Annotated in this window: 53 protein-coding genes (2 of these 53 cut by a window edge); 32 read left to right on the plus strand and 21 right to left on the minus strand. The window is 70.7% G+C overall.

The window, feature by feature from the left end:
* Both whiG and ACWC91_RS14445 read left to right on the plus strand, forming a co-directional pair.
* Positions 1–491, plus strand: partial view of an RNA polymerase sigma factor WhiG gene (gene whiG / locus ACWC91_RS14440; RefSeq protein WP_225079362.1) — the 3' portion only. The gene continues 352 nt to the left of window position 1, outside the view; only the last 491 of its 843 coding nucleotides appear in the window; its start codon lies beyond the left edge, outside the window; the stop codon is at positions 489–491.
* A 75-nt stretch (positions 492–566) separates the two neighbouring features.
* Positions 567–1,124, plus strand: a complete 558-nt coding sequence (locus ACWC91_RS14445; protein WP_376501857.1) for a TetR/AcrR family transcriptional regulator — start codon at positions 567–569, stop codon at positions 1,122–1,124.
* Positions 1,125–1,394: 270 nt separating this feature from the next.
* Here ACWC91_RS14445 and ACWC91_RS14450 read toward each other — a convergent pair whose 3' ends face one another.
* Positions 1,395–1,850 carry a murein hydrolase activator EnvC family protein gene (locus ACWC91_RS14450; RefSeq protein ID WP_374114062.1) on the minus strand — a complete coding sequence of 152 codons (456 nt, stop codon included), beginning with the start codon at positions 1,848–1,850 and terminating at the stop codon, positions 1,395–1,397.
* Positions 1,851–2,408: 558 nt separating this feature from the next.
* On the opposite strand from ACWC91_RS14450, the gene rpsB reads away from it, so the two are divergent.
* The 10 genes from rpsB (at position 2,409) to ACWC91_RS14500 (ending at position 13,447) form a co-directional block, all read left to right on the plus strand.
* Entirely contained in the window at positions 2,409–3,329 is a 921-nt protein-coding gene (rpsB, locus tag ACWC91_RS14455) for a 30S ribosomal protein S2 (RefSeq protein ID WP_450642440.1), read from the plus strand.
* Positions 3,330–3,487: 158 nt separating this feature from the next.
* Positions 3,488–4,324, plus strand: a complete 837-nt coding sequence (gene tsf, locus ACWC91_RS14460) for a translation elongation factor Ts (RefSeq protein ID WP_141357909.1) — start codon at positions 3,488–3,490, stop codon at positions 4,322–4,324.
* Between the two features lie 209 nt (positions 4,325–4,533).
* Entirely contained in the window at positions 4,534–5,292 is a 759-nt protein-coding gene (pyrH, locus tag ACWC91_RS14465; RefSeq protein WP_225079359.1) for a UMP kinase, read from the plus strand.
* A 190-nt stretch (positions 5,293–5,482) separates the two neighbouring features.
* Positions 5,483–6,040, plus strand: coding sequence for a ribosome recycling factor (gene frr, locus ACWC91_RS14470; RefSeq protein WP_100571789.1), 558 nt, complete (start codon positions 5,483–5,485; stop codon positions 6,038–6,040).
* A complete protein-coding gene (locus ACWC91_RS14475) occupies positions 6,040–7,218 on the plus strand; it encodes a phosphatidate cytidylyltransferase (RefSeq protein ID WP_225079358.1) in 1,179 nt (392 codons plus the stop codon). The genes frr and ACWC91_RS14475 overlap by 1 nt, the downstream gene beginning before the upstream one ends.
* Positions 7,219–7,553: 335 nt before the next feature.
* Positions 7,554–8,660 carry a 23S rRNA (adenine(2503)-C(2))-methyltransferase RlmN gene (gene rlmN, locus ACWC91_RS14480; RefSeq protein ID WP_225079357.1) on the plus strand — a complete coding sequence of 369 codons (1,107 nt, stop codon included), beginning with the start codon at positions 7,554–7,556 and terminating at the stop codon, positions 8,658–8,660.
* Between the two features lie 219 nt (positions 8,661–8,879).
* Positions 8,880–9,956, plus strand: coding sequence for a thiamine ABC transporter substrate-binding protein (locus ACWC91_RS14485; protein ID WP_281154302.1), 1,077 nt, complete (start codon positions 8,880–8,882; stop codon positions 9,954–9,956).
* Between the two features lie 47 nt (positions 9,957–10,003).
* Positions 10,004–11,605 carry an ABC transporter permease gene (locus ACWC91_RS14490; protein WP_450642438.1) on the plus strand — a complete coding sequence of 534 codons (1,602 nt, stop codon included), beginning with the start codon at positions 10,004–10,006 and terminating at the stop codon, positions 11,603–11,605.
* Positions 11,606–12,640: an ABC transporter ATP-binding protein gene (locus tag ACWC91_RS14495; protein ID WP_450642437.1), complete on the plus strand. Its 1,035-nt coding sequence runs from the start codon at positions 11,606–11,608 to the stop codon at positions 12,638–12,640.
* 9 nt (positions 12,641–12,649) lie between these two features.
* Positions 12,650–13,447 (plus strand): maleylpyruvate isomerase family mycothiol-dependent enzyme, encoded by a 798-nt coding sequence (locus ACWC91_RS14500; RefSeq protein ID WP_450642436.1) that lies wholly within the window; start codon positions 12,650–12,652, stop codon positions 13,445–13,447.
* Positions 13,448–13,506: 59 nt separating this feature from the next.
* Here the strand turns inward: ACWC91_RS14500 and ACWC91_RS14505 are convergent, their stop codons facing one another.
* The 6 genes from ACWC91_RS14505 to ACWC91_RS14530 form a co-directional block, all read right to left on the minus strand.
* Entirely contained in the window at positions 13,507–14,232 is a 726-nt protein-coding gene (locus tag ACWC91_RS14505; RefSeq protein WP_281154300.1) for an LAETG motif-containing sortase-dependent surface protein, read from the minus strand.
* Between the two features lie 258 nt (positions 14,233–14,490).
* Positions 14,491–14,898, minus strand: coding sequence for a VOC family protein (locus ACWC91_RS14510; protein WP_225079351.1), 408 nt, complete (start codon positions 14,896–14,898; stop codon positions 14,491–14,493).
* A gap of 124 nt (positions 14,899–15,022) precedes the next feature.
* Positions 15,023–16,495 carry a hypothetical protein gene (locus ACWC91_RS14515; RefSeq protein WP_225079350.1) on the minus strand — a complete coding sequence of 491 codons (1,473 nt, stop codon included), beginning with the start codon at positions 16,493–16,495 and terminating at the stop codon, positions 15,023–15,025.
* Entirely contained in the window at positions 16,477–17,220 is a 744-nt protein-coding gene (locus ACWC91_RS14520; RefSeq protein ID WP_225079349.1) for an ABC transporter ATP-binding protein, read from the minus strand. Before ACWC91_RS14520 ends, ACWC91_RS14515 begins: the two co-directional genes overlap by 19 nt.
* Positions 17,221–17,476: 256 nt before the next feature.
* Positions 17,477–18,856 carry an aspartate aminotransferase family protein gene (locus ACWC91_RS14525; RefSeq protein ID WP_225079348.1) on the minus strand — a complete coding sequence of 460 codons (1,380 nt, stop codon included), beginning with the start codon at positions 18,854–18,856 and terminating at the stop codon, positions 17,477–17,479.
* Positions 18,841–19,359, minus strand: coding sequence for an Lrp/AsnC family transcriptional regulator (locus ACWC91_RS14530; RefSeq protein WP_141357882.1), 519 nt, complete (start codon positions 19,357–19,359; stop codon positions 18,841–18,843). Before ACWC91_RS14530 ends, ACWC91_RS14525 begins: the two co-directional genes overlap by 16 nt.
* Positions 19,360–19,530: 171 nt before the next feature.
* Here ACWC91_RS14530 and ACWC91_RS14535 point away from each other — a divergent pair, with 171 nt between their 5' ends.
* From ACWC91_RS14535 to ACWC91_RS14545, 3 genes are all read left to right on the plus strand, one after another.
* Positions 19,531–20,970 (plus strand): gamma-aminobutyraldehyde dehydrogenase, encoded by a 1,440-nt coding sequence (locus ACWC91_RS14535; RefSeq protein ID WP_450642434.1) that lies wholly within the window; start codon positions 19,531–19,533, stop codon positions 20,968–20,970.
* Positions 20,971–21,251: 281 nt separating this feature from the next.
* Entirely contained in the window at positions 21,252–22,442 is a 1,191-nt protein-coding gene (locus ACWC91_RS14540) for an ABC transporter substrate-binding protein (RefSeq protein ID WP_281154296.1), read from the plus strand.
* A 13-nt stretch (positions 22,443–22,455) separates the two neighbouring features.
* On the plus strand, positions 22,456–23,007 hold the full coding sequence (locus ACWC91_RS14545) for an HXXEE domain-containing protein (RefSeq protein ID WP_450642432.1): 552 nt from the start codon (positions 22,456–22,458) through the stop codon (positions 23,005–23,007).
* A 433-nt stretch (positions 23,008–23,440) separates the two neighbouring features.
* Here the strand turns inward: ACWC91_RS14545 and ACWC91_RS14550 are convergent, their stop codons facing one another.
* Entirely contained in the window at positions 23,441–24,139 is a 699-nt protein-coding gene (locus tag ACWC91_RS14550) for a glycerophosphodiester phosphodiesterase (protein WP_225079344.1), read from the minus strand.
* A 29-nt stretch (positions 24,140–24,168) separates the two neighbouring features.
* A complete protein-coding gene (locus ACWC91_RS14555; protein WP_225079343.1) occupies positions 24,169–25,332 on the minus strand; it encodes an adenosine deaminase in 1,164 nt (387 codons plus the stop codon).
* A gap of 131 nt (positions 25,333–25,463) precedes the next feature.
* Here ACWC91_RS14555 and ACWC91_RS14560 point away from each other — a divergent pair, with 131 nt between their 5' ends.
* Positions 25,464–26,165, plus strand: a complete 702-nt coding sequence (locus tag ACWC91_RS14560) for a DUF4190 domain-containing protein (RefSeq protein ID WP_225079342.1) — start codon at positions 25,464–25,466, stop codon at positions 26,163–26,165.
* A 125-nt stretch (positions 26,166–26,290) separates the two neighbouring features.
* Here ACWC91_RS14560 and ACWC91_RS14565 read toward each other — a convergent pair whose 3' ends face one another.
* On the minus strand, positions 26,291–26,860 hold the full coding sequence (locus ACWC91_RS14565) for an NADAR family protein (protein WP_281154293.1): 570 nt from the start codon (positions 26,858–26,860) through the stop codon (positions 26,291–26,293).
* Positions 26,861–27,071: 211 nt separating this feature from the next.
* On the opposite strand from ACWC91_RS14565, the gene ACWC91_RS14570 reads away from it, so the two are divergent.
* From ACWC91_RS14570 to ACWC91_RS14605, 8 genes are all read left to right on the plus strand, one after another.
* Positions 27,072–28,607: a gamma-aminobutyraldehyde dehydrogenase gene (locus ACWC91_RS14570; protein ID WP_225079340.1), complete on the plus strand. Its 1,536-nt coding sequence runs from the start codon at positions 27,072–27,074 to the stop codon at positions 28,605–28,607.
* 47 nt (positions 28,608–28,654) lie between these two features.
* Entirely contained in the window at positions 28,655–29,902 is a 1,248-nt protein-coding gene (locus ACWC91_RS14575; RefSeq protein ID WP_225079339.1) for a polyamine ABC transporter substrate-binding protein, read from the plus strand.
* A 5-nt stretch (positions 29,903–29,907) separates the two neighbouring features.
* Positions 29,908–31,080, plus strand: coding sequence for an ABC transporter ATP-binding protein (locus tag ACWC91_RS14580; RefSeq protein WP_263638523.1), 1,173 nt, complete (start codon positions 29,908–29,910; stop codon positions 31,078–31,080).
* A complete protein-coding gene (locus tag ACWC91_RS14585) occupies positions 31,080–32,003 on the plus strand; it encodes an ABC transporter permease (RefSeq protein ID WP_225079337.1) in 924 nt (307 codons plus the stop codon). Before ACWC91_RS14580 ends, ACWC91_RS14585 begins: the two co-directional genes overlap by 1 nt.
* Positions 32,004–32,804 carry an ABC transporter permease gene (locus ACWC91_RS14590; protein WP_225079336.1) on the plus strand — a complete coding sequence of 267 codons (801 nt, stop codon included), beginning with the start codon at positions 32,004–32,006 and terminating at the stop codon, positions 32,802–32,804. It begins immediately after the preceding gene.
* A gap of 49 nt (positions 32,805–32,853) precedes the next feature.
* Entirely contained in the window at positions 32,854–34,281 is a 1,428-nt protein-coding gene (locus tag ACWC91_RS14595) for an NAD(P)/FAD-dependent oxidoreductase (protein WP_225079335.1), read from the plus strand.
* Positions 34,282–34,554: 273 nt separating this feature from the next.
* Entirely contained in the window at positions 34,555–36,357 is a 1,803-nt protein-coding gene (locus tag ACWC91_RS14600; RefSeq protein WP_450644363.1) for a chitinase, read from the plus strand.
* Between the two features lie 114 nt (positions 36,358–36,471).
* Positions 36,472–36,924, plus strand: a complete 453-nt coding sequence (locus ACWC91_RS14605) for a hypothetical protein (protein WP_225079334.1) — start codon at positions 36,472–36,474, stop codon at positions 36,922–36,924.
* A gap of 40 nt (positions 36,925–36,964) precedes the next feature.
* Here ACWC91_RS14605 and ACWC91_RS14610 read toward each other — a convergent pair whose 3' ends face one another.
* Together ACWC91_RS14610 and gabT are read right to left on the minus strand one after the other, a co-directional pair.
* A complete protein-coding gene (locus ACWC91_RS14610; RefSeq protein WP_450725913.1) occupies positions 36,965–37,588 on the minus strand; it encodes a phosphatase PAP2 family protein in 624 nt (207 codons plus the stop codon).
* Between the two features lie 451 nt (positions 37,589–38,039).
* The gene (gene gabT / locus ACWC91_RS14615) at positions 38,040–39,374 is read right to left on the minus strand and encodes a 4-aminobutyrate--2-oxoglutarate transaminase (protein ID WP_225079333.1); all 1,335 of its coding nucleotides are present in this window, start codon (positions 39,372–39,374) and stop codon (positions 38,040–38,042) included.
* Between the two features lie 280 nt (positions 39,375–39,654).
* On the opposite strand from gabT, the gene ACWC91_RS14620 reads away from it, so the two are divergent.
* The 4 genes from ACWC91_RS14620 (at position 39,655) to ACWC91_RS14635 (ending at position 46,175) form a co-directional block, all read left to right on the plus strand.
* A complete protein-coding gene (locus ACWC91_RS14620; RefSeq protein ID WP_450644823.1) occupies positions 39,655–42,081 on the plus strand; it encodes an ATP/GTP-binding protein in 2,427 nt (808 codons plus the stop codon).
* A 191-nt stretch (positions 42,082–42,272) separates the two neighbouring features.
* Positions 42,273–43,940, plus strand: a complete 1,668-nt coding sequence (locus ACWC91_RS14625) for a PucR family transcriptional regulator (RefSeq protein ID WP_450725915.1) — start codon at positions 42,273–42,275, stop codon at positions 43,938–43,940.
* A 162-nt stretch (positions 43,941–44,102) separates the two neighbouring features.
* Positions 44,103–45,548 (plus strand): aldehyde dehydrogenase family protein, encoded by a 1,446-nt coding sequence (locus tag ACWC91_RS14630; protein ID WP_225079330.1) that lies wholly within the window; start codon positions 44,103–44,105, stop codon positions 45,546–45,548.
* A 279-nt stretch (positions 45,549–45,827) separates the two neighbouring features.
* Positions 45,828–46,175: a helix-turn-helix domain-containing protein gene (locus ACWC91_RS14635; RefSeq protein ID WP_225079329.1), complete on the plus strand. Its 348-nt coding sequence runs from the start codon at positions 45,828–45,830 to the stop codon at positions 46,173–46,175.
* Positions 46,176–46,206: 31 nt separating this feature from the next.
* Here ACWC91_RS14635 and ACWC91_RS14640 read toward each other — a convergent pair whose 3' ends face one another.
* The 6 genes from ACWC91_RS14640 to ACWC91_RS14665 form a co-directional block, all read right to left on the minus strand.
* Positions 46,207–46,443 carry a hypothetical protein gene (locus ACWC91_RS14640; protein ID WP_281154287.1) on the minus strand — a complete coding sequence of 79 codons (237 nt, stop codon included), beginning with the start codon at positions 46,441–46,443 and terminating at the stop codon, positions 46,207–46,209.
* Positions 46,404–47,156, minus strand: coding sequence for an IS3 family transposase (locus tag ACWC91_RS14645; protein ID WP_225079327.1), 753 nt, complete (start codon positions 47,154–47,156; stop codon positions 46,404–46,406). Before ACWC91_RS14645 ends, ACWC91_RS14640 begins: the two co-directional genes overlap by 40 nt.
* Positions 47,153–47,296, minus strand: coding sequence for a hypothetical protein (locus ACWC91_RS14650; protein WP_225079326.1), 144 nt, complete (start codon positions 47,294–47,296; stop codon positions 47,153–47,155). Before ACWC91_RS14650 ends, ACWC91_RS14645 begins: the two co-directional genes overlap by 4 nt.
* A gap of 77 nt (positions 47,297–47,373) precedes the next feature.
* Complete coding sequence (locus ACWC91_RS14655; protein ID WP_225079325.1) at positions 47,374–48,063, minus strand: hypothetical protein; 690 nt, start codon at positions 48,061–48,063, stop codon at positions 47,374–47,376.
* 33 nt (positions 48,064–48,096) lie between these two features.
* Positions 48,097–50,223 (minus strand): hypothetical protein, encoded by a 2,127-nt coding sequence (locus ACWC91_RS14660; RefSeq protein WP_450643050.1) that lies wholly within the window; start codon positions 50,221–50,223, stop codon positions 48,097–48,099.
* Complete coding sequence (locus ACWC91_RS14665; protein WP_172632824.1) at positions 50,163–50,375, minus strand: hypothetical protein; 213 nt, start codon at positions 50,373–50,375, stop codon at positions 50,163–50,165. The genes ACWC91_RS14660 and ACWC91_RS14665 overlap by 61 nt, the downstream gene beginning before the upstream one ends.
* Positions 50,376–51,107: 732 nt before the next feature.
* Between ACWC91_RS14665 and ACWC91_RS14670 the strand changes: the two genes are divergently transcribed.
* The gene (locus tag ACWC91_RS14670) at positions 51,108–51,431 is read left to right on the plus strand and encodes a hypothetical protein (protein ID WP_225079324.1); all 324 of its coding nucleotides are present in this window, start codon (positions 51,108–51,110) and stop codon (positions 51,429–51,431) included.
* Positions 51,432–51,559: 128 nt separating this feature from the next.
* Here ACWC91_RS14670 and ACWC91_RS14675 read toward each other — a convergent pair whose 3' ends face one another.
* Both ACWC91_RS14675 and ACWC91_RS14680 read right to left on the minus strand, forming a co-directional pair.
* Complete coding sequence (locus ACWC91_RS14675; RefSeq protein ID WP_225079323.1) at positions 51,560–51,799, minus strand: hypothetical protein; 240 nt, start codon at positions 51,797–51,799, stop codon at positions 51,560–51,562.
* Positions 51,800–51,895: 96 nt separating this feature from the next.
* Positions 51,896–52,372: a helix-turn-helix domain-containing protein gene (locus ACWC91_RS14680; RefSeq protein WP_225079322.1), complete on the minus strand. Its 477-nt coding sequence runs from the start codon at positions 52,370–52,372 to the stop codon at positions 51,896–51,898.
* A 220-nt stretch (positions 52,373–52,592) separates the two neighbouring features.
* Between ACWC91_RS14680 and ACWC91_RS14685 the strand changes: the two genes are divergently transcribed.
* The 3 genes from ACWC91_RS14685 (at position 52,593) to ACWC91_RS14695 (ending at position 54,505) form a co-directional block, all read left to right on the plus strand.
* A complete protein-coding gene (locus ACWC91_RS14685; protein ID WP_450643048.1) occupies positions 52,593–52,877 on the plus strand; it encodes a helix-turn-helix domain-containing protein in 285 nt (94 codons plus the stop codon).
* 102 nt (positions 52,878–52,979) lie between these two features.
* Positions 52,980–53,555 (plus strand): sigma-70 family RNA polymerase sigma factor, encoded by a 576-nt coding sequence (locus tag ACWC91_RS14690; RefSeq protein WP_225079320.1) that lies wholly within the window; start codon positions 52,980–52,982, stop codon positions 53,553–53,555.
* Positions 53,552–54,505 carry a BN159_2729 family protein gene (locus ACWC91_RS14695; protein WP_450643046.1) on the plus strand — a complete coding sequence of 318 codons (954 nt, stop codon included), beginning with the start codon at positions 53,552–53,554 and terminating at the stop codon, positions 54,503–54,505. The genes ACWC91_RS14690 and ACWC91_RS14695 overlap by 4 nt, the downstream gene beginning before the upstream one ends.
* A 13-nt stretch (positions 54,506–54,518) precedes the next feature.
* On the opposite strand, the gene ACWC91_RS14700 is transcribed toward ACWC91_RS14695, so the two are convergent.
* Positions 54,519–57,076, minus strand: the 3' portion of a protein-coding gene (locus ACWC91_RS14700) for a glycoside hydrolase family 3 C-terminal domain-containing protein (protein WP_450643045.1). The gene runs 376 nt beyond the window's last position; only the last 2,558 of its 2,934 coding nucleotides appear in the window; its start codon lies beyond the right edge, outside the window; the stop codon is at positions 54,519–54,521.

The raw sequence follows: 57,076 nt of genomic DNA on the forward strand, positions 1-57,076 counted from the left end.
GGGCGCTGGACTGGATCCCCCGCTCGGTCCGGCAGAAGGCGCGGAACGTGGAGCGGGCGTACGCGACCCTGGAGGCCCGGCTGCGGCGGACGCCGTCGGAGGTCGAAGTGGCCGCCGAGATGGGCGTCGCGGTCGACGAACTGCACGCTGTTTTCAGCCAGTTGTCGCTGGCCAACGTGGTGGCGCTGGAGGAGCTGCTGCACGTCGGCGGTGATGGCGGGGACCGGCTGAGCCTGATGGACACGCTGGAGGACACCGCCGCCGACAACCCGGTGGAGGTGGCCGAGGACCGGGAGCTGCGCACGTTCCTGGCCCGGGCGATCAACACGCTGCCCGAGCGGGAGAAGACGGTCGTGATGCTCTACTACTACGAGGGCCTCACGCTCGCCGAGATCGGCAATGTGCTCGGTGTGACCGAGAGCCGGGTCAGTCAGATCCACACCAAATCGGTGCTCCAGCTGCGCGCGAAGCTGGCGAGCTTCGGGCGCTGACCCGGGTGGAGTCCCTCCCGGTCCGGGTGGCGCGTCCGTAAAGTGGTCGACGTGCCAAGGATTCGAGCGGCCTCCGTGGCCGAGCACCGGTCGATGCAGCGAGCCGCCCTGCTGGACGCGGCGCGGACCCTGCTGTCCGAGGGCGGGACGGAGGCGCTGACCTTCCCGGCCCTGGCCGAGCGGACGGGGCTCGCGCGGTCGTCGGTGTACGAGTATTTCCGGTCGCGGGCGGCCGTGGTCGAGGAGCTGTGCGAGGTCGACTTCCCTGTATGGGCCGCGGAGGTCGAGGCCGCGATGGCCTGCGCCGACGGGCCTGCGGCCAAGGTCGAGGCGTATGTGCGCAAGCAACTGGAGCTGGTCGGGGACCGGCGGCACCGAGCCGTCGTGGCGATCTCGGCGAGTGAGCTGGACGCCGGCGCCCGGGAGAAGATCCGCGCGGCTCACGGCGGGCTCGTCGCCATGATCGTGGAGGCGCTGGGAGAGCTGGGGCACGAGCAGCCGCGGCTGGCGGCGATACTGCTTCAGGGCGTGGTGGACGCGGCGGTGCGGCGGATCGAACTGGGTGCCGCTGAGGATCCGGCGGTCATCGCCGAAGCCGCGATGGGAATGGCACTGCGCGGCGTCTGCGGCTGACGCCGGCGGAGGCCGGGGGGCAGGGACCGGACCGGGATCGCAGGAGGGCGCCGGCCTCGCGCCGGGGGGCGGGAGACGACCCGTCCCACGGTTGGGGCCGGGAGGTGCTCTCGCCCCAGGGTTGGGGGCTGGAGACGCGCCCGCCCATCGGTTGGGAGCAGGAGACGCGCTCTCCGCACGGCCGGGGGCAGGTGGCAGGCCCGTCTCACGGTTGGGGGCAGGTGGCACGCCCGCCCCAGGGTTGGGGGCTGGAGACGCGCCCGCCCCCGGCTAGGGCAGCGGCACCCCCAGCACCGGTAGCAGTCTCGTCGGTCCGTTCAGGAGCCACGGCGGGAGCAGGAGGAGCGGGTTCAGATAGGTCTTGTCGCGCAGCAGGCCCCAGTGGACGCACGGGCCTCCGCAGTGTCTGCCTGTCTCCTCCACGGTGCCGATGACCTCGCCCGCCGCCACCTCGTCGCCCTGCTTCACCGACGCCCGCACCGGCTCGTACGTCGTCCGCAGCGGTGGGTCGCCGGTGCCCGTCAACTCGACCGACACCACGCCTCTGCCGGCCACCGGGCCCGCGAAGAACACCCGCCCCGCCGCCACCGACCGAACCGGCGCGCCCGGCGACGCGCCCAGGTCCACGCCCCGGTGCCCAGGCCCGTAGACCGTCGCCGGAGGATCCCAGCCGCGCAGCACCCCGGGGCGTACCCCCACCGGCCACACCCGGCCCACGGCCGGCACCGGCGGATCCCCTTCGCCGGAGCCGGAGCCGGAGCCGGAGCCGGGATCAGGGCCAGGGCCGGGAGCAGGGCCGGGAACGGGACCGGGATCCGGAACGGGGCCGGGGTCAGGTCCGGCCGACGTGGCGGGGCCGTCGTCCGCCCAGATCGCCCACGCCGCCGAGCTCATCGGCACCGCCGAGGCCACGAGCGCCACCAGCGCCAAAGAGGCCGCCACCGCCGTCGCCCACCCGGTCAGCAGCCCTCGCCGGGGGCCGACGGCCCATCGCATCGCACGCGTCTCAACCATGCGCCCACCGTCCCGCACCCCCGCCGACGGCGGCCGAACCTGTGGACAACTCACCGATTGTGGACAGCGGCGTCACCCGGCGCCCCGCGGGTCCCGTACACTTCTGGTGGCGACCCGGGTCACCGGGTCGACTTCGCACGCCCCGACACCCGGACCGGAGACGGCCGGTGTCAGCGCCCCTCGGTCCCTCGTGGCACGGCGCAACAGGGCGTCAGGCGCGGAAGCCGTCCGGCATCCGCGGCACAACCGAGAAACTCAAGGAGTACGGCCATGGCCGTCGTCACGATGCGGGAGCTGCTGGAGAGCGGCGTCCACTTCGGTCACCAGACCCGCCGTTGGAACCCGAAGATGAAGCGCTTCATCTTCACCGAGCGCAACGGCATCTACATCATCGACCTGCTCCAGTCGCTGTCGTACATCGACCGCGCCTACGAGTTCGTCAAGGAGACCGTCGCCCACGGCGGCACGGTCATGTTCGTCGGCACGAAGAAGCAGGCGCAGGAGGCCATCGCCGAGCAGGCCACCCGCGTCGGCATGCCCTACGTCAACCAGCGCTGGCTGGGCGGCATGCTCACCAACTTCTCGACCGTCTACAAGCGCCTGCAGCGTCTGAAGGAGCTTGAGCAGATCGACTTCGAGGACGTCGCGTCCTCCGGTCTGACCAAGAAGGAGCTCCTGGTCCTCTCCCGCGAGAAGGCCAAGCTGGAGAAGACCCTCGGCGGTATCCGCGAGATGCAGAAGGTGCCCAGCGCCGTCTGGATCGTGGACACCAAGAAGGAGCACATCGCGGTCGGCGAGGCCCGCAAGCTCAACATCCCGGTCGTCGCCATCCTCGACACCAACTGCGACCCCGACGAGGTCGACTACAAGATCCCGGGCAACGACGACGCGATCCGCTCCGTCACCCTGCTCACCCGCGTGATCGCCGACGCGGTCGCCGAGGGCCTCATCGCCCGCTCCGGTGTCGCCACCGAGGGCAAGGGCGAGAAGGCCGCGGGCGAGCCGCTCGCCGAGTGGGAGCGCGACCTGCTCGAGGGCGAGAAGAAGGCCGAGGAGGCCCCGGCCGCGGAGGCTCCCGCCGCCGAGGCTCCGGCTGCCGAGGCTCCGGCTGCCGAGGCTCCGGCTGCCGAGGCTCCGGCTGCCGAGGCTCCGGCCGCTGAGACTCCGGCTGCCGAGGGCGAGCAGGCCTGACCCGTCAGCGCCAGCGTTGACGGCGGGAGCGGCGACATGAAGTCCGCTCCCGCCGTTCACCCGTAGGTCAGCACAGAGTCGGGCATCTGCATCTACATGTAGATCGCAGACCGTGCAGATCTTCGATCCTCCAGACTTCGAGAAAGATTCACAGACTCATGGCGAACTACACCGCCGCTGACGTCAAGAAGCTCCGCGAGCTCACCGGCGCCGGCATGATGGACTGCAAGAAGGCGCTGGACGAGGCCGAGGGCAACGTCGAGAAGGCCGTCGAGGCGCTCCGTATCAAGGGCCAGAAGGGCGTCGCCAAGCGCGAGGGCCGCTCCGCCGAGAACGGCGCCGTGGTCTCGATCATCGCCGACGACAACTCCTCCGGTGTCCTCGTCGAGCTGAAGTGCGAGACGGACTTCGTCGCCAAGGGCGAGAAGTTCCAGGCCGTCGCCCGCGCGCTCGCCGAGCACGTCGCCAAGACCTCCCCGGCCGACCTCGAGGCCCTGCTCGCCTCCGAGATCGAGGCCGGCAAGACCGTCCAGGCGTTCGTGGACGAGGCCAACGCCAACCTCGGCGAGAAGATCGTCCTGGACCGCTTCGCGCAGTTCTCCGACGGCTTCGTGACCGCGTACATGCACCGCACGATGCCCGACCTGCCCCCGCAGATCGGTGTCCTCGTCGAGCTCGACAAGCCGAACGCCGAGGTCGCCAAGGGCGTCGCCCAGCACATCGCCGCCTTCGCGCCGAAGTACCTCGCCAAGGAGGACGTGCCGGCCGACATCGTCGAGTCCGAGCGTCGCGTCGCCGAGGAGACCACCCGCGCCGAGGGCAAGCCCGAGGCCGCGATCGCCAAGATCGTCGAGGGTCGTCTGAACGGCTTCTTCAAGGACGCGACGCTGCTCGGCCAGCCCTACGCCCTGGACAACAAGAAGTCGGTCCAGAAGGTCCTGGACGAGGCCGGTGTCACCCTGAAGCGCTTCACGCGCATCAAGGTCGGCATCTGAGTCCAAGGTCCGTACCGCGACGGACCCCCGACCCCGATAGGGTCGACAGCAGTCGTCCACGTCGCTCGTGTGTGCAGCCACGCACACGCGTGTGACGGACGGCAGCAGATCTGACGAGGAGGCCATTGCCGCTGCATGGGATGCGAAACACGCCCCACCGGCAATGGCCTTCTTCGCATGTGCACCACGTATAACAAAGGCGGGATCTCATGACCACCAAGGCCCAGAAGAGCGACGACGGCAAAGTACCCGGCCGGTTTCTGCTGAAGCTGTCCGGAGAGGCCTTCTCCGGCGGCGGGGGCCTGGGCGTCGACCCGGACGTGGTGCACGCCATCGCCCGTGAGATCGCGGCCGTCGTACGCGACGGCGCGCAGATCGCGGTCGTGATCGGCGGCGGCAACTTCTTCCGCGGTGCCGAACTCCAGCAGCGCGGCATGGACCGCGCCCGCTCGGACTACATGGGCATGCTCGGCACCGTGATGAACTGCCTCGCCCTGCAGGACTTCCTGGAGAAGGAAGGCATCGACAGCCGGGTCCAGACCGCCATCACCATGGGCCAGGTCGCCGAGCCGTACATCCCGCTGCGCGCCGTGCGTCACCTGGAGAAGGGCCGCGTGGTCATCTTCGGTGCCGGTATGGGCATGCCGTACTTCTCCACCGACACCACCGCCGCCCAGCGCGCCCTGGAGATCGACGCCGAGGCGCTGCTCATGGGGAAGAACGGCGTGGACGGGGTTTACGACTCCGACCCGAAGGCCAACCCGGACGCCGTGAAGTTCGACTCCCTCGGCTACGGGGAGGTCATCACGCGGGACCTGAAGGTCGCCGACGCGACGGCGATCACGCTGTGCCGTGACAACAAGCTCCCGATAGTCGTCTTCGAGCTCCTGAAGGAGGGCAATATCGCCCGCGCCGTCAAGGGTGAGAAGATCGGCACGCTTGTGGGTGACCAGGGCAGCCGGGACTGACCGGCGGCCCCCGCACCGCGGGAAGCCGGAAAGGTACCTGTCCGGGCGACGGACGGGACGGACCCTGGCCGGGGGATGGACAATGTCCTGCCGGTCGGGAACCGTGCAGGAAGAAGACGCGACGAAGCCGGCCGCCGGTCCCGACAGGGAAACCGCGGCCGGGCCTACTCAAGACACGCAGGAGCAAGTGGTGATCGAAGAGACCCTCCTCGAGGCCGAGGAGAAGATGGAGAAGGCCGTCGTGGTCGCCAAGGAGGACTTCGCCGCGATCCGCACCGGCCGTGCGCACCCGGCGATGTTCAACAAGATCGTGGCCGATTACTACGGCGCGCCGACGCCGATCAACCAGCTGGCCTCGTTCTCCGTGCCGGAGCCGCGCATGGCCGTCGTGACCCCGTTCGACAAGACCGCGCTGCGCAACATCGAGCAGGCGATCCGTGACTCCGACCTGGGCGTCAACCCGAGCAACGACGGCAACATCATCCGCGTGGTGTTCCCCGAGCTCACCGAGGAGCGCCGCCGCGATTACATCAAGGTCGCCAAGGGCAAGGGCGAGGACGCCAAGGTGTCCATCCGCTCCGTGCGCCGCAAGGCCAAGGACGCCATCGACAAGCTGATCAAGGACGGCGAGGTCGGCGAGGACGAGGGCCGTCGTGCGGAGAAGGAGCTCGACGACACCACCGCGAAGTACGTGGCGCAGGTGGACGAGCTGCTGAAGCACAAGGAAGCGGAGCTGCTCGAAGTCTGATGAACGACACTTCCTGGGGAGCGCCGCGGCAAGCCGGGTTCTGGGGGCCCGCGGACGGGTCACCCGCCCATCAGGGACCCGTCCCGGGGACCGCCCCGCCGGGTCCCGCGTACGATGCGCATGACGCCCAGCGGACCCGCCCCATGCCCGTCGTGCCCGCTCACGGCGGAAACCAGGATGACGATCGGGGTGCCGCCCAGCCGGGCGGCTCCTCGTACCGCGACGACACGCCGCAGCCGCCGCACCAAGCGCCGCGGCAGTGGCCCCTCGACACGCCGCAGACACCGTCCTTCCACGGGACGGCGTCGCAGAATCCGGAGCCCATGCCCGACGCCCCGCAGCCGGCGCCCGCGCCGCAGAAGAAGAGCGCGGGTCGCGATCTGGGCGCCGCCATAGGCGTCGGCCTCGGGCTCGGCGCGCTGATCGTCGTGTCGCTGTTCGTCGTCAAGGCCGTGTTCGTGGGTGTCATCGCGATCGCGGTCGTGGTCGGCCTGTGGGAGCTCACCAGCCGGCTCGACGAGCGCAAGGGCATCAAGGCGCCGCTCGTGCCGCTGGCGGTCGGCGGTGCGGCCATGGTGGTCGCCGGATACGTCCGGGGTGCCGAGGGCGCCTGGGTGGCGATGGCGCTGACCGCGCTCGCGGTCCTGGTCTGGCGGATGACGGAACCGCCGGAGGGCTACCTGAAGGACGTCACGGCCGGCGTCTTCGCGGCGTTCTACGTGCCGTTCCTGGCCACGTTCGTCGCGATGATGCTGACCGCGGACGACGGCCCGCGCCGCGTGCTGACCTTCCTCGTGCTCACGGTGGTCAGCGACACGGGCGCGTACGCCGTCGGCTGGCGCTTCGGGCGCCACAAGCTCGCCCCGCGCATCAGCCCGGGCAAGACCCGCGAGGGTCTGTTGGGCGCGGTGGCCTTCGCGATGGTGGCCGGCGCGCTGTGCATGCAGTTCCTGATCGACGACGGCGCCTGGTGGCAGGGCCTGCTGCTCGGCCTCGCGGTCGCCGCCACCGCCACCCTCGGCGACCTCGGCGAGTCCATGATCAAGCGGGACCTGGGCATCAAGGACATGGGCACCCTGCTCCCGGGCCACGGGGGCATCATGGACCGCCTCGACTCCCTGCTGCCCACCGCGCCGGTGGTCTGGCTCCTGTTGGTCCTCTTCGTCGGCTCCGCCTGAGCCCACGACCACCGAGCCCCCACCCCGCCGGGTGGGGGCTCGACGCCGTTCACCGCGTGGACCACCTGCCGGGCCTGACGCTAAGGTCCAGCCATGGGGCAGGCTCGGCTGGGGGATGACGGCACCTATCACGGTGATCTGCGGTGCCGATGGTGCGAGGCCCTCCTCAAACAGGACGGACGGCGCAAGCCACGGCTGTACTGCGGTGCCTCGCATCGCACGAAGACGTACGCTGCCTGGGTCGGCGCACTGATCGCCGGCCTCTTCTGACCCCGGCCCCCGGCTGTCCACAGCCGACTGGGCCACCCGAGTGGATCTGCGACACTGGTACCACCATGCCCAAGCCCGGAGAACTCACTTTCGTCGCCCCGCGCGGTGCCAAGAAGCCGCCGCGGCACCTTGCCGACCTGTCGCCCGCTGAGCGCAAGGAGGCCGTCGCCGCGATCGGCGAGAAGCCGTTCCGTGCCAAGCAGCTGTCGCAGCACTACTTCGCGCGGTACGCGCACGACCCGGAGCAGTGGACCGACATCCCCGCCGGATCCCGCGCCAAGCTCCAGGAGGCGCTGCTTCCCGAGCTGATGACGGTCGTACGGCATCTGTCGACCGACGAGGGGACCACCCGCAAGACGCTGTGGCGCCTGTTCGACGGCACGCTCGTGGAGTCGGTGCTCATGCGCTACCCGGACCGGGTGACCATGTGCATCAGCTCGCAGGCGGGCTGCGGCATGAACTGCCCGTTCTGCGCCACGGGACAGGCCGGGCTCGACCGGAACCTGTCCACCGCCGAGATCGTGCACCAGATCGTGGACGGGATGCGCGCCCTGCGGGACGGAGAGGTCCCCGGTGGTCCCGCGCGCCTGTCGAACATCGTCTTCATGGGCATGGGCGAGCCGCTCGCCAACTACAACCGCGTCGTCGGCGCCATCCGCGCCCTGACCGACCCCGAGCCGGACGGACTCGGCCTGTCCCAGCGCGGGATCACCGTCTCGACGGTGGGTCTGGTCCCGGCCATCCACCGGTTCTCCGACGAGGGCTTCAAGTGCCGCCTCGCCATCTCCCTGCACGCACCGGACGACGAGCTGCGCGACACGCTCGTCCCGGTCAACACACGGTGGAAGGTGAGGGAGGTGCTCGACGCCGGATTCGAGTACACCGCCAGGTCCGGGCGCCGGCTGTCCATCGAGTACGCGCTGATCCGGGACATCAACGACCAGGCATGGCGCGGCGACCGGCTCGGCCGGCTACTGAAGGGCAGGCCGGTGCACGTCAACCTCATCCCGCTGAACCCGACGCCCGGCTCCAAGTGGACCGCGTCCCGCCCCGAGGACGAGAAGGCGTTCGTCGAGGCCATCGCCGCCCACGGTGTGCCGGTGACCATCCGGGACACCCGCGGTCAGGAGATCGACGGCGCATGCGGTCAGCTGGCTGCCACCGAAAGGTAGCCGGACGGTAGGCTGATACCGCACACATCTTCATATTCCGACAGGGGAGCGCCACAGCGCTGAGAGTGCGGCACCGGCCGCAGACCCTCTGAACCTCGCCCAGGTCATTCTGGGTAGGAAGTTCGGTCATCACTCAAGCTGTTGTGCCCTGCCCGGGTGTCCCTCGCGGATCCCGGGCAGGGCCGCGTCTCTTCCTGGCCAACCCCCAGGAGGACTTCAGTGCACACCAAGACGTTCGCCGCCGTGGCGGTCGGGCTCGGCCTGGTCACGCTGTCGGCGTGCGGTTCGTCGCCGGGCGGGAAGAGTTCGGCCGGCTCCAGAACGGTGACCCTGGTCAGCCACAACTCGTGGGCCGCGTCCAAGAGCGTCATCGCGGACTTCGAGAAGAGCTCCGGCTACAAGGTCAAGGTCCTCGAGGACGGCGACGCCGGCCAGGCCGTCAACAAGGCCATCCTCACGAAGGGCAACCCGCAGGGCGACGTCTTCTTCGGCGTCGACAACACGCTGCTGTCCCGCGCCCTGGACAACGGGCTGTTCCAGTCGTACGAGCCGAAGGGTTCGGACCTGATCCTGCCGCAGTACCGCGTCGACGAGGCGAAGCACCGGGTCACGCCCATCGACACCGGCGACATCTGCGTCAACTACGACAAGAAGTACTTCGCCGACCACAAGCTGACCCCGCCCGCCTCGTTCGACGACCTGGTCAAGCCGGAGTACAAGAACCTCCTCGTCACCGAGAACGCCGCCACCTCCTCGCCCGGCCTCGGCTTCCTGCTCGGCACCGCCGCCCAGTACGGGGACAAGGGCTGGCAGGACTACTGGAAGAAGCTCAAGGCCAACGGCGTCAAGGTCGTCGACGGCTGGGAGCAGGCCTACAACCAGGAGTTCTCCGGCTCGGCCGGCGGCAGGAAGGCCAAGGGTGACCGTCCCCTCGTCGTCTCCTACGCCTCCTCGCCGCCCGCCGAGGTCATCTACGCCGACCCGCGGCCGAAGACCGCGCCGACCGGCGTCGTGCAGGGCACCTGCTTCCGCCAGGTCGAGTACGCGGGACTGCTCGCCAACGCCGGGAACACCGAAGGAGGCAAGGCCTTCCTGGACTTCCTGATCACCAAGAAGTTCCAGGACGACATGCCGCTGAACATGTTCGTCTACCCGGTGCGCGAAGGCGCCCAGGTGCCCCCGGAGTTCGCGAAGTACGGCCCCCAGGCCAAGAACCCCCAGACCATGGCCCCCGCCGAGATCGCCGCCAACCGTGACCAGTGGGTCAAGTCGTGGACCTCGCTCGTCCTCAGGTAGGCCGCGGACGCGGCCGCCGTACGGGGAACGCGGCGCGGCTCGGCCTCATGGCCGTGCCCGTCGCGTTCTTCGCGGCGTTCTTCGCCTATCCCGTGGTCGCGATCGTCCGGCGCGGCCTGGAGGTTGACGGGGCCTGGCGGATGGGGCGGATCGCCGATGTGCTCGGGCAGTCCGACATCCGGCACGTGCTGTGGTTCACCACCTGGCAGGCGCTCGCCTCCACCGCGCTCACCCTGCTCGTAGCCCTGCCCGGCGCCTATGTCTTCGCGCGTCTCGACTTCCCCGGCCGGCAGGTCCTGCGGGCCGTCGTCACCGTGCCGTTCGTGCTGCCCACGGTCGTGGTCGGCACCGCGTTCCTCGCGCTGGTCGGGCGCGGCGGCCTGCTCGACGAACTGTGGGGCGTGCGGCTGGACACCACGGTCTGGGCGATCCTGCTCGCCCACGTCTTCTTCAACTACGCCGTCGTCGTACGGACCGTGGGCGGCCTGTGGGCGGGGCTCGACCCGCGCCAGGAGGAGGCGGCCCGGATGCTCGGCGCCTCGCCGCTCGCCGCCTGGCGCAAGGTCACCCTGCCCGCGCTCGCGCCCGCGGTCGCCGCCGCCGCACTGATGGTCTTCCTGTTCACGTTCACCTCCTTCGGTGTGGTGCAGATCCTCGGCGGCCCGACCTTCTCCACCCTCGAGGTGGAGATCTACCGGCAGACGTCCGAGATCTTCGACCTGGCCACCGCCGCGGTCCTGACGATCCTCCAGTTCGCCGCGGTGGGCGCGATCCTCGTGGTGCACGCCTGGACCGTGCGGCGCCGGGAGACCGCGCTGAAGCTGGTCGACGCCTCGTTGACCGCCCGCCGGCCGCGCGGCGCCGGGCAGTGGATGCTGCTGGCCGGGGTCCTCGCCACCGTCGCCGTCCTCCTCGTGCTGCCGCTCGCCGTGCTGGTGCAGCGGTCGCTCACCGCGCCCGGGTTCGGCTACTACCGGGCGCTGACGAACGCGGACGGCGGCACCTTCCTGGTCGCGCCGATCGACGCCGTCGGCACCTCCCTGGGCTATGCCGCCGCGGCGACCGCCATCGCCGTGGTGATCGGCGCGCTCGCCGCCGCGGCCCTCACCCGGCGCGACGCAGGCCGGCTCGTACGCGGCTTCGACGCGCTGCTGATGCTGCCGCTCGGGGTCTCCGCGGTGACCGTCGGCTTCGGCTTCCTGATCGCCCTGGACCGCCCGCCGCTGGACCTCAGGCAGTCCTGGATCCTGGTCCCGCTCGCGCAGGCCCTGGTCGGCGTGCCCTTCGTCGTACGGATCATGCTGCCCGTGCTGCGCGCGGTGGACGCACGGCTGCGGGAGGCTGCGGCCGTGCTCGGGGCCTCGCCGTGGCGGGTGTGGCGGGAGGTCGACCTGCCCCTGGTACGGCGGGCGCTGCTGATCGCCGCCGGGTTCGCCTTCGCGGTGTCACTGGGGGAGTTCGGGGCGACCGTGTTCATCGCGCGGCCCGACAACCCGACGCTGCCGGTCGCCGTGGCACGGCTCATCGGCCGGCCCGGCGACCTCAACTACGGCCAGGCGATGGCCCTGTCGACGATTCTGATGATGGTGTGCGCGGTGGCGCTGCTGGTGCTGGAGCGGCTGCGCACCGACCGGAGCGGGGAGTTCTAGATGCTGCTGAGCCTTGAGGCCGCGACCGTGCGCTTCGGCGGGCGGGCCGCGCTGGACGCGGTCGGCCTGTCGGTCGCCGAGCACGAGATCGTGTGCGTGCTCGGACCCAGCGGCAGCGGCAAGTCGACGCTGCTGCGCGCGGTGGCCGGGCTTCAGCCGCTGGACTCCGGGCGGGTGCTGCTGGACGGGCGGGACCAGGCGGGGGTGCCGGTGCACCGGCGTGAGGTCGGGCTGATGTTCCAGGACCACCAGCTGTTCCCGCAGCGGGACGTGGCCGGAAACGTCGGCTTCGGGCTGCGTATGCACGGCGCGGCGAAGAGTGAACGGGACACCCGTGTGGGGGAGTTGCTGGAGCTGGTCGGACTGCCCGGCGCCGGGCGGCGGGCCGTGGCCGCGCTGTCCGGCGGGGAGCAGCAGCGGGTGGCCCTCGCCCGTGCGCTCGCCCCCCGGCCCCGGCTGCTGATGCTGGACGAGCCCCTCGGCCAGCTCGACCGCTCGCTGCGGGAGCGTCTCGTCGTCGAACTGCGGGAGCTGTTCGGGCGGTTGGGCACCACCGTGCTCGCCGTCACGCACGATCAGGGCGAGGCCTTCGCCCTCGCCGACCGGGTCGTGGTGATGCGGGACGGCCGGATCGCCCAGTGGGGCACGCCGCTCGAGGTGTGGCAGCGGCCGGCGGACGCCTTCGTGGCCCGTTTCCTCGGCTTCGAGAACGTGGTGGAGGCGAACGTGGAAGGCGAGGTCGCGGGCACCCCGTGGGGCAAGGTGCCGGTCCCCGACGGCTCGGCCCAGGGCACCCGCACCCTCCTCGTCCGGCCCGCCGGAGTCCGCCTCGTCCCCGCCGCCGAGGGACTGCCCTGCACGGTGACCGCCCGCACCTTCAAGGGCACCCACGTCACCGTCCACCTCCAGCCCGACAACGCCCCCCGCCTGGAGGCGGCCTGCGCGCTGCGCGCGGCACCGGAGGTCGGGGACGAGGTGGCCGTGGAGTTCGACACGACCGAAATCGTGGTGCTCGATCGACCGCAGGGCACCTAGTGTGCGGGCATGACGCTGCTTTCCTACGACCGTTACTGTGACGAAATCGCTCACCAAGTCGACGAGTTGCGCTCCCTGCTCGCCTCCGGCGCCGATCTGTCCGGCACCGTGCCGACCTGTCCGGACTGGACGCTGGAAGAGCTCGTACGGCATATCGGCGGGGCCCTGCGCTGGGTGGAGGCGCTGGTCCGGACCCGCGCGCTGGAGAACGTCCCGGACGACGCGGTCCCGCTCGCCAAGGGGCCGAAGGAGCAGGGCGACCCGGCCGCGCTGGACGCCTGGCTGGCGGAGACCGGCCGGATGGTCGTCGACGCCCTCCGCGAGGCCGGACCGGACACGAAGGTGTGGACCTGGGCCGGGATCCTCGACACCCGCTTCTGGGCCCGTCGTATGACCCACGAGATCACGATCCACCGTGCCGACGCGGCGCTCGCCGCGGGCCGGCCCTACGAGGTCGCCGCGGACGTGGCCGCCGACGCCGTCGACGAGTGGCTTCAGATCGTGGAGTTCATCCAGCGGAAGAAGCCGACCCCGGATGCCCCGGAGCTGCGCGGTCCGGGCCGCAGCATCCATCTGCACGCCACCGACGGCGATCCCGGGCTGAACGCCGAGTGGGTCATCGAGCTGACCGAGGAGGGCGTCACCTGGCGCCGCGGTCACGAGAAGGCGGCCGTCGCCCTGCGCGGGCCGCTCACCTCCGTGCTGCTCGCGTTCTATCGCCGGCTGCCCCTGGACAGCCCCGAGCTGGAGGTGCTCGGCGAGCGGGAGCTGCTGGAGTTCTGGCTGACGCAGGCGACCTTCGGGTGAACGACCGTGGCCCGCCCCCGAGTTCGGGGACGGGCCAGGGGTGGTGCGCTGGTGGGGCGTCAGCGGTTGCTGTTCGCTCCACGGCGGCGCATGCCGAAGAAGACCGCGCCACCGCCGACGACGACCAGGGCGGCCGCGATGCCGGCGATCATGCCGGTGTTGGAGTCGGCACCGGTCTCGGCGAGGTTGGAGTCACCGACCGCGGGCGACGGAGCGTTGTTCTCGGTGCCGGCGGGAGCGGTGGTGCTCTCCGAGGCGGACGCGGTCGGGGCCGCGGACTCCGACTCCGACGGCGACTCGGACGGGGCCTCCGACTCCGTCGCCGACGGGGCCGGCGTCTCCGGCGCCGACGGCGTGGCCGGAGTGCTCGGGCTCTCCGTCTTGCAGGCCGTGGACGGAGTGGTCAGGTTCGGCTTGATGTCCTCGTTGACCAGCTTTCCGTCCTTGCCGGCCTTGACGTGGATGCGGTAGGTGGCGTTCGGCTGCCAGTCCTCGGCGAAGGTGATCGTGGTGCCCTCACGGGAACCCTTCACCGTGAGTTCACCGACCTCGCGGGCGTCGGCGCCGTTGTTCTGGAGGAACACCGAGACGACGGCCTCGGTGCGAGAGGGGTCCTTGTCGGTGACGACGATGACGCCCTTCTCGCCGTCGCACTTGGCTTCGGCGGAGAACTCCTTGATGTTGCAGGCGAGCGCGTTGCCCGCGGCGCCGAGAGCGAGAGCGGCGGACGCGGAGGCGACACCGAGGATGCGCACGGTGCGTGCGGTACGACGGGATATGGACAAGATGGCCACTTTGCCCTTCACGGGATGCCCAATTGCGGGGGGTTTGAGGGGTGTTGAGGCAACGACGAAGTTGAGCTCCCAGTAACCCCAGGAGGCTCAGGTTTATAAGCGCTCCGGCGGGAGTGTCAATCCGTAGGCCCCTGAGCGGCGTTGACTTTACCTCATTATTAACTAGGCAAATGTTTCAACGTGTTGGCATGAGTCCGGGCGGGTGCCGACGCACCCGCCCAGACCCTCCCGCCCTCAAGCCCCGTGGGCTCAGCCCTGCACCGCAGCCGGGTCCATCCACATGACCTCCCAGGTGTGGCCGTCGAGGTCGTCGAAGGCGCGGCCGTACATGAAGCCCTGGTCCTGGGCCTCGCCGGTCGCGGTGCCACCGGCCGCGATCGCCTTCTGCACCAGTTCGTCGACCTTCTCGCGGCTCTCCGCGCTCAGGCAGATCAGCACCTCGCTGGACTTCGTCGAGTCCGCGATCTCCTTCTTGGTGAAGTTGGCGTAGTGCTGCTTGCTGAGCAGCATCGCGATGATCGTGTCGCTGATGACGACGCAGGCGCATTCGTCGGTGGAGAACTGGGGGTTGATGGTGTAGCCGAGTTCGGTGAAGAACCTCCTGGACGCGGCCACGTCGTTCGTCGCCAGGTTCACGAAGATCATCTGTTGGTACATGGCGGGGTCTCTCCCATCGCGGTTCGTTGCCGTTCTCAGGGGTAGACCCGGGGTCCGCGGGCAACTCATCGGCGGCCCCGGGATTTCTTTCGCGCGTCTTCTCCGGAGCGGGCGGGCCGGTGGCTCAGGGGGCCAGCGGCAGGGCGGCGAGATCGGCGACCACCAGGGTCAGCGGGATGAACAGGGCCAGCAGGGCGCCGCAGCGCAGGAGGGCCGCGGAGCGCAGCACCGCGGCCGGTGCGCCGAGCCGCAGCAGCGCGGCGATGGCGTCGGCACGGGACTGCCTCGCCTCGACGGCGGCGATCAGCAGGGTGGTCACGGCGCAGCCGGCGACGAGCAGCGTGCCCAGCGTCGTCAGCGGGCCGAGCGCCCGTGCGGTGCGGTCGTAGGCCGCGATCACGGCGTACGACCCCGACCCCACCGCGCAGACCACGCCCAGCGGGCGGCCGATGCGACCCGCCTCCTCCATCAGGACGCGCCCGGCCAGGAGCCGCAGGGCGCCTGGGCGCGCGGACTGGAGCACGCGGCCGCACAGGTGGGTGAGCCCGGGGCCGGCCAGGGCGAGGCCGAGGGCGGTCATCAGCCAGCCGACGAGGACCGGGACGGAGCCGGACGCCAGGCCGCCGGGGAGGGCCGGGCCGGGGACGGCGCCGGGGGTGGCGCGTCCGGCGTACGTCTCCACGGTCAGTCCGGCGGCGAGTACGGCGATGCCCCAGGGGAGTCCGGTGGGTGGCTGCCGAGGGGCCGGGGGCCGGAGGGGGTCGGTGTCGTCGTGCGCGGGTTCGTGACCGGCGTCCTGGGGGGCGCCGGACAGGTCGTCCCCGCTCAGGCCGGCCTCGCCCGCAGCGGCGCCGGACAGGTCGTCCCCGGTCCGCACCGTGCCGTCCGCCGTGTCCTGGGGCCGGACCGCGCACGCCGTCGCCGACCGGTCCTGCGTCGCCGACCGGTCCTGTCGTCCGGTGGCCCGGTCGCCCAGGCGTGCCCCGAACCGGCCGTACGCCCCGAACGTCTCCCGCGTGCCGGTGCGCCGGTACGCCCCGAAGCGGCCGTACCTCCGGCCGGTGTTCCGGGCCGTCGTGGGCCTCGCCTCCCGGGGGCACAGCACCAGGGCGACCGCCACCGAGGTGAGGACGGGGACGACGGTCAGCAGCGTCAGCACGGCCGGCACCGGCAGGGGCTCCCCGGCTGCCAGGAAGGCGGGTGCCGCGCCGTCGAACGGCAGTTCCGTGCCGTCGCCGCGCAGGTACATGAAGACCAGCAGCGCGAGCAGCGAGCCGAGGCCGCAGGCCAGGGCGGTCGTGGCCGCCGAGACGGCCATCAGACGGCCCGGGCCGAGACCGAGCGCCGACAGGCCCGACCGGGGACGGGTCCCCGGGTCGGTGCGGGCCACCGCGACCGCGAGGTACACCGTCGCGGCCAGGGGCAGCACGCACCAGGACAGGCGCAGCCCCGCGGCGGCCGAGTGCTCCGGGTGGCCGAGCGCGTAGCCGAGGCTGGACAGCAGCAGGAAGCCCGTGCCCGCCGACGCCGCCGCGACCGTCAGGCGGCGCAGCTGGACGCCCGGGCGGGCGACGCGGATCAGGCGGAGAGCGAGCACGCGGCCCGGCCTTCCGCGGTGTCGCCGACCGGGGGCAGGTGCACGGTCTTCACGCACCGCCCGTCGAGCACCGCCACCGTCCGGTCCGCGAAGGCCGCGGTCTCCGGGTCGTGGGTGGCGAGCACGACCGTGATGCCGTGCGAGCGGGCCGCGGTGGTGAGCGTGCGCAGCACGTGGGCGCGGTCGGCGCGGTGCAGCGGGGCCGTCGGCTCGTCGGCGAACAGCACCGTGGGGAAGGGGGCGAGCGCACGGGCGATGCAGACGCGCTGCCGCTCGGCCTGGCGCAGCCGGTGCGGGCGCATACGGGCCAGGTCGCCGACGTCGAGGCGCTCCAGCCACTCCTGGGCGGCCACCTTGGCCCGCCGCCGGCTCGTGCCGCGCAGCATCAGGGGCAGGGCCGTGTTCTCCCAGACGTTCAGCTCCGGTACGAGCACGGGCGCGGGGTCGACCCAGCCGAACCGGTCGCGGCGCAGCCGCTCTCGGGCCAGCGGGCCCAGGGTGTGCACCGGGACGCTGTTGAACCAGACCTCGCCGCGCCGCACCCGCGTCAAGCCGGACAGGCACCGCAGCAGGGTCGTCTTGCCGCTGCCGCTCGGCCCGTTCACGGCGAGGATCTCGCCCTGCGCGACACCGAGGGAGACGCCGCCGAGGGCGGGTGAACCGTCGTCGTGGGTGTAGTGCAGGGCCCGCGCCCAGAGCACCTCGTTGTCGGGTGGGACGTCCATGGGCGTACACCTCGGTTCTCATCGGGAATGCCGTGCCGTGTCCCCCGTACGGGCGAACGAGTGTGAAGACCTCGGGTCACGGGGCCGGTCCGACGCAGAGTGACGCGTCAAGGGCACGCTAGGCAGCGCCTGGGGAGAGCCCGGACAGCACACGGCCCCGGGCCGCCGTTTCCCACTCGAACGGACGGCACCGGGGCCGGTGTTGATCAGCTGATCGCAGGTGTGCGCCTTTCGCGCGGCGGTCGGGCCGCCGCGGTCACAGCTTGGTCCACGCCTCCGATAGGGTCGCGCGCAGGATCTGCTCGATCTCGTCGAAGGTCTCCTGGTTGGAGATCAGCGGCGGGGCGAGCTGGACGACCGGGTCGCCGCGGTCGTCGGCACGGCAGTACAGGCCGTTGTCGTACAGCGCCTTGGACAGGAAGCCGTACAGGACGCGCTCGGTCTCCTCGTCGTTGAAGGACTCCTTGGTGTTCTTGTCCTTCACCAGCTCGATGCCGTAGAAGAAGCCGTTGCCGCGGACGTCGCCGACGATCGGCAGGTCGTGCAGCTTCTCCAGGGTGGAGAGGAAGGCGCCCTCGTTGTCCAGCACGTGCTGGGTGAGGTTCTCGCGCTCGAACAGGTCGAGGTTGGCCAGGCCCACCGCGGCCGAGACCGGGTGGCCGCCGAAGGTGTAGCCGTGCAGGAAGGTGTTGTCGCCCTTGTAGAAGGGCTCGGCCAGGCGGTCGGAGATGATGCACGCGCCGATCGGGGAGTAGCCCGAGGTCATGCCCTTGGCGCAGGTGATCATGTCCGGCACGTAGCCGAACTTGTCACAGGCGAACATGGTGCCCAGGCGGCCGAAGGCGCAGATGACCTCGTCGGAGACGAGCAGCACGTCGTACTGGTCGCAGATCTCGCGCACCCGCTGGAAGTATCCGGGCGGCGGCGGGAAGCAGCCGCCGGCGTTCTGCACCGGCTCCAGGAAGACCGCGGCGACCGTGTCCGGGCCCTCGAAGAGGATCTGCTGCTCGATCTGGTCGGCGGCCCAGCGGCCGAAGGCCTCCGGGTCGTCGCCGAAGATCGGGGCGCGGTAGATGTTGGTGTTCGGGACCTTGTGCGCGCCCGGCACCAGCGGCTCGAACGGCGCCTTCAGGCCCGGCAGGCCGGTGATGGACAGGGCGCCCTGCGGGGTGCCGTGGTAGGCGACCGCACGGGATATGACCTTGTGCTTGGTGGGCTTGCCGGTCAGCTTGAAGTACTGCTTGGCGAGCTTCCAGGCGGTCTCGACGGCCTCACCGCCGCCGGTGGTGAAGAAGACCTTGTTCAGGTCGCCCGGAGCGTAGTCCGCGAGGCGCTCGGCCAGCTCGACGGCCTTGGGGTGGGCGTAGGACCAGACGGGGAAGAACGCCAGCTCCTGCGCCTGCTTGAACGCGGTCTCGGCCAGCTCCGTGCGGCCGTGACCGGCCTGGACCACGAACAGACCCGCGAGACCGTCGAGGTAGCGCTTGCCCTTGTCGTCGTAGATGTAGGTGCCCTCGCCGCGCACGATCGTCGGCACGGGGGCGTTCTCGTACGAGGACATGCGGGTGAAGTGCATCCACAGGTGATCGTACGCGGTACGGCTGAGGTCCTTGCTCACGGTTATCGGGTTCCCCACATGTAGGTCTGCTTCTTGAGCTTGAGGTAGACGAAGCTCTCGGTGGAGCGCACGCCGGGCAGTGCCCGGATGCGTTTGTTGATGACGTCCAGCAGCTGGTCGTCGTCCTCGCAGACGATCTCGGCGAGGATGTCGAACGAGCCCGCGGTCATCACCACGTACTCGACTTCCGACATGCCGGTCAGCGCGTCTGCCACGGACTCCGTGTCGCCCTCGACGTTGATCCCGACCATCGCCTGCCGGCGGAAGCCCACGGTGAGCGGGTCGGTGACGGCGACGATCTGCATCACGCCCTGGTCGAGCAGCTTCTGGACGCGCTGGCGCACGGCCGCCTCGGACAGGCCGACGGCCTTGCCGATGGCGGCGTACGGACGGCGGCCGTCCTCCTGCAACTGCTCGATGATGGCGAGGGAGACGGCGTCCAGGTGCGGGCTGCTCCCGTTCCTGGACTCGCGGGAGTCCCTCTGCTCTGCGCTTCGACTGGGCACGACCTCACTGTGCACGACGTATCGACAGTTCCGCAAGGCCGATGCGATGAAATTCGTTGTTTGCGAGACCGAGACGTGCGGATTTCGCAGAACTCGCGGTGGCGGGGGTGTTGAAAACGTGGCCCTCCGGACTAGGGTGGGTGCCTCAGCGATGGGACATCTTGAACAGGATCAGGAGGGCCGGCAGTGAGCACCGAGCTGCGTCGTCTGCGCAACTACATCGACGGTGAGTTCCGGGACGCCGCCGACGGACGGACCACCGAGGTGGTCAACCCCGTGACGGGCGAGGCGTACGCGACCGCGCCGCTTTCCGGGCAGGCGGACGTGGACGCCGCCATGGCGGCCGCGGCCGCGGCCTTCCCGGGCTGGCGCGACACCACCCCGGCGGAGCGCCAGAAGGCCCTGCTGAAGATCGCGGACGCCTTCGAGGAGCGCGCCGAGGAACTGATCGCGGCCGAGGTGGAGAACACGGGCAAGCCGATCGGGCTGACCCGCTCCGAGGAGATCCCGCCGATGGTCGACCAGATCCGCTTCTTCGCGGGTGCGGCCCGGATGCTCGAAGGCCGCTCGGCCGGCGAGTACATGGGCGGGCTGACCTCGATCATCCGCCGTGAGCCGATCGGCGTCTGCGCGCAGGTCGCGCCATGGAACTACCCGATGATGATGGCCGTGTGGAAGTTCGCCCCGGCCCTCGCCGCGGGCAACACGGTCGTCCTGAAGCCGTCGGACACCACCCCCGCCTCCACGGTCCTGATCGCCGACATCATCGGCTCGGTCCTGCCCAAGGGCGTCTTCAACGTCATCTGCGGGGACCGCGACACCGGCCGTCTGATGGTGGAGCACCCGACCCCGGCGATGGCCTCCATCACCGGTTCCGTGCGCGCCGGCATGTCGGTCGCCGAGTCGGCCTCCAAGGACCTCAAGCGGGTCCACCTGGAGCTGGGCGGCAAGGCCCCGGTCGTGGTCTTCGAGGACACCGACATCGACAAGGCCGTCGAGGACATCTCGGTCGCCGGCTTCTTCAACGCCGGCCAGGACTGCACGGCCGCCACCCGCGTCCTCGTCCACGAGTCCATCCACGACGCGTTCGTCTCCGCGCTCGCCAAGGCCGCGGCCGAGACCAAGACCGGGCAACCGGACGACGAGGACGTCCTGTACGGCCCGCTGAACAACCCCAACCAGCTCAAGCAGGTGGCCGGCTTCATCGAGCGGCTGCCCGCCCATGCCAAGGTCGAGGCCGGTGGCCACCAGGTCGGCGACAAGGGCTACTTCTACGCCCCGACCGTCGTCTCGGGCCTGAAGCAGGACGACGAGATCATCCAGAGGGAGGTCTTCGGCCCGGTCATCACCGTGCAGTCCTTCTCGGACGAGGACCAGGCCGTGGAGTGGGCCAACGGCGTCGAGTACGCGCTGGCCTCCTCGGTGTGGACCAAGGACCACTCCCGCGCCATGCGGATGTCCAAGAAGCTCGACTTCGGCTGCGTGTGGATCAACACCCACATCCCACTGGTCGCCGAGATGCCGCACGGCGGCTTCAAGAAGTCCGGCTACGGCAAGGACCTGTCGGCGTACGGCTTCGAGGACTACACGCGGATCAAGCACGTCATGACGTCGCTCGACGCGTGACGCCGACCGCGTGTCACTGACCGCGTGTCACTGACCACGTGACGCGCTGATCGCGTGGCTCGCCCGCTCGCGGCCCCGGACGGAGGACGGACCGTCCGGGGCCGCGGTGTGTCCGGGGCCGGGCGGGGCCGGGCGGTGGTCGACGCGGTGTGTCCGGGCCGGCCGTGGTCGACGCGGTGTGTCCGCGGCCGGGCCGTGATCGACAAGGTGTCGGCTCCCTCCCGGCGTGTTCGACGCTGCGTCCATTGTCCGGCCGCGGACACGAGCGGCATCCTGGGCCGGTGCCCAAGACTCCGAAGACGCCCCCGCTCTCCCGCCGCTCCCTGTTGCGTGCCCTGGGCGGCACGGCCGCGCTCGGTGCGCTCGCCGGCTGCGGGGTGCCCGCCGCGTACGTCCAGCCCGGTGACCGCGCCATCCCGGACATCTCCGCCACCGATCACCGGCTGACCTGGGCGAACTGGCCGCTCTACATCGACACCGACGACAAGAACCCGAACAAGCGGCCCACCCTGGAGGCCTTCGAGAAGCAGACGGGCATCGCCGTCGACTACGTCGAGGAGATCAACGACAACGACGAGTTCTTCGGCAAGATCAGCCCGTCCCTGATGAACCATCAGGACCCGGGCCGCGATCTCATCGTGATCAGCGACTGGCTGTGCGCGCGGTTCGTCCGGCTGGGCTGGGTGCAGGAGATGGACCGCGCCCGTCAGCCGCAGGTGGCCAAGTATCTCGACCCGCTGCTGCGCGACCCCGCCTTCGACCCGGGACGCAAGTACACGATGCCGTACCAGTCGGGCATCACCGGCATCGCCTACAACCGCCGCAAGCTCGGCCGCGAGATACGCCAGGTCTCCGACCTGTGGGCGAGCGACCTCAAGGGCCGGGTCACCCTGCTGTCCGGCCTGGACGAGGCGTTCGCCCTGCTGATGCAGGCCAACGGCGTGGACATCACCAAGTGGCGGACGCAGGACTTCGACAAGGTCTGCGACCAGGTGGAGCGGCAGGTCCGCAAGGGCCACATCCGCCGCTTCACCGGCAACGACTACACCAAGGACCTGGTCAGTGGGGACGTCCTGGCCTGTCAGGCCTACTCGGGCGATGTGATCCAGCTCCAGGCGGACAACCCCGACATCCGCTTCGTCGTGCCCGAGGAGGGCGCGGAACTGTGGTCGGACTCCTGGATGATCCCCAACCGGGCCGGCCACAAGGCCAACGCGGAGCGCCTGATCGACTACTACTACGACCCCGAGGTGGCCGCGGAGCTCGCCACCTGGGTCAACTACGTCTGCCCCGTCCCGGCGGCCCAGGCCGTGCTCGCCGACTCCAAGGACCAGGACACCGCCGAACTCGCCGAGAACCCGCTGATCTTCCCCGACGCCACCATGCGCGAGCGCCTCGCCATCGCCCGCGACATGTCCTCCGAGGAGCGCGTGGACTTCGCCAAGCGCTGGAACGCCATCGTGGGTCTGTAGCAGACTCGACTGCGTGACGCACACGCAAAGCGACCAACTGGTGGGCCCCGCCGTCACGTTCGGGCTGCTGGCGGCCTGGGCCCTGCACGACGTGGAGGAGTTGGCCGCCGTGCCGGGCTGGCAGCGGCGCGGCGTACCGGTGCTGCGGGAGCGCTTCCCGGGGGTGCCGGAGGCGGTGTGGCGGCGACTCGGGTCCGTGGACGCGCGTGAATTCGCGGTGGCCGTGGGGATGATGGGCGCCATCGTCGCCGCCGCGTCCGCCTCGGGCCGGGCGACCGGCGGCCGTTCCGAGTTCTACCAGACAGCGCTGAACGCCTTCGGGCTGCACGGCCTGGTCCACCTGGCCCAGGCCGCCGCGGTGCGCGGGTACACCCCCGGCTCCGCGACCTCGCCCGTTGTGGTCGTCCCCTTCACCCTCTGGGCCCGCGCCCGTCTGCGCCGCGTCGGTGTCCTGCGCCCCACGCGTCCCCGCGACCTGGTCCTCGGCCTGGGCCTCGCGGGCGTGGCCGCGGTGGCATCGCACGCGGCGGCCCACCGGCTGCTGGGCGGACGGTCCGCCACCTGAGTGCCGCCGTCGCGATGCGTTCGGCCACCGGGTTCATCGACTCGCCCTGGGCGTCGGTGGAGTTGACCGAGGGGACGAGGGTGCGGCTCAGGTAGCGGGTCACGCCGAGCAGGGCGCTGTAGCCGTAGCGGGCGCCGGACTTGATCCAGCAGACCCGGCCGCCGTGCTCGAAGCGCTGGAGGCCCGCGCTGTAGGCGGCGCCCTCGATGCCCGCCGGGACCGTGAACATTTCCGGAAGATGCTCGGCGGGCTGGTGCCGAACACCCTTCAGGCGTGCGGCGCCGGGCGGATCGTCGCCGGGGAGGGCACTCGCCCCCGAGGCGTCCCGGAGCAAGTGCCGGACCGTACCGGGGGGTTGTCGGGGCCCGTCCCTGGCGTCCTGCGTCTGGATGGGGCCGGATCAGGGAGCCCGGCATGATCCGAACGAGAGGTCCTACGGTGCCGCGGTCTGCGCGGTGCGCAGGGTGTGCAGCAGGTCGACGCGGTTGGTCGTGATGGAGTCGGCGCCGAGGTCGAGGAGACGGCGCAGGGAGCGGCGGGTGTCGGGGGTCCAGACGGACAGCAGGTAGCCGTCGCGGTGGACGCGGGCGGCCAGGTCCCGGTCCACCAGGGTGAACCGGTAGTTCAGCCACCGTGGCCGCACCGCCTCCAGCAGCCCGGCCCGCGGGTGCGCCAGGCTCGTCCAGGTCAGCGCGATCTCGGCGGCCGGGTCGGCGGCGCGCACCGCGAGCATGGCCTCGGCGCCCGCGCAGTAGTACACGCGGTCCCGCGCCCCGCACGCGGCGACCACGCCGACGATCCGCCGCACCGCCCGCGGGCGGGCCGGGCCCGGCAGGTCGATCATCACCCGGCCGGTGCCCGTCGCGGCGAGCGCGTCCTCCAGCGTGGGCACCCGGCCGTCCGTCAGGTCGCGCAGCTCTGCCGCGGACAGCGCGTGCAGCGGCCGGTCGTGGGCCCACAGCCGCTTCAGCGACTCGTCGTGCAGCAGCACCGGAACACCGTCCCGGGTCAGCCGTACGTCGATCTCGACCGCGTCCGCGCCCTGTACGAACGCGGAGCGCAGCGAGTCGACGGTGTTCTCGCGGAAGCGGTAGGGGTCGCCGCGGTGCGCCACGGCGGTCACGGTCTGCATGGGCCCCATTGTGTCCCGCCGTGTCCCGCTCAGGGCGCGAGCCACCGCGCGGTGTAGGCGTCGATCTCCTCCACGATGCTCGCCTTGCCGGCCGCGTCCAGGAAGGAGGCGTGCACCGCGTTCTTGGCCAGCTCGGCCAGGCCCCGCTCGTCGAGGTCGAGCAGCCGGCCGGCCACGGCGTACTCGTTGCTGAGGTCGGTGCCGAACATGGGCGGGTCGTCGGAGTTGACCGTGACGAGCACCCCGGCGCGGACGAACTCCTTGATGGGGTGTTCCTCCATGGTGCGCACGGCCCGGGTGGCGATGTTGGAGGTGGGGCAGACCTCCAGCGGGATGCGGTGCTCGGCGAGGTGGGCGAGCAGCTTCGGGTCCAGGGCGGAGCTGGTGCCGTGGCCGATGCGCTCGGCGCGCAGCTCGGTCAGCGCGTCCCACACCGTCTCGGGCCCGGTGGTCTCGCCCGCGTGCGGGACGGAGCGCAGCCCGGCGGCGATGGCCCGGTCGAAGTAGGGCTTGAACTGGGGCCGCGGTACGCCGATCTCCGGCCCGCCGAGCCCGAACGACACCAGGCCCTCGGGGCGCAGCCGGTCGTCGGTGGCGAGCCGGATGGTCTCCTCGGCCGATTCGAGACCGGCCTCACCGGGGATGTCGAAGCACCAGCGCAGTACGGTCCCGAACTCGGCCTCGGCCGCCTTGCGGGCGTCCTCGATCGCGTCCATGAAGGCGCGCTCGTCGATGCCGCGCCGGGTGGAGGAGAACGGCGTGATGGTGAGCTCCGCGTAGCGCACCTGCTGCCGGGCCAGGTCGCGGGCCACCTCGTAGGTCAGCAGCCGGACGTCCTCCGGGGTGCGGATCAGGTCCACGACGGACAGGTACACCTCGATGAAGTGGGCGAAGTCCGTGAAGGTGAAGTAGTCGGCCAGGGCCTCGGGGTCGGTGGGCACCTTGGAGTCGGGGTGGCGGGCGGCCAGCTCGGAGACGATCCGGGGGGAGGCGGACCCGACGTGGTGCACGTGCAGTTCGGCCTTGGGCAGTCCGGCGATGAAGGCGTGCCGGTCGCGCGGCGCGTGCGGGTCGAGCAGTGCGTGCGGGTCACGGGGTGCGTGCTGGTCGGTCAACGGGTCCCTCCCCGGGAAGGGCGCCGCGGGCCCTGCGGGCGCGGCGCGGGTGATCGGCTGATCGGTGAGCACCGTCATCGTAGGCGCATGCCTCGCCGTGGCCGCGGGCCGCGTTCCCGACCGGGGGCGGTGCCGCCCGGCCCGGCGGCCCGCCTGCGCCGACGAGGCCTTAGCATGGCGGGGCGATCGATCGAGGGGGAGACGACGAGATGACGGACGGAACGCAGGCCGGCGGGGGCGCGGGAGCCGAGGATCCATGGGCGCCGCCCGGCAGCAGGCCTTCTCTGGAGAAGAACACGTCCGACCGGGCGCAGTCGCCCGGGCCCGAGCAGGCGCCCGGCTTCGCCCCGCCTGCCTTTCCCCCGCCCTCCGTGCACGACCAGGAGACGATGGTCTCGATGCCGGGGGCCGGTTTCCCGCCGCCCGGCTACGGCGGCCCCACCGCGGACTCCGCCGTGCCGCCGCCGCCCGTCGCTCCCACCGGTCCGGGCGTGCCCACCGGTCCCGTACCCGGCGGGTACGGCTACCCCGCCTATCCGGGAGCGGGCCAGGGCTGGCCCGGCATGCCGATGCCCCCGCAGAACGGGATGGGCACCGCCGCGATGGTGCTCGGCATCCTGTCCTGCACCATGTTCTGCTTCTACGGCATCTTCGGGGTGGTGCTCGGCGTCCTCGCCGTGATCTTCGGCGTCAAGGGCCGCCGGAAGGCCGTACGCGGCGAGGCCAACAACCACGGCCAGGCCCAGGCCGGGCTGATCACGGGAATCATCGGCATCGTCCTCGGCCTCGCCACGATCGTCCTGCTGATCATCGGCGTCTTCTACGTCAACAACGTCGAGGTCTCGGACAGCTCCTGGGACGAGGGCGCCCGCGCCCCCCTGCCGGCCGTGACCGTACTGACCGACCGCTGACACCGGGGCCGGCCCGCACTCGGTGCGGGCCGGTGCTGCCCCACCTGGCTCCACCCGGTCCGCACGCCGCCGCCAGCCCGGTCCGCACGCCGCCGCCAGCCCGGCCCGCAGTCCGCGCGGGCCGCTCAGCTCGCCCGCGTGCCGGCCCGCAGCCGTTCGCGCGCCTCCATCAGCGCGAAGCCCAGCAGGTTCGGCCCCCGCCAGCGCTCCGGATCGGCCGCCGCCTCGTCGCCGGCGGCCAGTCCGATGCCCCATATCCGGTCCACCGGGCTGGCCTCCACCAGCACACGGTCGCCCGTGGCCAGCAGGAACTCCCGCAGCACGGGGTGGGCGGCGAACTTGTGGACGCCGCCCTCCACCACGATCCGGAACCGCTCCCGCTCCCACACGTCCTCGTCGAAGCCGCGTACGAGCCGCCCCGCCGTCTTGGCCTCCGCCGGATGCCGCGCGGCCAGTACCCGCCGCTCCGCCTCCGCGTCCCCGAACAGCCGCGCCTTGCCTGCCATCATCCAGTGCTCCGCGGTCGCGTACGGCACCTCGTCCACCGTGAACGGCGACGGCCACCACTGACTCAGACAGCTCGCGCCGACCCGGCCGTCCGGGTGCGGCCGATGCCCCCAGAAGTACAGGTAGCGCACTCGGGTCCCCGCGCGGACTTCCCTGGTCAGAGCCTGCCAGGAGTCGATGTTCCCCATGCACGCGAGTGTGGCACGCACCACGGACACACCGTCCTGCCTTTTCCGTGCCTACTCGACACCTGGTCGACAGATTCCGTCGCGTAACCAAAAGGCAACAACGGAATCACTTGTTGGAGTCCCTGGGCTCTGTCAGGATCGGCACTCAAATCGAGCTGGAGCTACGCCACCTGCCCTCGGTGACCGAGGGGCAACGGCGGAGGAGAGCGACATGCACAACCCGGGCACCGCCACCCCGGACCGATTCCCGGCGCAGGACCGTTTCGCTGACGGTGCGCAGTACATCGCCGGAAGGCTGACCAAGGGCACCTCGGGCCGCAGCCACGCGGTCGTCGACCCTGCCACCGGCGAGGAGGTCTACACGTACGAACTGGCCGGTCCCGAGGACGTCGACGCCGCGGTGGCCGCCGCGCGCGAGGCGTTCCCCGGCTGGGCGGGCGCCACGCCCGGCGACCGCTCGGACGCGCTGCACCGCTTCGCGGCCGTGCTCGCCGACCGGGCGGAGGACTTCGCCCGCGCCGAGTCCCTCCAGTGCGGCAAGCCGCTGAAGCTGACCCGCGAGTTCGACGTGCCGGGCACGATCGACAACGCGGCCTTCTTCGCGGGTGCCGCCCGGCATCTCCAGGGACAGGCGGCCGGCGAGTTCTCCGGCGACCACACGTCCTACGTCCGCCGTGAGCCCATCGGGGTCGTCGGCTCCATCGCGCCCTGGAACTACCCCCTCCAGATGGCCGCCTGGAAGATCCTCCCGGCCGTCGCAGCCGGCAACACCATCGTGCTCAAGCCGGCCGAGCTGACCCCGCTGACCGCGCTGATGTTCGCCCAGGCCGCCACCGACGCGGGCATCCCGGACGGCGTGATCAACATCGTCACCGGCACCGGCAAGGTGGCCGGCGAGCACCTGATCGGCCACCCGGACGTGGCCATGACGTCCTTCACCGGCTCCACCGCCGTCGGCAAGCGTGTCGCCGAGATCGCCACCGCGAACGTCAAGCGGCTGCACCTGGAACTCGGTGGCAAGGCGCCCTTCGTGGTGTTCGACGACGCCGATCCGGAGGCCGCCGTCAACGGCGCGGTCGCGGGCGCGCTCATCAACACCGGGCAGGACTGCACGGCCGCCACGCGCGCGTACGTGCAGCGCCCCCTGTACGAGGAGTTCGTCGAGCGGACGGCCGCCCTGATGGCGACCGTACGGCTGGGCGACCCGTTCGCCCCCGGCACCGACCTCGGCCCGCTGATCTCGCACGTGCACCGCGACCGCGTGGCCGGTTTCGTCGACCGGGCGCGTGCCTACGCGCGCGTGGTCACCGGCGGCGAGGCTCCCCAGGGCGAACTGAAGAACGGGGCGTACTATCGCCCCACCCTCGTCGCGGACGCCGCGCAGGACAGCGAGATCGTCCAGTCGGAGATCTTCGGTCCGGTGCTGGTCGTTCTGCCGTTCGACAGTGATGATGAGGGGATTCGGCTGGCCAACGACACTCCGTACGGTCTGGCGGCCTCGGCTTGGAGCCGTGACGTCTACCGGGCCAACCGCGCGACGCGGGAGATCAAGGCGGGGTGCGTGTGGGTCAACGACCACATTCCGATCATCAGCGAGATGCCGCACGGCGGTTATAAGCAGTCCGGCTTCGGCAAGGACATGTCCTCGTACTCGTTCGAGGAATATACGCAGATCAAGCACGTCATGTTCGACAACACGGCGGTGGCCCGCAAGGACTGGCACCGCACGATCTTCGGGGACCGATAGCAACGACCAGGCCTTGAACCAGGCCTTCCCGAAAGGGCACCACGCGCATGGAGCAGTACGAGCCCGACCGCCTCACCCCGGCCCAGCTGGCCGCCGTGCGGCGCAGCTTCCGCAACGGCAGGGCCTCCTTCAGCCGACGCTCGATGCTGCGCGCCTCGGCGGGCGGCGCGCTCGCGGTCGGGGGACTCGGGGCGCTGAGCGCCTGCGGGATCCCCCCGGCCGGCCAGGCACAGGGTGGCACCTCCGCGGAGGACCACTCGGCCAAGGAGAAGACCGTCAACTTCTCCAACTGGCCCGTGTACATCGACGTCGACGACAGTGGAAAGAAGCACCCCACGCTCGACACGTTCACCCAGCAGACCGGCATCAAGGTCAAGTACAACGAGGACATCAACGACAACAACGAGTTCTTCGGCAAGGTCAAGCCGGAGCTCGCCGCCGGCCAGGACACCGGCCGTGACCTCATCGTCCTCACCGACTGGCTGGCCGCGCGGATGATCCGCCTCGGCTGGGTGGAGAAGCTGGACCCGGCGAACCTGCCGCACGCCTTCGCCAACCTGTCCGAGCAGTTCCGCAGCCCGGACTGGGACCCGGGGCGCGCCTACTCCTATCCGTGGCAGGGTGTCTCGAACGTCATCGCCTACAACAAGAAGGCGCTCGACGGCATCGAGGTGAAGTCGATCTCCGACATGCTGGACAACCCCAAGCTCAAGGGCCGGGTCGCCTTCCTGTCGGAGATGCGCGACACCATGGGCATGACGCTGATCGACATGGGCAAGGACCCGGCGAAGTTCACCGACGACGACTACGACGCGGCGATCGCGCGCCTGCAGAAGGCCGTCGACAAGGGGCAGATACGCCGCTTCACGGGCAACGACTACACGTCTGACCTGACCAAGGGCGACGTCGCCGTATGCCTCGCCTGGGGCGGTGACATCGTCCAGCTCCAGGCGGACAGTGCCGACGTCGACTACATCATTCCGGAAGCCGGGTTCACGACGGCCACCGACAACTTGCTGGTTCCCCGCGGGGCCCGTCACAAGGCGAACGCCGAGCGGCTGATCGACTTCTACTTCCGGCCCCTGACGGCCGCACAGCTCTGCGCCTACACCGCCTTCATCAGTCCCGTCGACGGAGCACAGGCGGAGCTGGCCAAGATCGACAAGTCGGCGGCGGAGAACCCGCTGATCATCCCCACCAAGGACATGGTGGCCAAGTCCCGTTCCTTCCGCGCCCTGAGCGACAAGGAAGAGGCGGTCTACGAAGCGAAGTTCGCGAAGCTCACAGGGGCGTGACGACAATGACGACGAAAGACAACAGCGGCGACGTCCGCCTCTCCCAGATCGGCAAGCGCTACGGCGGCTTCACCGCCGTGCACCCACTGGACCTGACCGTGCCTCAGGGGTCCTTCTTCGCCCTGCTCGGCGCGTCCGGCTGCGGCAAGACCACCACCCTGCGCATGATCGCGGGACTGGAGGAGCCCACGCAGGGCACCGTCCACCTCGGCGACCAGGACGTGACGCATCTGCCGCCGTACAAGCGCCCGGTGAACACGGTCTTCCAGTCCTACGCCCTCTTCCCGCACCTCGACATCTTCGAGAACGTCGCCTTCGGTCTGCGCCGGCGCGGCATCAAGTCGGTGAAGAAGCAGGTCGAGGAGATGCTGGACCTGGTGCAGCTGGGCGAGCAGGCCCGCAAGAAGCCGCACCAGCTCTCCGGCGGTCAGCAGCAGCGCGTCGCGGTCGCCCGCGCGCTGATCAACCACCCCAAGGTGCTCCTGCTCGACGAGCCGCTCGGCGCCCTTGACCTGAAGCTGCGCCGCCAGATGCAGTTGGAGCTCAAGCGCATCCAGACCGAGGTCGGCATCACCTTCATCCACGTCACGCACGACCAGGAGGAGGCCATGACCATGGCCGACACGGTCGCCGTGATGAACGGTGGCCGGGTGGAGCAGCTCGGCTCGCCCACCGACCTCTACGAGAACCCGCAGACCACGTTCGTGGCGAACTTCCTCGGCACCTCCAACCTGATAGAGGCCGAGGTCGACGCCAGGAGCGGCGAGGAGATCGTCCTGAAGGCGGGCGGCGGCAAGCTCACCCTGCCCCAGGCACGCTGCTCCGCCCCGGCCACGACCGGCGGCAAGGTGCTCGTCGGCGTCCGCCCGGAGAAGATCTCCCTCACCCACGCCGACGACGCGGGCGAGATCCCCGACGGCCGCAACCGCATCACCGGCCGGATCTCCGAGTCGAGCTTCATCGGCGTCTCCACGCAGTACGTGATCGACAGTCCCGTCTGTCCCGAGTTCGAGGTGTACGCGCAGAACATCGACCGCGACGCCCGACTGGTGCCCGGCGCCGAGGTGGTTCTGCACTGGAATCCGGCCCACACGTTCGGCCTGGACGCGGCGCAGTCCCTGCTTGCTGGGACGACGGGCGACGCGGGCGTCGAGAGCGTCGAGGAGGACGCAGCCTGATGGCCGCCGTCACCGAGGCGCCCGCGCCGCCCGCCACCCAGCAGACGAGACCGCCGCGCAAGCGGGGCCGCTTCACGCCGTACTGGCTGCTGCTGCCCGGCATCCTCTGGCTCGTCGTCTTCTTCGCGCTGCCGATGATCTACCAGGCGTCCACGTCCGTGCAGACGGGCTCCCTGGAGCAGGGATACGAGGTCACCTGGCACTTCGCGACCTACTGGGACGCGCTGTCCGAGTACTGGCCGCAGTTCGTCCGCTCGGTCCTGTACGCGGCCTCCGCGACGATCCTGTGCCTGCTGCTCGGCTACCCGCTGGCGTACCTCATCGCCTTCCGCGCGGGCCGCTGGCGCAACCTGATCATGATCCTGGTGATCGCGCCGTTCTTCACCAGCTTCCTGATCCGGACCCTGGCCTGGAAGACGATCCTCGCCGACGGCGGCCCGGTCGTGGGCGCCCTCAACACGCTGCACGTCCTGGACGTCACCAACTGGCTCGGCTGGACCGCCGGCGACCGGGTGCTCGCCACCCCGATGGCGGTGGTGTGCGGTCTGACGTACAACTTCCTGCCGTTCATGATCCTGCCGCTGTACACCTCGCTGGAGCGCATCGACCCGCGGCTGCACGAGGCGGCGGGCGACCTGTACGCCAAGCCGTTCACCACCTTCCGCAAGGTCACCTTCCCGCTGTCGATGCCGGGCGTGGTCTCCGGCACGCTGCTGACCTTCATCCCGGCGGCCGGCGACTACGTCAACGCGGACCTGCTCGGCTCGACCGACACCCGCATGGTCGGCAACGTCATCCAGACGCAGTTCCTGCGGATCCTGGACTATCCGACGGCGGCGGCCCTGTCGTTCATCCTCATGGCCGCGATCCTCGCCATGATCACCATCTACATCCGCAAGTCCGGCACGGAGGATCTGGTTTAAATGGCCTTCGTCAACTGGCTCAAGCGCCGCTTCGTCGTCATCGCCGGACTGCTGACGCTCGGATACCTGCTCCTGCCGAACATCGTCGTCACGGTCTTCTCCTTCAACAAGCCGAAGGGCCGCTTCAACTACCAGTGGCAGTCGTTCTCCCTGGACGCCTGGAAGGACCCGTGCGGTGTCGCCGACATGTGCGGATCGCTGTCGCTCAGCCTCCAGATCGCCGTCTGGGCCACGATCGGCGCCACCGCCCTCGGCACGATGATCGCCTTCGCGCTGGTCCGCTACCGCTTCCGCGCGCGGGGCACCGTGAGCTCGCTGATCTTCCTGCCGATGGCGATGCCCGAGGTGGTCATGGCGGCCTCGCTGCTCACCCTGTTCCTCAACATGGGGGCGCAGCTCGGCTTCTGGACCATCCTGATCGCGCACATCATGTTCTGCCTCAGCTTCGTCGTCGTCGCCGTCAAGGCGCGCGTGATGTCGATGGACCCGAGGCTGGAGCAGGCCGCGCAGGACCTGTACGCCGGACCGGTGCAGACCTTCGTCCGGGTCACCCTGCCGATCGCGGCCCCCGGAATCGCCGCGGGCGCGATGCTCGCTTTCGCGCTGTCGTTCGACGACTTCATCATCACGAACTTCAACGCGGGCTCGACCGTGACCTTCCCGATGTTCGTCTGGGGCTCGGCGCAGCGCGGCACACCCGTCCAGATCAACGTCATCGGTACGGCCATGTTCATCATCGCCGTACTGCTCGTCCTGGGCTCCATGGCCATCGGCCGCCGGCGTACCAGGCAGAAGGCGTGACACCCGCCCCACCGAAGCAACGAAATTGACTCTGTAGGGAGTTGAAATCATGGCCCCTGGCGCCATGAGCCGTGAGCACGACTGGACCACATCCCTCTCCGAGGCCCAGCCGGTCCCGTACTGGCTGGACGACCCCGGCAGGCCCCGCCCGGAGCCGGCGCTGACCGGAGCCGAGACCTGCGACCTGCTGGTGGTCGGAGGTGGTTACAGCGGACTGTGGACCGCGCTGATCGCCAAGGAGCGCGACCCCGCCACGGACGTGGTGCTGGTGGAGGGCCGCGAGGTGGGCTGGGCCGCCTCCGGCCGCAACGGCGGCTTCTGCGCCGCCTCCCTCACGCACGGCCTGCCCAACGGTCTCACTCGCTGGCCGGAGGAGATCCACAAGCTGGAGGAGCTGGGCGCCCGCAACCTCGACGCCATCGAGGAGACGGTCGCCCGCCACTCCATCGACTGCGAGTTCGAGCGCACCGGCGAACTCGACGTCGCCACCGAGCCGTACCAGGCCCGGGAACTGAAGGACTGGTACGCGCAGATGCAGGAGCAGGGCCTGGCCGAGGGCTTCGAGTTCCTCGACCGGGACGCGGTGCGCGAGCAGGTCGCCTCCCCGACCTTCGAGGCCGGTCTGTGGGACCGCCGGGGCGTCGCCATGGTCCACCCGGCCAAGCTCGCCTGGGGTCTGAAGCAGGCGTGCGTGCGCCTCGGCGTGCGCGTCTACGAGCGCACGCCCGCCCTGACCCTGAGGCCGTACGGCGCCGGAATGTCCGTACGCACGCCCTACGGCCGGATCAGGGCCCGCCGGGTCGCGCTCGGCACCAACGTCTTCCCCAACCTGGTCAAGCGGGTGCGCTCGTACACCGTCCCGGTCTACGACTACGCCCTGATGACCGAGCCGCTCAGCGCCGAGCAGATGGCGTCGATCGGCTGGAAGAACCGGCAGGGGCTCGGGGACTCGGCGAACCAGTTCCACTACTTCCGGCTGTCGGCCGACAACCGCGTCCTGTGGGGCGGTTACGACGCGATCTATCCGTACGGCGGCCGGGTGCGCGCGGAGTACGACGACCGCCCCGAGACCTACGCCAAACTGGCCGGGCACTTCTTCACCTGCTTCCCGCAGCTGGAGGGCGTCCGCTTCACCCACGCCTGGGGCGGGGCGATCGACACCTGCTCGCGCTTCTCGGCGTTCTTCGGCACCGCCCACCAGGGGAAGGTCGCCTACGCGGCCGGCTACACGGGCCTCGGCGTGGGCGCGACCCGCTTCGGCGCCGAGGTGATGCTCGACCTGCTGGCCGGCCGGCGCACCGAGCGCACCGAGCTGGAGATGGTCCGCAAGAAGCCGCTGCCCTTCCCGCCGGAGCCGTTCGCCTGGACCGGCATCGCGCTCACCAAGTGGTCACTGGCCCGCGCCGACGAACACGGCGGCCGGCGCAACCTGTGGCTGCGGACGATGGACCGCCTGGGCCTGGGCTTCGACAGCTGACACCCGCGAGGAGACCTCCCTCCCTCACGACGCGCCCCCGCGCGTCCACGGGGGAGGGAGGTCTTCGCATGCCCACGCGAAGACGGCAGCGGCCGGGGCCCGGGACATGCCGCCGGTGCCACAGGTCTTGACAACCGAATTGGTCTGGACCAAATTGGGCGCGCTCCACCCTCCCCAATCCCCCCATGACCGGAGGCAGTTGTGGACCGCGACATACGGCGACCAAGTAAATCAGTCAGACCAGCCGGCCAGGCCGGACCGGCCAGGCGCCGGCTGCTCGCCGCACTGACGGCCACGTTCCTCGCCCTGCCCGGCGTCACCGCGCTCACGACGACCGCGCGAGCGGCCGACGCGGACATCCTGCGCAACGGGGGCTTCGAGGCGGGCCTCGACGGCTGGACCTGCTCGGGATCCGGTACGACGGTGAAGTCCCCTGTCCGCAGCGGCAGTTCGGCGTTGCAGGCGACCCCGGCCGGCAGCGACAACGCCCAGTGCACCCAGACGGTGTCGGTCCAGCCGAACTCCCAGTACACGCTGAGCGGTTACGTCCGCGGCTCCTACGTCTACCTGGGCGCGAGCGGCACCGGCACCACCGACGTCTCCACCTGGACCCAGTCCGCCCCCGACTGGCAGCAGCTCACCACCACCTTCCGCACCGGCGCGCAGACCACCAAGGTCACGGTCTACACCCACGGCTGGTACGGCACGGGCGCCTACAACGCCGACGACCTCTCGCTCGTCGGCCCGGGCGGCAGCACCGGCCAGCAGCCGCCCGTCGCTCCCACGGGTCTGAAGACCGGCACCGTCACCTCGACCAGCGTGGCACTGTCCTGGTCCCCGGTGGCCGACGCCACGGGCTACACGGTCTACCGCGACGGCACGAAGGCCCAGACGGTGACCGGCGCGTCCGCCACGATCACCGGTCTGTCGCCCTCGACCACGTACGGCTTCCAGGTCGCGGCGGTGAACGCCGCGGGCGAGTCGGCGAAGTCGGCGACGGTGACCGCGAAGACGGCCGCGGACTCGGGCGGCCCGGGCGGCGGCACCACGGACCTCCCGCCGCACGCCCTGGTCGGCTACCTGCACGCGAGCTTCGCCAACGGCTCCGGTTACAGCCGCATGGCCGACGTCCCCGGCAGCTGGGACGTCATCGACCTGGCCTTCGGCGAGCCGACGTCGGTCACTTCGGGCGACATCCGATTCAACCGCTGCCCGGTCACCGAGTGCCCGAACGTCGAGAGCGACGCCGAGTTCAAGGCGGCCATCAAGGCCAAGCAGGCGGCCGGCAAGAAGGTCCTGATCTCCATCGGCGGCCAGAACGGCCAGGTGCAGCTGACCACGACGGCGGCCAGGGACATGTTCGTCTCGTCCGTCTCGCGGATCATCGACGAATACGGCCTCGACGGCCTCGACATCGACTTCGAGGGCCACTCCCTGTCCCTCAACGCGAACGACACGGACTTCCGGAACCCGACCACGCCCGTGGTGGTGAACCTGATCTCGGCCCTGAAGACCCTGAAGGCGAAGTACGGCGCCAAGTTCGTCCTGACCATGGCCCCGGAGACCTTCTTCGTGCAGATGGGCTACCAGTACTACGGCACGGGCAAGTGGGGCGGCCAGGACCCGCGCTGCGGCGCCTACCTCCCGGTGATCCACGCCCTCCGCGACGACCTGACCCTGCTCCACGTCCAGGACTACAACTCGGGCCCGATCATGGGCCTGGACAACCAGTACCACTCCATGGGCGGCGCGGACTTCCACATCGCCATGACCGACATGCTCCTGACCGGCTTCCCGGTGGCCGGCGACGCGGCGAACGTCTTCCCGCCGCTGCGCCCCGACCAGGTCGCCATCGGCATGCCGGCGTCCACCAACGCGGGCAACGGCTTCGTCGCCCCGTCGGAGGTCACCAAGGCCCTGGACTGTTTGACCAAGAAGACGAACTGCGGCTCCACCACCACCCACGGCACCTGGCCGGCCCTGCGCGGCCTGATGACGTGGTCGGTCAACTGGGACCGGTTCGGGAACTGGCAGTTCCAGAACACCTTCGACGGGTACTTCGGGCGCGGCCGCTGAGCCGTGAGCCGGTTCACTCCAACGAGCGGTCACAAACCGCGTAATGGCTGATGAGATACCTCCCTCTCCCTGGTGACGCGGCCCGCGTCCACGAACGATGAGGGAGGTCTTCTCATGACTGGGGCGAAGACGGAGGTCGCCTGGCTGGCATCGGTCGCGCCGGACCCCGAGGCCTGCCGCTGGGAGTGGGAGCGCAACCCCCGGGGGACCGCCCTGCTGCCCGCGGGCAAGGCCTGGGACGTCCTGATCCTGCGCGGGGCGCTCGGCTGTCCGACGCTCGACGTCCTGACCCGTTTCCTCGACCGGCCAGGGCCGGTGCTGGCCGACTTCGGGGACGAGCGCACCGGCTTCTTCGTGCCGCCGGGCACCGCGGCCCGCTGGCTCGGCACCGGTATCCGCACCGCGGGGCCCGGCACCTGGATCGTCGTGCCGTATCCGGGGCGGAGCACCGGCAGGGTTCGCTGGCTGGTCACCCCGGACGGCTCGGGCACCCTCACCGACCCGGCACTGCTGGAACTGGCGATGCACGAGGCGGCCGCGGCCCTGGCCCTCGAGGAGGAGGGCTGACACGGGGAGCCGACCCGGACACGCGGATGGGATGCCAGTGCTAGGGGGCGGCGTCAGTGGTCACGGCGGCGCCGATCAGCAGCCACAGCGCGGAGAGCAGCACGGAAGCCAGGCACCAACTGGCCACGACGTCCAGTGGCCAGTGGTAGCCGCGCCGCACCAGCCCGAAGGAGGCGCCCAACACGAGCGCGGTGGACACCGCCACGACGGTCCGGCGGGCGGCGGCCGTGCGCAGCCACGGCAGAAGCACGAGCGCCGCGGCACCGTAGGCGACGGCGGCGGTGGCCGCGTGCCCCGACGGGAAGTACCCGGTACCGGGCGGCATGACCGCGGTACCGGGCCGGGCCGTCCAGGCCTTCAACGGCACGACGAGTGCCGGGAGCAGGGCCATCGGCACGGCTGCCGCGAGGGGCGCGAGCCACCAGCGCTCCGCGCCGGCGGCGCGTCCCCGCCAGGCCGTGTGGATCAGGACGGCCAGGAGTACGGGTACCGCGATCTGCACCTGGCCCAGATCGGAGAGCAGCTGGGAGAGGCGGTCCGGGTGCAGCAGGACGTGACTGACCTCCCGGTCCGCGCCCAGCAGCGGGCCGCCCGCCCGCACCTGCCAGGTGATCAGTGCGAACAGGAGGGCCGGGACGACGAGCAGGAACACCACGAACACCACGGGGCACAGCTTCGCAGGCAGGGCGAGTGAGCCCGGACCCGGGCCGGTCGGTCCCGGTCGATGCCGGCCGGTCCCGGAGACACCGAAGGGCCGGCGCACAAGGGGGGGATGTGCGCCGGCCCGGCGGGGACGGCCGTCCCATCTGTCTGCGACCGTCCGGATCGGAAGGCCGCGCGCCCCGGGGGGTTTGGGGCGGGCGACTGTCCGATCATTGAGGAGAACCGGAACCCGTGGGTTCCGGGTGTGTGCGCGAGGCACGACCAGGTCGAAGCTGGGGAGGCTACGGCCTGAGGCCGCCCACAGTCCCCTGTGGGCGGGTGTATCTCTCATCCGGGAAGAACCTACGGCAGCCGGTGGGCGGAGGACAGCGGGAACGGCGTCCTGCCATCCACCTCGCACACCTTCTTCACACGCTCTGCCGCCGGCTGCGCCAGGCGTGCATATCCGCCGCTCAGATGCGCGTGAACGCCTGCTCGATGATGTCGAGGCCCTCGCTCAGCAGGTCCTCGCCGATGACGAGCGGGGGCAGGAAGCGCAGCACGTTGCCGTAGGTGCCGCAGCTCAGGACGAGCAGGCCCTCGGCGTGGCAGGCCTTGACGAGCGCGGCCGTCGCCTCCGGGTTCGGCTCCTTGGTGCCACGGTCCTTGACCAGCTCGATGGCGATCATCGCGCCGCGGCCGCGGACGTCGCCGATGATGTCGAACTTGTCCTGCATCGCGGTGAGGCGGGCCTTCATGACCTCCTCGATCCGCTTCGCCTTGGCGTTGAGGTCGAGTTCCTTCATGGTCTCGATCGCGCCGAGCGCGCCCGCGCAGGCCACCGGGTTGCCGCCGTAGGTGCCGCCGAGGCCGCCCGCGTGCGCGGCGTCCATGATCTCGGCGCGGCCGGTGACGGCGGCCAGCGGCAGGCCGCCGGCGATGCCCTTGGCGGTGGTGATCAGGTCCGGGACGATGCCCTCGTCCTCGCAGGCGAACCACTGGCCGGTGCGGCAGAAACCGGCCTGGATCTCGTCGGCGACGAACACGATGCCGTTGTCGGCGGCGAACTGGCGGATCGCGGGCAGGAAGCCCTTGGCCGGCTCGATGAAGCCGCCCTCGCCGAGCACCGGCTCGATGATGATCGCGGCCACGTTGTCCGCGCCGACCTGCTTGGTGATCTGGTCGATGGCCTGCTTGGCGGCCTCGGGGCCCGCGTTCTCCGGGCCGGTCGGCCAGCGGTAGCCGTAGGCCACCGGCACCCGGTAGACCTCGGGCGCGAACGGGCCGAAGCCGTGCTTGTACGGCATGTTCTTCGCCGTCAGCGCCATGGTGAGGTTGGTGCGGCCGTGGTAGCCGTGGTCGAAGACGACGACGGCCTGGCGCTTGGTGTACGCGCGGGCGATCTTGACGGCGTTCTCGACGGCCTCGGCGCCCGAGTTGAACAGCGCGGACTTCTTGGCGTGGTCACCCGGCGTGAGCTCGGCCAGCGCCTCGGCGACGGCCACGTAGCCCTCGTACGGCGTGACCATGAAACAGGTGTGGGTGAAGTCGGCGAGCTGCGCGGAGGCACGGCGTACGACGGCCTCGGCGGACGCGCCGACCGAGGTCACCGCGATGCCGGAGCCGAAGTCGATGATGCGGTTGCCGTCGACGTCCTCGATGATGCCGCCGCCGGCACGCGTGACGAAGACCGGCAGCGTGGAGCCCACGCCCTGCGCGACCACAGCGGTCCGGCGGGCCTGCAGCTCCTGCGACTTCGGGCCGGGGATGGCGGTGACGACGCGGCGCTCCTGCTCAAGTGCGGTCATGGGGGCTCCCTGATGAGATCTTGCGTACGGCGGCGTTTTTCGGACGCTTTTCCTTCTTTTCTCGCAGGTTAGGGCGGCGAGGAGGACGTGGGCATGCTCCATGTGGGCGTTGTCGGCGCCCGCGGTTGTCCGCGGTGGACATAGGAGGGACGCGGGCCGGAAAACGCGGGCGCCGGCGCCGTGACCTGCGGCGTGCCGCGCAATCGGTGAACTCCCCTTGCGCGGGCGTTAGATTGACTCGCTGATGGTGGACGGAACGGCTGGTCAGGGGGCAAGGGCGATGGACGACGGGACGCAGGACGCCCGGGGTACGCACGCGAACCCCGTGCCACGCCCGGCGATGCCGCGGGACGCTCCCACGACACCACCCCGGCCGAGCAGCCCCCCGGCGCCCGGCGCCTACGAGCAGTATCCCCACGAGGGACCTGGGCACGGGCGGCTCCCCGAACGGCGGCCGGGCGTCGCCGAGTGGCTCGACACCCCCCGCCCGGCCGCCGCGCCCGGCGTCTGGCGCTTCGGGCACCGCCCGCCCAAGGCCGTGAGGACGCCGGACCGGTTGCCGTCGATCACGGTCGTCGGGCTGCTGATCCCGCTGGTCGTGGCCCTGCTGGTGTGGTCGCTGTGGCGGCAGGGCGCGCTGCCGTACCAGTGGGCGCCGCTGAAACTGTTCACCCCGGACGACTGGTGGTGGGGCGGGACCGTGTCCCCCAAGGGGACGCAGGGCCGCGAGGCCATGGTGGTCTACGACGGTGTGTTCTTCGCCGTGCTCGTCTACGCCGCCGGACGGCTGGGCAGCTGGTCCGACGTCGTACGGCACTTCGTCGGCCGCCGCCCGCAGCCCGCGCGGGCCCTGTTCGCCGCCGCCGGCGCCCTGATCGCGCTCAGCCTCGTTTTCCCCGGCGCCTTCCCGGGTGTCGGCTGGGACCCCCTGCCGGTCGTCGACCCCGTCTTCTCCCTGATCGTCCTCGTCTCGGGCGGTTACGGCCTGTTCGCCTCCCAGCTGTTCACCGACGCCCTGTACGCGCTCATCACCCTCCTTGTCGTCTGGCCGTTCGCCCGGGTCGGCGCCTGGTGGGCGTACGCCGGGGAACTCGCCGCACGCCGCCGGGCGGCCGCGGACCCCGTCGCCCCGCCCGCGGCGGACCTGCCACGTTCGCAGTGGCCCGGACCGCGCCACGCCGGGCAGTACCAGGCGGCCGACCTGCTGGCCGCCGAGGTGGCCGCCGGCCGGATGAACGACGTGGACTGCGCCCGTATCGAGCGGGCGTGGGAGGCGGCCCGGCGGGAGGCACGCCCGGCCGCCTTCACCGAGACCGTGCTGCGGCAGGGCGCCGCCGCCTGGACGCACCCCTCCGGGGCGCGCGACCTGCCGGGCCGCACCGCCCGTCACGACCTGCTGGAGGGGCAGGTGCGCATCGGACGGTGGGCGGGGGAGCGGACCCCGCGCGACTACGAGGGGGCGGGTGCCGCCCTCGGCGCCGAGACACTCGGCACCTCGCTGCTGCTGGTGGGGCCGTCCGGGTCCGGGAAGACCCGCCACGTCACCGGGCCGGTCACCGAGGCGCTCACCCTCCAGGCCCTCACCGGAGCGTGCGCGGTGGTCGCCGTCTGTGCCGCCGGGACCCCGCTCGGCCCGGACTCCGCGTACGACGTGGTGGTCCGGATCGGCGACCCCGCCTCCGTCCACGACCTCGACCCGTACGCCGGGTCCGACGATCCCGACGAAGCCGCCGCCTTCCTGGCCGAGGCCCTGGTCGGCGACCTGGACACCGTCGGCGGTCGGAGCGCCGCCACCGCGCTCGCCCAGCTGCTCGGCCCCTACCGGGCGGCGCACGGGCACTTCCCGCCGCTGCCGGCGCTGCGCGAACTGCTGGAGGGCGATCCGGGGGCGCTGGCGTCCCTGCGGGCGGCGCTGCCGGCGGACGAGCACGCCGTGATGCGGCGCGAACTCGACGCCCGGATGCGGCAGTCCGGCTCCGCGGCCGACGCCGGACCGGCCCTCGCGGACCGGCTCGCGCTCCTGGACCGGCCGGCCTTCGCCGAGTTCTTCGGCGCGGCGGGGCCCGGCGGCCGGCCCTTCTCGCTGCGCGCGGTGGCCCACCATCCGCTGCGGGTCCGCGTCGACCTGCCCGAACGCGGACACGAGGAGGCGTCCCGGCTGATCACCCGGCTGGTCCTGGCCCAGTTCCACACCGTCGTACGGGACACCCGGCGCCCCCACTTCGCCTGTCTGGTCCTCGACGACGCCACCGGGGCCGTCACGGCCGAGTCGGTGCGCCGCGTCCAGGGGCTGCGCTCCCAGAACGCCGGCGTCGTCCTGGCGCTCCGGTCGGTCGCCGACGTGCCCGAGGCGCTGCACGGTCCGCTGCTGGGGGCCGTCGGCTGCCGTATGGCGCTCGCCGGCGTGACGACCTGGGACGGCAGCCGGTTCGCGCAGGCATGGGGGACCGAATGGGTGGAGACCAAGGAGGTGGCCAAGCACACCGTCTTCGCCCACCAGCCGATGACCCGCGCCATTCACGCCCTGCGCAAGCTGGTGACCGGACGGGCCGTGACCACGGACGCCGTGACGACCCGGCAGGTGGAGCGGGAGCGCTGGTCCGCCTCCCAGCTGGCCCACGAGGTCCCGCCCGGGCACGCGGTGCTGTCGCTGACCGGTGTCCGGGGCGAGCACGCGCCGCCGTTGCTGGTGGATCTGCGGGGCTGAAGGAGCGGGGGGCGAACGCGGCGGGTGTGCGTACGGCCGTAACGCGTTGACCGTACGGTGAGGCAGAATCGGCATAGGCCGTTCATACGTGACGTCCAAAAGATCACAATGATCATCCGATCTCCGCAGAACCTCCGCACAAGAAGCCGTAGAAGCACCCCGTAGAAGCACCCCGCAGACCAGAAGGCCTCATGCCCCCGACGCTCGCCTCGCTCGTCCACCACTCCGCGCTCAAGCTGACCGTGCGCGCGGGCGGGGACCGCCTGGACGTACCCGTCCGCTGGGCCCACGTCAGCGAGCTCGCCGACCCCGTGCCGTACATGGAGGGCGGGGAGCTGCTGCTGATCACCGCGCTCAAGCTGGACGCGGAGAATCCCGACGCCATGCGCCGCTATGTGAAGCGGCTGGCCAAGGCCGGGGTCGTCGGGCTCGGCTTCGCCGTCGGGGTCAACTACGAGGACATCCCCGCGGCGCTCGTCGACGCCGCCGAGGAGGAGGGGCTGCCGCTGCTCGAGGTGCCCCGCCGCACCCCGTTCCTCGCCATCAGCAAGGCGGTCTCGGCGGCCATCGCGGCCGACCAGTACCGGGCGGTCACGGCCGGGTTCGCCGCCCAGCGGGAACTGACCAAGCAGGCCCTGAACGCCGGACCGGAGGGGCTGCTCGCGGCGCTCGCCGCCCAGGTGGACGGCTGGACGGCGCTCTACGACGCCTCGGGCGCCGTCGTCGCCGCGGCGCCCGAGTGGGCCGCACGCCGCGCCGAACGGCTCACGGCCGACATCGAGCGGCTGCGCGACCGGCCGGCCCCCGCGTCCGCCGTGGTCGGCGGACCCGAGACCGAGGACCGCGTCGAACTGCACTCGATCGGCACCGGCCGCCGCCCGCGCGCCGCCCTCGCCGTCGGCACGGCCGCCACCCTCGGCACCGCCGAGCGGTACGCCGTCCACTCCGCCGTGGCCCTGCTGACGCTCACCACGGAACGCTCGCGCTCGCTGCACGCCGCCGAACAGCGGATCGGCGCCGCCGTGCTGCGCATGCTCCTCGCCGGGCAGCCCGACCACGCCCGCGCGGTGGCCGGCGACCTGTACGGCGGCCTGCTGGACGCCCCCTTCCGCATGATCGTCGCCGAGTCCGCCTCGGCGTCCGCCGCACGGGCGCACGCCGGTGCCCACGCGCGCGTGCAGTCCGCCGCACCCTCCCCGGCCGCCGTGCTGGCCGCCGCCGGCACCGGCGCCGACCCGCTCGCCGTGCTGGCCGAGGTCGTGGAGGCGGCCGCCGCCAGGTCGGGGGAGACGGTGCTGGTGGTGCCCGACGGGGAGCGCCTGGTGGTGCTGGCCGCCGACGGGGGCGCGGCGGTGGCGGTGTGCGGCCAGTACGCCGCGGCGCTGGAGGCGGCGCGGGCCGAGAACATGCGCGAGCAGTCGGGCGGTGAGGAGGGCGAACTGGTCGTCGGGCTGTCCGGGCCCGCCGGGCCCATCGCGGCCGCCGCCGCGTACAAGCAGGCCGAACAGGCGCTGTCGGTGGCGCGCAGGCGCGGACGGGTGCTCGTCGAGCATGACCAGCTCGCCTCCGGATCGGTGCTGCCGCTGCTGGCGGACGACGCCGTCAGGGCGTTCGCGGACGGGCTGCTGCGCGCGCTGTACGAGCACGACGCGACGGGACGCGGCGATCTGGTGGCCTCGCTGCGGGCCTGGCTGTCCCGGCACGGCCAGTGGGACGCGGCCGCCGCCGACCTCGGCGTCCACCGGCACACCCTGCGCTACCGCATGCGCCGGGTCGAGGAGATCCTCGGCCGTTCCCTGGACGATCCGGACGTGCGAATGGAGCTGTGGCTGGCGCTGAAGGCCACCTCCACGGAGTAGGGATCCCGCCGGACATCGGGCCGGACACCGCTCGTACGCCAATCCGGCGCACCCCCGCCCCGCACTGCTACGACTCGGACAAACGACCCCGGGCCGCCCCCGCCCTACCGTGGACGACGAAAGCCAAGTACATCTCCTACGCGGAAGGGCCGGGACTCCTTGATGACTTCCACCCACGCCTTCTGGCTCGCCGGCCGCCGGGTCACCGGCGAGGACACCTTCGACGTCACCAACCCGTGGGACGGCCGGCTGGTGGGCAAGGTCGGCGTGCCGACCGACGCCCAGGTCGAGGAGGCCGTGGCCGCCGCGTACGCCGTGCGGGACGAGTTCGCCGCCACCCCCGCGCACGTGCGGGCCGCCGCCCTCGACCACGTCAGCAAGCGGCTGGTCGAGCGCACCGAGGAGATCGCGCAGCTCATCTCCGCCGAGAACGGCAAGCCGATCAAGTGGGCGCGCGGTGAGGTCGGCCGTGCCGTGTCCGTGTTCCGGTTCGCCGCGGAGGAGGCCCGCCGGTTCAACGGCGGCGACGCCCAGCGCCTGGACACCGACGCCGGCGGCCAGGGCCGCCTCGCCCTCACCCGCCGCTTCCCCAAGGGCGTCGTCCTCGGTATCGCGCCGTTCAACTTCCCGCTGAACCTGTGCGCCCACAAGGTCGCCCCGGCCATCGCCGCCGGCGCGCCGATCATCCTCAAGCCCGCCCCGGCCACCCCGCTGTCCGGGCTGATCCTCGGCGAACTGCTGGCCGAGACCGACCTGCCGGCCGGCTCCTGGTCGATCCTCCCGGTCGCCAACGACAAGATGCCGGCCCTCGTCCAGGACGAGCGCCTGCCGGTCATCTCCTTCACCGGTTCCGAGAAGGTCGGCTACGCGATCATGGACTCGGTGCCGCGCAAGCACTGCACCCTGGAGCTCGGCGGCAACGGCGCGGCCGTCGTCCTCGCCGACTACGCGAGCGACGAGGACCTGGACTGGGCCGCGGGCCGTATCGCGACCTTCTCCAACTACCAGGGCGGCCAGTCCTGCATCTCCGTGCAGCGCGTGATCGCCGACGCCTCGGTCTACGAGCGCCTGCTGCCGCGCATCGTCGCCGCCGTCGAGGCCCAGGTCACCGGAGACCCCTCCGACCCGAAGACCGACGTCGGCCCGCTGGTCAGCGAGGACGCCGCCAAGCGCGTGGAGTCCTGGGTGCAGGAGGCCGTCGAGGCCGGCGCCACCCTGCACGCCGGCGGCAAGCGTGACGGTGCCTCGTACGCCCCGACCGTCCTGAGCGACGTGCCCTCCGAGGTGACGATCTCCTGCGAGGAGGTCTTCGGCCCCGTCCTGACCGTGCAGAAGGTGAACGGCGAGGCCGAGGCCTTCGCCGCCGTCAACGACTCCAAGTACGGCCTCCAGGCAGGCGTGTTCACCCACGACCTGCAGACCGCCTTCCGCGCCCACCGCGCCCTGGAGGTCGGCGGCGTGGTCGTCGGCGACGTCCCCTCCTACCGCGCCGACCAGATGCCGTACGGCGGCGTCAAGCAGTCCGGCGTGGGCCGCGAGGGCGTCAAGTTCGCGATGGACGACTACACCTACGAGCGCGTCCTGGTCCTGACCGGCCTCGCCCTGTAGGCCTCACGGTCCGCCGACCGACGACGGCCGGAGCCCGCTGTGCGGGGGCTCCGGCCGTCGTCGTATGCCCGTGCGCTGACGGAGGAGGGTGGGACGGGGACCGGCGACCGGACCGGCGGACCGTCTTCCCGGCCGTCGCCGCCGCCACCGGCACCGAAGGCGGCGACCAGAGAAAACGTGCAGAACGACCTGAGGGCCACGCCGTTAGACTCATTGGAAAGCGGCCGATCAACCTCCCTCGGACAGGAAGCACCAGGGGTGCCCAACACACTGCAGGAAATGATCAAGAACAAGCTGGACCAAAAGGGATGGTCCTACAGCGATGTGGCGCGCCGGGGCGGCATCTCTCGCTCGACTGTTCACCATCTGGCGACGTCGGCGAAGCTGGCGCAGATGCCTCAGCAGACCACGCTGGAGGGTCTGGCCAGAGGCCTGGGCATACCGGTGGCACCCGTGCTGCGCGCGGCGGCCGAGGCCGCAGGTGTCAATGTCTACTTCGAGAACGCGCCCGAGATCGCGGATCCGGAGGTGGAGATCCTCATCGCGAGCGTGCAGAAGCTCAGTCCCACGGCCCGCCGGCATGTGGCTGTGCTCGTCGAGTCCTTGCTGCAGGCGGGGGAGTCCTAGAGCAGGGTGGATCATCCTGGAGCAGGGTGGATCAAAACCGCCCCATTCCTGCCGTTTTGATCCAGTCGATCAGTGTCCGCACTGTTGCGTAGTCGAGTTCTGCCACCCTGACAATCGCCTGCAAGCCGTTGGGATCCATCGGCACGCACGCCGCATCCAGGGCGCAGTACAGCAGCACTTGATGGGCCTGCGTCGCCGAAAGAGGCCTTCCTGCATCCATTCCGGCTCTTAATTCTTCGGCGATTGGCAGGGGTGGTGTGACGTCCATGTCTCCAGACTTTTCTCGAGTCTTCCCGGATCATCCTCTTCGTTGTGGTCCGTGAGTTCGCGGCGCATTCTTTCCCAGAACGCCTCGACCAGCGCGTGTTCGTACCAATCGCCGATGGTCCCAGGAGCAGGTCCGTGCCTCAGGGCCTGCGCACGCTCGGTGAAACAGCATCCGGCAAGGATGCCTTTGGCGGTGTCAGCTGTCTGCTCCATGGCGGCCTCGTGGGAAATCGCCTTGTCGAGGGCGCGATCAATGAGCGAGGCGCTTGCCTCGGGGGCCGCGCTCCAGCTCACCAGGTGATGCGATGCCGAGTCGAGGACGACGGCGGCGGACACGGCGCCCTTCGGTGTTCTGTAGGTGAAGACGTCGACGACCCAGCGCCGGCTGGAAACCTCGGAGACGGCGGGCGGCGCGCCCTCGTGCAGCCTGCCGGCCCTGCCGCGGATGCCGGCCTGAACCATGAGAAGTTCCACCGTTCCATGGCTGACGTTGATGCCGTAGCGGCGGCCGAGCTCCTGCCGGATGCGGCGGTAGCCGAAGGTCGAACCGGATGAGCCGTAGATGTCGAGAATGATCCGGGTCAGCCAGGCGTGCCGCAGTGATCGAGCCGACGGAACGCGGTCACGCCACGCGTAGTAGCCGGACTCCGAGACGCCGAGCAGCTCAATGATTCCGCGTGCCGGGAAGCCCTCTTCCGCCATCGCGGAAATCACTTCGTATCGTCTTTTGGGGGCACCACTTCCATCATGAGGTCAATGGCTTTCCGGCATGCCGCGATCTCGCCCTCCAGCTTTTCGATGCGAGCCTGCGCCTGCTTCGGCTTGGACGGAGACATGAGATGAGCGCCGCTCACGGGACCTCGCTTCCTGACCGTGATTTCAGCACTCAGGGCTGCGGTGGGAGTCCACAGCCCTGAGCGTATTGCGGGACCTACCGGACGTAGCGGTGCATGGTCACGGTCGGTGCGAAGTCGGCCGACGAGTCGCTGCCGCTGCCCCGTGGCGCGCGGGCCGCCTCACGGTCGAGGACCGTTTTCACCCTGCGGGCCAGCTCGTCCGCCTGCTGCGTGACCTGGGAGATCGGCAGACGAGACGACTTGAGGGCCTCGACCTGGTGGTTGATCGAGTCGAGCTCGCCGCGGCCTTCGCGGCTGAGGCTGAATCCCCGTGGCGTGGCCACGATGAACTGGTATGCCCCGGAGAACGTCTCGCACGCCGGGCAGTGATCGTTGACGCCCCTGCTGATGTTGGAGGCGTTGATGAGACGCGCGTTTCGGCCGGCCGTGGTGACGATCTGGTAGGAGAGGGCGATCGAACGGCAGGGGGCGTCGATGGAGCAGCCCGTCGACACCGCCGTAGCCCGGTTGTTCGCCGTGACGGCGACGGACGAGCCGTATTCGTGGATCTTGAAGGATTCGTCGAACTGGTTCCTGTGGGCCCTGTTGGCATGGCTCTGCGCCATGTCGACCGCGATGGCGACGCTCTGGGAGAAGCGGGAACCGCCGGGGCTGGCACCCGCCGAGGTGGTACTGGCCGTCACGGCGAGTCCGGCGGTCGCGGCGATGCTGAGGCCGATCGCTGTTTTGGAGGAGGTCTTGGGACGAGGCTTGCGGTGGTTCATCGTTCTCTCCTGCGGATGAGGTGGTGTGCGGGGTCAGAAAGGGCTGGGGCCGGATGGGGCCGTCGCGGAGGGTGAGGGGGATGCGGTGACGGACTCGGAGGGAGGGGGAGAGGGGGATGCGGAGGTCGTCCGGCTCTCGGAAGGGTGTGGGGACGGCGTGGTGGGGGTGCTGCCCGCCGGTGTGCTCGGGGTGGGGCCGGCCTCCGCCGTGGTTGCGGCCGGTGTGCCGGAGCGAGGCGCCGGGGCGGTTGCCGAGGGGGCGGGCGGGGCCGCCGCGGAGTGGGATGGAACGGTCCGGGGCGACGAGGTGCTGCTGCGTCGGGTGATGCGCTTCTCCGGCGTGGTGCCGGCAGGGTGGCCCGCCTGGGAGCCCGTGGGGGTGGGGCGCGGGGCTCGAGCGGTGGGCACACCGGGTTGCAGGACGGGAGTGACCGGGGCTGATTCGGGAAGTGGCTTGGGCGCGAGTCCCTGCACCCAGGCGGTTCCGAGAACGGCGCAGCCGGCGACGACCGCGGCTGCCAGCACGAGACGCATGCCCGGCTTTCCCTCCGTCGCTCTCATGGCGGCGCGGTACAGACGGGCCGCCAGCCGGCCTGCGAGATAGGCGCCTCCTGCCATCGGGCAGAGCAGCATGAGCGTGCCGATGACTCCGACCAGCCCGGCAGCCAACTGCCCTGCCGTGAAAGCCGAGTACGTGCCGAGGCATTGGGCCGAAAGACTGCGCAGTGCGGTGGCCAGGAGGCGTGGAAGGTTCCACAGGGCGTACGCGGCTTCTGCCAGGAGCAGGGGAACCATGGTCAGGACCCACACCGTCACGATGATCCGGGCGGAGCGCTTGAGGTCGGCCGCACCCGCGACGGCGCGTCTCCGTCCGGGCAGCATGCTCAACAGGATGGGCTTGACCTTGCCGTACAGGTCGGGAACACCGGCCAGATCGCCGAGGATGTAGTAGCCGTCGAGCCGCACCGCCGGCACCAGTTGTTCGAGGATCTCGAAGTGCGTGAGGTAGACCGCGGCAAGGAAGAAGGACTGGCCCGTGAGAAGGTAGCCCGCGGTGAGGGCCAGCATGAAGATGACGTTGAAATACACGCCCCCCAGTCCGGTACGCAGGCGGCCGGTCTTCCCGATCCGGTACACGTCGGTGACGTCCGTGTACATGGATGGCCAGATCAGGAAGATGCCGCATCCGATCTTTCCGGGTACGCCCCCGCTGTACCGGCAGGCCGACGCGTGCCCGAACTCGTGAAAGACGAGGGAGGCGACCGTCAGCGCGAAGAGGATGAGCATCCACAGCGGCTGTTCGAGCACTTGCAGCACGGGCGTGATGGCTCCGTGAACACCGAAGAGCCAGATGTCCATGGCCGCGGTGCCTGCGAGCGTCAACGCCACGACGAGTGGCCGGTGCAGCCAGGAGAGCGCGGCGGCGATGCGGGCCACTTGCGCCTCATGGAAGATCACTTTGTGGCCGCGGAGGGCGAGGAGCAGGTCCGAGCGAGGGGCCGAGGGCTCCTCCGGCAGGTCTCCGAAGGGGACCGTGATACCGAGGGGAGTGAGCTTTCGCTCCACCAGGTGGACGACGTTCTCCGTGGTGACTTCAGCCCCGTAGCGCCCGCTCACCCGATGGGAAATCGCTTCGGCGTCGCGTACGCCGTCGATGGAGCTCACGACGAGGTACAGCAGGCGCGACAGCTGGATTACCTGACCGTCACCTCGGCGGACAATGTACTTGCGCTCGGTGAAGCCGGATCCCTGGTATTCCCCGAGGGTCTGCAAGCCGTGGCTCAGCCGGGGAACGGGCGCGGCGCTCCACGGCATGAAGGGGCCGGCGGCCTTGGTGTGCATCGAGTGGGTGAATGAGTCCGGCATGCCGTTGACGGCCGCCTCCTGTGGGAAACCGTCCCAGGGATGCGGAACCTGAACATCCAGCGTTCTGAAGCCGCTGTGTTCTTCGGACGCCGTCATTCTCTTCTCCAAGGCGCGTCTGATGTTCTGACGAATGGTCACAGCACTGGACAACAGGCGTGCCGTATGCGATACCGGGCGTGGAGCGGGTGCAGGGCCAAGTCCGTCGACCTGGCCCTGCACACCGCCCGCGGGTGTTACTGCTGAATGCTGATGGCCTGCTGCGCCTCGGACTGGGCGACGGCCCAGGGCGAGCACTGGTTCAGCGCGGCCGACTCGTTGTGAGCGTCCACGTGCGCGGCCTTCTTGGTGATGCTGGTCATCTTGGTGAAGTTGAACGAGAACTTCCCCAGCGCCTCCCGGCCGGGCAGCAGTTCCGCGGTCTCGGCCTCGAGCTGGTCCATGTTCATGGGGACACCTTTCATTGAAGGGTTGTTGAGGGGATCTGGCGGCAGAAATCCGGCAGCCGGGTCATGCGGAAACCCCGCTGTGGAGCCTGAGGCGGCGGAACCGCTGGGGAACCAGCAGGCACACACCGACCGCGCCGTCCAGAGACTCCGAACGGTTTGTCCGGAGGCTCCGGACAGTAGCGGAAGCGGAAGCGGGAGTGCAAACCTCCTATATGCGACATGCGTTCAAAAGCGCACGATCGTTCACTTCCGGGTCCCCACTGGAACGGGGGGCGCCGGCACCCCGGCGACTGTGTGCCGGCCTGTACGCGGGCTCCGAGGGGTGGGTGAACTCCGCAAAAGCCGGGGCGGATCAATGGCGGTTGTCGCGCTCCATGGGCGGCGAACCAACAGGTGGCGGGGATTCTGCTCCGTATTTCCACTCCTGGAAATACGGGTCGTTCAAGGGCGGAAATTCCCCTGCGGAAGTCATTGATTCAGTCCGGCGAACTGGTCGGACGGCTAATCTCGCCACGCCCAATAATTCGTCTGGACGGGTGTTTCGGAAAGGCGGGACAGTGCAGCTTCACGCATGCCCGGCAAGGCAGCTGAGCTGCTGCTTCTCTAATCCCGGCCGACTGCCCCCTCGCGTCCGACCGCACACCGGCTTCAGCGGTGGGCCCGGGAATTCGATGTAACGTCGCATGCAGCGGCAGGGAAACAACGAATTCCTGCTGTTCGAAAGGAGAGTAAGTGAAGACCATTGCGAGATCGGTGGCGGTCGCGCTTCTGACTGCCGGCGCCGTCGTGGTGCCCGCCTCCGCAGAGGCGATCGCGGCTCCGTTCCATGCCCCAGCCTCCGCGACGTTGGCGTCCCGCTCGTTCGACCGAGGCGACCACTACAGCCCCTACGGGTACCGCCACGGCTCCGACCTGTGGCGAGACCGTGACTACTGGCGTCATGACAACTACCGGTACCGGTACTGCGACCGCCACTCCAGGTGGGACCGGGACTGCGACCGGGACTGGCGCTACCAGTCGAACCGATGGGACTGCCTGCCCTACTGGCGCCGCTAGTCCCGCTCCTGTGAAAGGCCGAGCCGCCCGCCGTCGAACCTTCCGACGGCGGGCGGCTCGCCTTTTGCTGAAGCGGGTGTGATCCCGGAACTCGGCGGTGGAGGGATTCTCCTATTCGTGCCCGGTGCTCATTCGACGGTCAGCCTGTAGACCGTCAGCGCCATTCCATCGACTGAAACGCAGGAATCCATCTGACTTGTTGTCAACCTGGGGATAACCCTGCTGATGGTCTGAAGTTCGGCCGCACTGAGAACGGCGGCAGCGACCTTGATCAGATCGGTCAATGTTGCCTCGGAAACTTCCTGACGCGCGTCACCGGGGAGCAGAATCACCGTCTCACCAGTGCTGCCGCGGATGACAGCGGTCATTGAAGTTCCTCGTACGACGAGCACCTGCTACCCCTCTCGCCAGCGCACCATTTCCGACCCGCTGATGCTGGCGCGGCAGGAGGGAGGGTATCCGGTTCAGCCCAGTGCGACGGCCTCCCAGCCGTCGGCCGCGTCGAGCTCTTCTTGGAGTCTGATCGCGTGGACGATACTCGCGTTGAGTGTCTTGCGAATGATGGGATCGGAGATCCCCCACGCGTTCATGGCCTCGTTCGGGGACAGTGCCGCCTGCGCCGCCTCCCGGCTTGCGGTCCGGGGACCTCGTTGTTCAGGAATGAGGCCGCTGTCCACCAGCACCGCCCGGTGGTCGAGGTTGAGGACCGTTGCCCACTTCGCCAGTTGTGAGGGGAGCGGCAGGGTTCTGCCGTCCAGCGTCCGGCTGATGGTGGTCAGGCTCAGTCCGGTCAGGGCCGCCAGTTGCGCTCGGCCGCCCCTGCGCCGGCGGATGTCGTACCCGGCCGCGGTCGCGGCCGCGGAGAGGTAGGCGCCGACACGCCGTGTTTGAGCCTGTCGCCCGGTCCGGGTCCCCTGATGGAGATCTTCCGTAGTCCGCATGTCCGGAGGGTAGCGCGCATGCATGTAGTTTCACGCTAGTTGCATGCGTGCACCTTTGCAGGTCAAGGGCCTAGATCGGCATTCCTCCAGGCCAACTCGTCGATCTAGTACTTATGTGCGAATAAAAATAGCCTTGCGTCACATCAGCCTGGCAACTTCCATACGTCCGTGCGTGTGGGTTAGCCGCACGGATGCAAGTCCCTTAGGGGGTCTTCTGACCATGCTCCGCCTCCATATGGCCAAGCTCCTGGTGAAGGCCAAGGAGCTTGGTGACGAAAGTGTTGCCGACGTGGCGCAGCGCACCGGTATCAGCAGGTCGACGCTCCACCGGCTCGCGGCCGGGACGAAAGAACCGAGCCTGGCCACGCTCTGGACGCTGCGCGACGCCTACGGGGTCGGGCTCGACACTCTCGTGTACGACGACCCGCTGACCACGCGGCGCACCGCCGTTTCACGCCGGTGGCCGGCGCCCGCTCCAGTCGGACGCCGGCGCGGGTCCGGCTGACGGCCCACGGAGCCCGCGGGGGCGGTCTCTCCTCGTCACCCAGCCCGACACCGTTCCTCCACTCACGATCGGAAGCAGGCTTTGATTTCTCATGCCCAGGCCGTGTCCGGCGGCCTCACAACGAGGGAACCGGCCCTCATCACCCGTGCCCAGCAAGGCGATCCCGAGGCGTTCGGCGAGCTGTACCGGATGTACCACGGCGTCGTCGCCGCGTTCATCGGCCTGCGCGTCAGATCGAACCCGACGCTCGCCGAGGACCTCACCGCCGATGTCTTCATGAAGGCGTGGGCCAAGATCGGCACCTTCCGGTGGACCGGCACATCGATCCGTGCCTGGCTGTGCACGATCGCCCGCAATGTGGTCGCCGACCACTTCAAGGTCGCCGCGACACGGCGTCTGACCTTCGTGGACCAGATCACCCACGTGTGGGACGCCTGGGTGACCCCGGTGAGCACCGCCGAGGACACGGTCCTGTCCACCCTTGCCGCTGCCGACCTGCACCATGCCCTGTCCGGGATCACACCACGTCAACAGGCCGTCATCCGGCTCCGGTTCCTTCGCGAGCTGTCCGTCAGCGAGACGGCCCGCACCATGGGAACCACCGACGCCGCCGTCAAGACCCTGCAGTGGCGCGCGCTCGACTCCCTCCGCAGGGCCTACGTGGAGGCGGGATCATGACGACCACTCCCGACAGCCGTGGCGACGTCGAGATCGAGCGCGAACTGACCGAGCAGCTGGCGCAGTTGGCCCGCAGGTTCATCGCCGGCCTCCAGGCGCAGGGACGCCTGGTGGAAACGGGCGGCGCCGAGGCCCTCAAACGGCTTCAGGACCAGGACGAAGCGCAGCGCGGCCTGCCCGGGACGGACCAGCCGGCCGCCGACGTCCCCGAACCCGTCGCCGGCCCGAAGCCGCCCGCCCCGGCACTCCGTGGCGCGATCTCCCCGCCCGGCACCGGCCTTGACGCGCCGCCGGCGTCCGACACCTCGGCAAGTGTGCCGCAGCCGGCCGTCGTGCCCGTCGCCGAGCAGATCCCCGCGATCAGGCCCGCCGCCGCTCGGACCACGGGCACCGAGGAGCAGGGCGCGGCCGACTGGACGCCGGCGCAGGCCCGTACCGCCGCCGTGGCCGCCAAGCTGCGGGCCGAGAACGAAGGCCGGCTCGAGACCACGCACATCACCTGGGACCACGAGCGCGTCGTCATCCACATCCACGCCCTCTCGCTCGACCACTGGGAGTACTGGCTGACCGCCATCGGCGCGGCGCTCGACGCTCCCACCCACCGCGCCGGATGGGCCCAGACCGCCGCCGGACAGATCGACGCCGTCGACGTTCACCTCACCGCGTACCAAGTGCCGCACCTCCTCGACAAAGCCGTGGAGGCCGCCGGCGAGCCGTTCTTTCTGGGAGGCCGCGTCTACGACCTCGCCCGCGGCCAGGTCGACCGGCACGGCCAGGTGTGGAGCTGCCTCGGCCAACGCCGGGAGGACGGCATGCCGCTGCTGACCCTCTGCGGCACCAGCGGCCCTCCTTACCCGCTCACCTCGATCGTCACGGCCAACGGCCCCCTCTCCGCCGTTGAGACGCAGACCGCCGCAGCCTCGTCCCCGGACGCCGAAGACATCCGGTGAACACCGACCCCGATCACGGTGAGCCGCGTCCAGGGGACTCACCTGGCCGGGACGGGCCGGGACGGGTCGTTCTCAACTCGTGAAGCCGATCCGCACTCGTGAAGCCGATCCGCGCGAGGCGCAGGGGGCCGCGCAGCCCGAGGCGCAGATCGTGTACGCCGGCGGCGGTGGCCGGGGCGGTGAGGGTGGTGTAGTCGTACGCGTCCGACGTGGGGGTGTCCAGGACGACGGACGCGATTACCGGGCCGCCGTCCAGGGAGAGTTCGACGGTGCCCTCGCCCGCCACCTCGACGCTCACCCGTGTCACGCCCGTACCGAAGTCGCATTCGCGGTAGAGGAGTTCGCCCGGCCTGCCGGGAGCGGGTGTCACCGCGTCGCCCGTCGTCCTCGTCCGGTCGACGATCTCGATGCCCGACTGCTCGTCGAAGCCGGCGGCGTCCAGGCCGTGTTCCAGGACCGGGCGCGGCGTGCCGGGCTCGCCGTCGAGGGTGAGGGTGGTGCGGAGGCGGACGTCCTCGCTGGAGGCGCCGACGAGGAGGTCGTACGGGCCTGGTTCCAGACGCCGGCGCCCCTGTGACACGTCCCAGAACTCCATTTCGGAGAGGGGGACTTCGAAGGTCAGGTCCGCCCTTTCGCCGGGCGCGAGGGTGATGCGGCGGTGGGCGGCCAGTTCCCGGCGCGGGCGCGGGACCGACGGGTCCGCGGCGCAGGTGTAGAGCTGGGCGACCTCGTCCGCGGTGACGCCTCCGTGGTTGGTGACCGTGAAGGACACGCGCACCGTGTCCTGCTCGACCCGGACCGCCAGGTCGCCGTATCCGAACGACGCGTACGACAGCCCGTGTCCGAAGGGGAACAGCGGGGTGCCCTCGAAGTACAGGTACGTCTGGCGGCTGCCGATCACGTCGTAGTCGAACAGGTCCGGCAGGTCGGAGTCGTCCGCGTACCAGGTCTGCGGGAGCCGGCCGGCGGGGGAGGAGTCACCGGCCAGCACCCGGGCCAGGGCGGTGCCCGCCGCCTGGCCGCCGTGGGCGGTCCACAGCACCGCCCGCAGGGGAGCGGGGTCGACCGCGTACGGGTACGCCGAGACCAGCACCAGCGCCGTGTTCCGGTTCGCGGTGCGGGCCGCGCGCAGCAGCCGCTCCTGGTGCTCCGGCAGCCGCAGGGTCGTACGGTCCTGCGTCTCGCGGCCGTTGATGTGCGGGTCGTTGCCCGCCACCACCAGCACCACGTCGGCCGACCGGGCCGCGCGCGCCACCGCCTCCTCCCCGCGCTCGGACACGACCAGCTCGAAGACCTCCGCGGCCTCCGCGCCGTCCGGCCCGTTCTCCTCGGCGATCCTCACGCCGTCGGCGGTGACACGGACGTGGCGACCGGTCCCGATGTGCCGCAGGAGGTGCCCGCCGCCGTGCGGTTCGAGGCGGAACGTCTCCTGCACCACCCAGCCGCCGGGCTGGTCGGCCGAGGCGCGCACACAGCCGTCGTCGGCCACCGAGAGGTAGTGGCCGTCCGGTGCGCGCAGGGTCAGGACGCCCTCGCCCCAGTCCATCAGGGACAGTACGGTGCCGGTGGCGTCGGTGGTGAGCGGCGGCAGGTCGGTGCGGCCGGCGAGCAGGGCCGGGTCCAGGGCCCCCTCCGCGCCGCGCGCCGGACCCTCGGCCTTCCCGGGCGGCACGTGCAGGAAGCGGCCGTCGGCCGTGCGCAGCCGCACCTGGTCCACCCCCTCCGCGAACTCGACGCGCTCGGCACCCAACCGCTCGTACAGACCCTCCAGCGGTGTGGACCGGCGCAGCAGCGTCCCGCTGTACCAGTCGAGCTTGCACTCGTCGGCGAGCGGGCCGACCACGGCGACGCGGGTGCCGGCGGCCAGGGGCAGCAGGCCGTCGTTGCTCAGCAGCACGACCGCCTGCTCGGCGGCCTCCAGCGCGAGCGCCCGGTGTTCGGGCGTGTCGAACTCCCCGGTGCCGGCGTGCGGATCGTCCCGCGGGTCGAACTCGCCGAGCCGGAAGCGCACCGAGAGCTGCCGGCGCACGGCCGTGTCGACGTCGGCCTCGGTCAGCAGGCCCCGCTCCAGGGCGCCCCGCACCCGCGCCACGGTCTTCGCCGGATCCGTGCCGTGGTCGGTGAGGCTGTCCACGCCGGCGAGCAGCGCGGCGGCGGTGGCCTCCTCGTGCGTGGCGAAGTAGTGCTCGGAGTCGACCAGGTTGGAGGGCGCGCCCGCGTCCGAGCAGACCAGCAGGTCCTCGTCGGTCCAGGTGCGCAGGTGCTCGCGCAGGTACGGCGAGACGTGGTTGGGGCGGCCGTTGACCAGGTTGTAGGCGGGCATCACACCGGCCACCGCGCCGGCCGTCACCGCCTCCCGGAAGGCCCGCAGGTCGTACTCGTGCAGGACGCGCGGGCGCACCGAGGAGGACGTGGTGTCCCGGCGGGTCTCGTTGTTGTGCGCCAGCCAGTGCTTGAGGACCGGTGCCGTGCGCCAGTACGTCGGATGGCCGCCGCGCAGGCCGCGCGTGTAGGCGACGGCGATCGCCGACGTAAGCTTCGGATCCTCCGAGTAGCCCTCCTCGTTGCGGC

The sequence above is a fragment of the Streptomyces sp. NPDC001204 genome, assembly GCF_053598035.1.

Excerpts from the sequence above, each read along its gene's own strand:
- rpsB (WP_450642440.1), top strand. The coding sequence starts at position 2,409 with ATGGCCGTCGTCACGATGCGGGAGCTGCTGGAGAGCGGCGTCCACTTC.
- tsf (WP_141357909.1), top strand. The coding sequence starts at position 3,488 with ATGGCGAACTACACCGCCGCTGACGTCAAGAAGCTCCGCGAGCTCACC.
- pyrH (WP_225079359.1), top strand. The coding sequence starts at position 4,534 with ATGACCACCAAGGCCCAGAAGAGCGACGACGGCAAAGTACCCGGCCGG.
- ACWC91_RS14475 (WP_225079358.1), top strand. The coding sequence starts at position 6,040 with ATGAACGACACTTCCTGGGGAGCGCCGCGGCAAGCCGGGTTCTGGGGG.
- rlmN (WP_225079357.1), top strand. The coding sequence starts at position 7,554 with ATGCCCAAGCCCGGAGAACTCACTTTCGTCGCCCCGCGCGGTGCCAAG.
- ACWC91_RS14490 (WP_450642438.1), top strand. The coding sequence starts at position 10,004 with ATGGCCGTGCCCGTCGCGTTCTTCGCGGCGTTCTTCGCCTATCCCGTG.
- ACWC91_RS14495 (WP_450642437.1), top strand. The coding sequence starts at position 11,606 with ATGCTGCTGAGCCTTGAGGCCGCGACCGTGCGCTTCGGCGGGCGGGCC.
- ACWC91_RS14500 (WP_450642436.1), top strand. The coding sequence starts at position 12,650 with ATGACGCTGCTTTCCTACGACCGTTACTGTGACGAAATCGCTCACCAA.
- ACWC91_RS14510 (WP_225079351.1), bottom strand. The coding sequence starts at position 14,898 with ATGTACCAACAGATGATCTTCGTGAACCTGGCGACGAACGACGTGGCC.
- ACWC91_RS14520 (WP_225079349.1), bottom strand. The coding sequence starts at position 17,220 with ATGGACGTCCCACCCGACAACGAGGTGCTCTGGGCGCGGGCCCTGCAC.
- ACWC91_RS14550 (WP_225079344.1), bottom strand. The coding sequence starts at position 24,139 with ATGCAGACCGTGACCGCCGTGGCGCACCGCGGCGACCCCTACCGCTTC.
- ACWC91_RS14555 (WP_225079343.1), bottom strand. The coding sequence starts at position 25,332 with ATGACGGTGCTCACCGATCAGCCGATCACCCGCGCCGCGCCCGCAGGG.
- ACWC91_RS14560 (WP_225079342.1), top strand. The coding sequence starts at position 25,464 with ATGACGGACGGAACGCAGGCCGGCGGGGGCGCGGGAGCCGAGGATCCA.
- ACWC91_RS14565 (WP_281154293.1), bottom strand. The coding sequence starts at position 26,860 with ATGGGGAACATCGACTCCTGGCAGGCTCTGACCAGGGAAGTCCGCGCG.
- ACWC91_RS14570 (WP_225079340.1), top strand. The coding sequence starts at position 27,072 with ATGCACAACCCGGGCACCGCCACCCCGGACCGATTCCCGGCGCAGGAC.
- ACWC91_RS14575 (WP_225079339.1), top strand. The coding sequence starts at position 28,655 with ATGGAGCAGTACGAGCCCGACCGCCTCACCCCGGCCCAGCTGGCCGCC.
- ACWC91_RS14580 (WP_263638523.1), top strand. The coding sequence starts at position 29,908 with ATGACGACGAAAGACAACAGCGGCGACGTCCGCCTCTCCCAGATCGGC.
- ACWC91_RS14585 (WP_225079337.1), top strand. The coding sequence starts at position 31,080 with ATGGCCGCCGTCACCGAGGCGCCCGCGCCGCCCGCCACCCAGCAGACG.
- ACWC91_RS14590 (WP_225079336.1), top strand. The coding sequence starts at position 32,004 with ATGGCCTTCGTCAACTGGCTCAAGCGCCGCTTCGTCGTCATCGCCGGA.
- ACWC91_RS14595 (WP_225079335.1), top strand. The coding sequence starts at position 32,854 with ATGGCCCCTGGCGCCATGAGCCGTGAGCACGACTGGACCACATCCCTC.
- ACWC91_RS14605 (WP_225079334.1), top strand. The coding sequence starts at position 36,472 with ATGACTGGGGCGAAGACGGAGGTCGCCTGGCTGGCATCGGTCGCGCCG.
- gabT (WP_225079333.1), bottom strand. The coding sequence starts at position 39,374 with ATGACCGCACTTGAGCAGGAGCGCCGCGTCGTCACCGCCATCCCCGGC.
- ACWC91_RS14620 (WP_450644823.1), top strand. The coding sequence starts at position 39,655 with ATGGACGACGGGACGCAGGACGCCCGGGGTACGCACGCGAACCCCGTG.
- ACWC91_RS14625 (WP_450725915.1), top strand. The coding sequence starts at position 42,273 with ATGCCCCCGACGCTCGCCTCGCTCGTCCACCACTCCGCGCTCAAGCTG.
- ACWC91_RS14630 (WP_225079330.1), top strand. The coding sequence starts at position 44,103 with ATGACTTCCACCCACGCCTTCTGGCTCGCCGGCCGCCGGGTCACCGGC.
- ACWC91_RS14635 (WP_225079329.1), top strand. The coding sequence starts at position 45,828 with ATGATCAAGAACAAGCTGGACCAAAAGGGATGGTCCTACAGCGATGTG.
- ACWC91_RS14640 (WP_281154287.1), bottom strand. The coding sequence starts at position 46,443 with ATGGACGTCACACCACCCCTGCCAATCGCCGAAGAATTAAGAGCCGGA.
- ACWC91_RS14655 (WP_225079325.1), bottom strand. The coding sequence starts at position 48,063 with ATGAACCACCGCAAGCCTCGTCCCAAGACCTCCTCCAAAACAGCGATC.
- ACWC91_RS14665 (WP_172632824.1), bottom strand. The coding sequence starts at position 50,375 with ATGAACATGGACCAGCTCGAGGCCGAGACCGCGGAACTGCTGCCCGGC.
- ACWC91_RS14675 (WP_225079323.1), bottom strand. The coding sequence starts at position 51,799 with ATGACCGCTGTCATCCGCGGCAGCACTGGTGAGACGGTGATTCTGCTC.
- ACWC91_RS14680 (WP_225079322.1), bottom strand. The coding sequence starts at position 52,372 with ATGCGGACTACGGAAGATCTCCATCAGGGGACCCGGACCGGGCGACAG.
- ACWC91_RS14685 (WP_450643048.1), top strand. The coding sequence starts at position 52,593 with ATGCTCCGCCTCCATATGGCCAAGCTCCTGGTGAAGGCCAAGGAGCTT.
- ACWC91_RS14695 (WP_450643046.1), top strand. The coding sequence starts at position 53,552 with ATGACGACCACTCCCGACAGCCGTGGCGACGTCGAGATCGAGCGCGAA.